Source organism: Streptococcus sp. LMAG:39 (genome assembly GCF_008680485.1).
Taxonomy (GTDB): Bacteria; Bacillota; Bacilli; order Lactobacillales; family Streptococcaceae; genus Streptococcus; species Streptococcus pasteurianus.
The window spans coordinates 1,037,493-1,095,163 of sequence record NZ_NALE01000001.1 but is presented as its reverse complement, the minus strand read 5'-3'; the positions used below and the strand labels follow the sequence as shown (position 1 = coordinate 1,095,163).

The window sequence follows — 57,671 nt, the reverse complement described above, 5'->3', positions numbered from 1 at the left end:
ATAAGAGGTTAAATAGCCAGCTTTTTCCAGTTTTTTTAAAATTGGATATAAGGTGGATTCTTTGATGTTAGCAATTTGCTTAATGGTTTGGCTGATGGCATAACCATAAGAGTCATCTTTGTCAACAATGGCTAAAATGAGGAATTCGATGACAGTTGCCGAAGTTGGAAAATACATGAAGCTCCTTTCTCTGAATACATATAATTTTAATATATAATTATTTTATATATAGGATATAGAAAAATAAGTAGCAAGTCAAGCATAATGTATAAGAAATGCAAGAAAAGGTTAGCGTGATAGCAGCATCTTTACCACAACTTTCCGGTAGCTGAAATTAGATTATCAAGAATGATAAATTCTTGAACACTTTTCTTAAAAATAAGTGAATTTTCCTTTTTGAAGTGCTGCTCTTTGTGATGTTGGATATGTTCAGGATGTTTCAACTAAGCATTGAAATCATCTTGCTTCTTCCAACGTGAAACAGCAGTAAAGGAAACACTATTTGCATCAGAATTATCTTGAATCCAGACTTCATTTCCTAAATATGTTTCCCAATTTTTGAGTGAGATAGCGTCGCTGTGGAATTTTTGTTCAAATTTATCTTTAACAGTAGCTTTGACTTCAAAAGTAACTGTTTTAATAATCATATGTTATTCCTCCTTTGGGTGACTTTCATTATATAAGGAGGAACTAAACTTTCAAAATTTTTGAGATAAAAAATGATTTGGTTTGATATTCAATCAGCCAGAAATGCTATTTTTGAACTAAAAAAGCCTAGAAACGTTGGTTTCGTAGGCTTTTGATGTATTCAATTATTTAACCTCAGTAAAGATTACGTGTTTACGCAATTTTGGTGAGTATTTTTTCAATTGAAGACGGTCTGGAGTGTTACGTTTGTTTTTTGAAGTAAGGTACAAGCGTTCACCAGATTCTTTGTGTTCAAGTGTAATATTTACGCGCATGGTATCTCCCTTCTATTATTTAGCTGCTTTAGCGATTTTACGTCCTTTGTAGTATCCTTTAAGTGATACACGGTGAGAACGTGAGTAATCTCCAGTAGTTTCGTCAAATTTAACTGATGGAGCAGTCAATTTGTAGTGTGTACGACGTTTGTTTTTCTTCGCTTTTGAAGTGTGACGTGCAGGTACTGCCATGTTTTATTTCCTCCGATAATATTTTTTTGTTCTTGATTTTTAATCAACTTTAACATAATAACATATCTTTTTTGTAAAGTAAAGTTACTTGACAAAAAAATTGTAAATAGGTGCGAGTGTGGTTATTAATGCTTGGCTGTTCGTTAAAAACGAAAGTTATCAAGGAATAATTCATAAGAAAATCCTAAAAAAGAACAGACTATTCTTCTGTATAACTTGTTTTTGTGATAAAATAGAAATGATTGAATCGCTACAATAGTAGAAAGGAATTAGGGGCTAAATTTGTTTAAGTTTGGTGCCAATATGTCTTAAATTTATGAAATTACAAAAACCTAAAGGAACACAGGATATTTTACCTAGCGAAAGTGCTAAGTGGCAATACGTGGAAGCTGTTGCGCGTGAAACATTTAAAAAATACAATTACAGCGAAATTCGTACACCAATGTTTGAACATTATGAGGTTATCAGCCGTTCTGTTGGTGACACAACGGACATCGTGACAAAAGAAATGTATGATTTCCACGATAAAGGTGACCGCCATATTACTTTGCGTCCAGAAGGTACAGCTCCTGTTGTGCGTTCTTTTGTAGAAAATAAATTATTTGCACCAGAAGTTCAAAAGCCAGTTAAGATGTACTACATCGGCTCAATGTTCCGCTACGAACGTCCACAAGCTGGTCGTTTGCGTGAATTCCATCAAGTTGGTGTTGAGTGTTTCGGTTCAGCAAATCCTGCCACAGACGTTGAAACAATCGCGATGGCTTACCAATTGTTCCAAATACTGGGCATTAAAGATGTTACACTTCATTTGAATACTTTGGGAAGTGCAGTTAGCCGTTCGGCATATCGTCAAGCTTTGATTGATTACCTTACGCCAATGCGTGAGCAATTGTCAAAAGACAGTCAACGTCGTTTAGATGAAAACCCACTCCGTGTCCTTGATTCAAAAGAAAAAGAAGACAAGATTGCTGTTGAAAACGCACCATCAATTCTTGATTATCTTGATGACGAAAGCCAAGCTCATTTTGATGCTGTGCGTAGTATGCTTGAAACCCTCAATATCCCATATGTCATTGATACAAACATGGTTCGTGGTCTTGATTACTATAACCACACTATCTTTGAATTCATCACAACTGTTGATAAATCTGAATTGACAATTTGTGCTGGTGGTCGTTATGACAGTCTCGTTGAATACTTTGACGGACCAGAAACACCAGGTTTTGGTTTTGCACTTGGTCTTGAACGTTTGCTTCTTATCCTCGAAAAACAAGGTATTGAATTGCCAGTTGAAAAAGAAATGGACGTTTACATTGCTGTTTTGGGACAAGGTGCAAACCTTAAAGCGTTGGAACTTGTTCAAGCTGTCCGCAACCAAGGTTTCTCAGCAGAACGTGACTACCTTGGACGTAAAATCAAAGCGCAATTCAAATCAGCAGACGCCTTTAATGCTAAAACAATTATCACTTTAGGTGAAAGTGAAATTGAAGCAGGTCAAGTAGCTGTGAAAAATAATAAAACTCGCGAAGAAGTGACCGTAAGCTTTGACGAAATTGCAAACAACTTCGCTGAAGTATTGAATAAATTAGATTAAACGACAACAACTAGCTAATAACTGTGTACTCACAGTTCATTAACTAGTTGTTTTATATTGTAAACTTTAGTTGCGAGAATGGAAGCTACTGTAACCTTGCTAGGTAGGTGAAAGTTTCATATAATGTATATACAAAATCGTCGGAGAAAAGTTAAAACAATTAAGAAAACCTAATCATCTTTCACAAGAAAAATTATCTGAACATATCCATGTTTCTAGAGAAACTATTTCAAATGGGAACAAGGAGTTTCCCGAACAAAAAGATATTAAGGAATGACCTGTGTTTACCTGCTTGCGAATAAAAGAATATTGCTACTAAGTTAGAGATACTGCATAAATGTGCTGGTATCTCTTTTTTGTTGGCTTGAAACAACAGACTACTTCATTTCTGCTTGATTACGTTAAATTTATCGGGATATGATTTGTCAAGGACTTGTTGCGTAAGCAATGCTTTAGCACCCTTTACAAATCATAGACAGATAAGTAACTTCTTAAAAGCAGAAAAGAAATGACTGTATTATTTTTGTGTAGTATAATGATAACTAGTTAAGCTACAAATACAGTTGAGGTGGAATATATGCAAGCATTGTTTACATTACAATATGGGGAGTTTGCGGTTGCAGATTATTTGGCAAAAGAAGTAAAAGGAACATCTGTATTTATCCCCACTTCTGCACAAGAAAAAGGAATTGATTTGCTATTATATAAGTTTTGTGATGGCATAAATAAAGTATTGACATTTCAAGTAAAAATGTCTAGAGCTTATTATTATCCCAATAAAAAATATCAAGGCACTCTATGGCTTAATCGTTTTGAACCGCAAGAAAATGCTGATTGGTTTGTAATAGTAGGAATTTATGCAAAATATCCTAATGAAATACATAGTGCTAAATCGTCTGATACAAAGTGGGATACAATAATGTTGGCGTTTAAAAAAGAAGAAATGATAAATTTCATGGAAGAAGTTAGGCTAAAGAAAAATCCAGATAAGTATGACAAAATGTTCGGATTTGGATTTAATGGTAAATTAGAAATCAAACAAACTAGAGGATATAAGGAAGAAAGGGATATGACTAAATATTTGATTGAAAATCGAATTGAGGAAATTATGGAATATTTTGATTGAATTTAAACATATGAGAATTGTTTGAAAGGATTGACATGTATATGAGTAAAGAAAATAAGAAAGCAATAGTTTCGCAAGAAGATATATCCTTTACTGATTAAATGTTATGATTTGGTCAAAAGGAATTTGAAAGTTTACTAGATTTTGGAGTGTGGTAACAAAAGACATCTCAAATAGGAGTTTAATATCATTTTGAACCTTTCAAATTTTTGATATTTCTCAAAAAAATTAAAAAACTCCCCCGCATGGGTGGGGTTTTTACGTGCTTTTTGCTATAATAGGTGGGAATGAATAAATTAAAAAACGGAGAAACATATCAATGAAACGTACAATGTATGCTGGTCGTGTTCGTAGTGAACATATCGGCCAAGAAATTACTTTAAAAGGTTGGGTTGGTCGTCGTCGTGATTTAGGTGGGCTTATCTTTATCGACCTTCGTGACCGTGAAGGTATCATGCAATTAGTCATTAATCCAGAGGAAGTTTCAAGTGATGTTATGACCACAGCTGAAAGCCTTCGTAACGAATTTGTTATCGAAGTTACTGGTGAAGTCGCACAACGTGAACAAGAAAATAAAAACTTGCCAACTGGTGCTGTTGAATTGAAAGTATCAGCATTGACAGTTTTGAATACGGCTAAAACAACACCTTTTGAAATTAAAGATGATGTTGAAGTTAGTGATGAAAATCGTTTACGCTACCGTTATTTAGATCTTCGTCGTCCAAAAATGCTTAACAACTTTAAATTACGTGCAAAAGTTACTCACTCAATCCGTAACTATTTGGATGAGTTAGAATTCATTGATGTTGAAACACCAATGTTGACAAAATCAACTCCAGAGGGTGCGCGTGACTACTTGGTACCAAGTCGTGTGAGCCAGGGTCACTTTTACGCTTTGCCACAAAGTCCACAAATCACAAAACAATTGTTGATGAATGCTGGCTTTGACCGTTACTACCAAATCGTTAAATGTTTCCGTGATGAAGATTTACGTGGTGATCGTCAACCTGAGTTTACACAGGTCGATATGGAAACATCATTCTTGTCAGACCAAGATATCCAAGATATCACTGAAGGAATGATTGCTAAAGTCATGAAAGATACAAAAGGAATTGATGTCACATTGCCATTCCCACGTATGTCTTATGATGATGCAATGAACAACTACGGTTCAGACAAACCTGATACTCGTTTTGAAATGCTTTTACAAGACTTGACAGAAGTTGTCAAGGATGTTGATTTCAAAGTATTCTCACAAGCTCCAGTTGTAAAAGCTATTGTTGTTAAGGGGAATGCGGATAAATACTCACGTAAAAACATTGATAAATTAACAGAATTTGCAAAACAATTTGGTGCCAAAGGTCTTGCATGGGTCAAATTTACTGATGGTGCGATTACTGGACCAGTTGCTAAATTCTTAACAAGTATCGAAGATAAGTTGACAGTAAGTTTACAACTCGAAGAAAATGATTTGGTTCTTTTCGTTGCCGATACTCTTGAAGTTGCTAATAATACTCTTGGTGCTCTTCGTACTCGTATCGCTAAAGAACTTGACATGGTTGACAACTCTAAATTTAATTTCCTTTGGGTTGTTGATTGGCCAATGTTTGAATGGTCTGAAGAAGAAGAACGTTATATGTCTGCTCACCACCCATTCACATTGCCAACTGAAGAATCCGCTCATGAATTAGAAGGTGACCTTGCTAAAGTACGTGCAGTTGCTTACGATATCGTTCTTAACGGTTATGAACTTGGGGGCGGTAGCTTGCGTATCAACCAAAAAGAATTGCAAGAACGTATGTTTAAAGCGCTTGGCTTTACAGCAGAAGAAGCAAATGACCAATTTGGTTTCTTGTTAGAAGCTATGAACTACGGTTTCCCACCACATGGTGGACTTGCTATTGGTCTTGACCGTTTCGTTATGCTTCTTGCTGGTGAAGATAACATTCGTGAAGTCATTGCATTTCCTAAAAATAATAAAGCTGCGGATCCAATGACACAAGCACCAAGTCTTGTTGCAGATAAACAATTAGATGAATTAGCTTTAGCAATCGAAACTAATGATTAAGAAAACATCTTTGAAAAAGAAAACAAAGTTTATTGTTAGCCGTTGGGCAGAAAGATATGGTCTGTTAAAGACAATGCAGAGCATTTCAAGAGAGAAGTATGCGGAAAAAGTTTCCGCTTCTCTTTTTTATGGTTTGCTATCGGCAATCGCGGTTAATTTCTTCTTTCAACCAGGACACGTTTATTCAAGTGGTGCAACTGGTTTTGCACAGGTTTTATCGGCAGTTAGTGAGCGATTAATTGGCTTCAAGTTGCCAGTTTCAGTTGTTTTTTATGTGATTAATGTGCCATTGCTCGTTTTAGCTTGGTATAAAATCGGACATAAATTCACTGTTTTTACGCTCATTACAGTTTCGATGAGTTCTTTCTTCATTCAAATTGTTCCTGAAATTACTCTGACGACTGATCCTCTGGTTAATGCCATTTTTGGTGGTTTGGTCATGGGGACTGGTGTTGGCTTTAGTTTAAAATCTCGTATTTCAAGTGGTGGTACTGATATCATCAGTCTGACCATTCGGAAAAAGACAGGCCGTGATGTGGGAAGCATTTCTCTCATGGTTAATGGTGTTATCATGATTTTTGCTGGCATTTTATTTGGTTGGCAATATGCCCTTTATTCTATGGTGACTATCTTTGTCTCTAGCCGTGTGACAAATGCTATTTTCACTAAGCAGAAGAAAATGCAAGCAACGATTGTGACCAATCGTCCTGAAAAGGTAATTGCGATGATTCACACCAAATTACATCGTGGGGTGACACAAATCAATAATGCCGAAGGAACTTATAATCATGAGAAAAAAGCGGTTTTGCTGGCTATCATTACTCGTGAAGAATATAACGACTTTAGGTATCTGATGAAAAAAACTGACCCCAATGCCTTTGTTTCAGTTGCTGAAAATGTTCATATTATTGGACGTTTTGTTGATGATTAAGAGGTTGAGAAAGTTCTCAGCTTCTTTGTTTATGGCGTTATAATTTACAAGACGCAGAAAATTTTGTTTTGGAGGTATGAGACATGGTTCGTGAAAAGCTTGGACAAATAAGAAGTTTGGTGTTAATTGCCATAGGTGTAGCAATTTATACTTTCGGTTTTGTCAAATTTAATATGGCAAATGCTCTTGCTGAAGGTGGGGTTGCGGGTGTAACCTTGATTGCCCATGCTCTTTACGGAATCAACCCTGCTTATTCGTCACTTATTTTGAATGTTCCTTTGTTCATTCTAGGGGCTCGAATTTTTGGACGAAAATCGCTAGCACTAACTATTTATGGCACTGTTTTGATGTCATGGTTCATCTGGTTTTGGCAACATGTGCCGATTCAGATTGTTCTCGAAAATGATATGATGTTGGTTGCTGTCGTTGCTGGTTTATTTTCTGGTGTCGGTAGTGGCTTGGTCTTTCGTTACGGCGCTACAACGGGCGGAACAGATATTATCGGACGCGTTATCGAAGAAAAATTCAGTTTCAAACTTGGTCAGACACTACTTTTTGTCGATGCCGTGGTTCTTACAGCGTCGCTGGTTTACATTGATTTACAACATATGCTTTACACGTTGGTAGCAAGCTTTGTTTACAGTCAAGTTCTGACAATTGTCCAAAATGGTGGTTACACAGTGCGTGGCATGATTATTATCACACAAAAATCTGAAGAAGTTGCGCAAGCTATTCTTAATGGCATTAATCGTGGGGTTACTTATTTGAATGGTCAGGGGGCTTACTCTGGAGATGAGAAAAATATTTTGTATGTGGTTTTAAATCCAGGTGAAGTCCGTGATGTTAAAGTCATTATGGCAGATTTAGACCCAGATGCTTTTATCTCAATCATTGATGTTGATGAGGTTGTGTCATCTGATTTCAAAATTCGACGAAAAAATTATGATAAATTGTAATTAATAACGAAAAGAAGAGGTGAATTTTGCTAACACCACATAAGGAAGTAACTTAAAATTTATAAGAATACAACTTTATAGGGCATTGCAAAGAACCGAGAAAGACTTTGACTGTAAAAGGTCAGAACCTTTTTCTATTTCTGAAATCCGCACATTCGTCTTTGGATTTTATATCAAGTATAATGAACCTACCAACTACGAGGAGGTTCTGATATGGGAACAATTTATGATGAAAACGGTGGAAGATACAAAGTTAATGGTAATTATTTATTACCTTGTTTGACGATTGGAAACACTGGCAAAAACAAAATCGGAATGTGGGGACAAAGGCACAAACGCTATCTGAAATCACATCATCGAATGCTTTATTGCAATCTTCTTACATCAGATAAGATCAACATTTACCTTGCCGATGTTGAGCGTCAGGCAGAGAATTTATTTGAACAGACAGTAAAATCATTTGCCGAGCGGGAGCAAGTTACAGAAAAACTCAAAGCAGGAAATATGATGTTGTGGGTGCGAAAGATGAATAATATTTGCAATCGAGCAACAGAAATCGTTAATGAACAAGTAATTTATAGATGAGAAAAAGGCACAACTTACGGAGAAAAATCCGCTGGTTGTGCCTTAATTTTATTTGTTAGATTAAAATGTATAAACTTAGCGAGCAGACCATTTGGATAAACACAGTTTTCCAAACGGTAAAAGACTTGTTAGGGGCACCCTAAAACCTGATGATAATTTACATTATGAGAAATTCTCCGATGGCACGGTAAAATGTATCGAAGACGAAATACCTTTTGATGTACCTGGTAATTGGGAATGGGTGCGAATAAAAAAAGCTTGTGTAATAAATCCTCGCAATGGTATTGATGATAATACCGAAGTATCATTTGTTCCGATGGCGAATATTAAAGAAAGATACGCTAATAAATTTATATCCGATATTAGAGTCTGGAAAAAAGTAAAAAAAGGCTATACACATTTTGCCGATAATGATATAGGCATCGCAAAAACTCTTCCTCACAAACAGCGAATGTGTTGCCCACAAGCGATGAACTGCATTTTTATTAGCTCTGTTTTCTATGCTCCAACTCCGCACCGTAACGAACAACCATAGCGATTAAAATAAGGCAAATGCCCAGCGTAATGCTGCCTGCATCGTCAAATCTGTTCCAATCCGAAAGATTGATTTTATCGTAGATACCGTCTGTAATTGCCGCAGATACAACCGCCAATACAATTTGCATAATTCCGAGCTGCTTTATTCTGTCTGCACCTGCGTTTGTAAAAGGCGTTCCTTCTTTTAGTTCCGCTGTAAAGTAGCGATAAACAAATGCCGTAAAAATGCCGCTAAGCAGCAAAGAGGTAGCCGCAGCAAGCAAAGTTCCTATAAGCTGTCCCTTGGTTATTTCAGCCACAGCGGACAGAAAATGAAGAAATCGGTTTTCCAGACTTAACACATCCGCTGCCACAAGAGCTGCCACGATTGCTGTCAAAGCTGTACCCACGATTGCAAGTATCAGAATGATTTTCGAGAGTGTTTGCAGTACCCGCATTCCTTTCTGGATTTTCTCTAAATTGCTCATTGTTCTATTTTCCTTTCCTTGCTTTCCGTATTTTTCAAAAGCTTTTCAGCAGTCTTATTTCTTACAAGCACGGCAATCGGCGTAATGACCAGATACAAGGCGGTCAAAATCTCAAAGAAGCCGATATCCGCATCCAGAAACACATAAAAGATATTAAAGCCGAAGTGCAGCAATACCGAATAGATCAGGTTGTTATCTCGCTCCAGAAAAATATTCATCAGGATTGTGATGGATGTAATCACAACGATATTGGAAATGATATATGGAATCGCTCTCCAGTCGGTAAAATCAGAATCCACCACCCATAACAGAGTATGCCAGAAGCACCATACCAAGCCCTGACAGACAGAGGATTTCAGAAAGCCGTACTTTTTATTAAACTCCTCCCGCATAAAGCCACGCCATCCCAATTCCTCTCCGGTCGGTCCGGAAGTCAGGGAGAGGAAGATACTGAGCGGCAATGCAGTGCTTCCCGGATTGATGTAGGATAGCATTGATTTTCCTGTTATAACGGAATAAAGGAACAGTGACAACGCACTAATACTAAAGGTGATAGCAAAAGAAAGCAGCAGCGGGAGCAGCTTTACTTTCCCGGAAAAGCATCGCTTCACAAAAGCCGTCCTTGTTTCGTCAGGTCTGAAATATTTCCACCCAAGTAAAAGCAGGTAGGTTGGCGACCATGCGATAAGATTTCGCACGATCCACATAATGACAGGCGGCGCATGGAATACCAGACTGGTTGCGCCTGCTACGAAAATAATGAGTATCCAGACGAGGATATAGGAGCTGATGATATATTTTTTCAGGTAATTTGCTTTCATCTCGTCAGCCCCTGTTCCCATTTGCACAGATGACAAGCTCACTTTTAATACCGTTCAGCTCAATGATATTTTCGGCGTCAGGTGTATCAAAGCGTTCCGCTTGCTGTCCGTCTTTTTCATAAGATATGCTTGTTCCGATACCCTTTGTAACGGCTGTAAATACGGCATTCTCCGAGATACAAATTTTTGAGGTTGCGGATACCTGGTTAATGTCCACCTCACCGTTTAAGGGACGGCAGACTACTTCCATATCAAGATTACAATTGATTTCTACCGTGCCGGAAACCTCCTCCAAAGCAATATGCGGCGTCTTTACGTCAAGCTCTATGCTGTCACATTCCAGAGAACGGATTTCTACGGTTTCCGCGTTGACAGCGCATTCGATCTTCCAGATATAAGGAGAAGGAATTTGGACAAAGATGCTGACATCTTCCTTTGCTGTTGCCTCAGATACACCGTTTCGACGGTTTACATCGACATCAATTCTCTTTCTGATGTCGTCAATTTTGACCTTAAAATCATTTTGGAGTGTGGAGAGCGTATTGGATACCAGACGGATGTGGATTTTCTCGCTCTCGCAGCCAGACAACACAAATTTCTTTGCCCCGCCAAACTTCATATCGAATCGTTTCGGCTCGTCAATATCATACTCGGTGATGCTTTCAAACAGATAATCCGTCGGCTTTTTTGCTCCCTTTTCATTAGAAAGCAATTCGTCCATAGAAATATCAAACAGCGCCGAGATTGCCATTACATTTTCAATATCGGGGATGCCTGCGTCTGTTTCCCATTTTGTAACTGCCTGTCTTGAAACGCCGAGCTTTTCGGCTAACTGCTCCTGCGACAGTCCTGTCTGCTTGCGCATGGATTTCAGTTTCTCTGCAAGTGTCATATACCTGTGACCTCCTTAAATTGATTGATGGCCTCACCTGATATGAAGCCTACCCGCCACTCAGCGGATGCTTATTGACAGACTTAAGTATAGGAGAACGGATTTTGCATTGCAAGCATGCAGGGATTACATTTCGGCTTTTCCTGCTACTTTGCGTAGCATTTTTTAATTTACTTCCATTTTGCAGACTCTATCTCTTTCTGCTTGAAAGTTTGAGCATATGTTACAAGCCTACCCTTTTTTGTTAGGGGTGAAATAGACTACCTAGCATGATAGCTAAAGCGGCATTCACTTTATATTTTTCAGGACTGTCAGCAACTTCGTTGTAAAGTGCTGTGATTTCAGATTCTGTTTTGAGATGATGTGTTAGTAAATGTTGAGAAATGGCATGCGCCAGTTTTGTACGTGTCAACTGGTCATTTTCATTTTTTTCTAAATCCTGCGCTACTGCAAAAATATCTGCTTTCAGTGGCTCGTTATCTGGTAGGCTAGCATAGGCTTTACTAAGTTTTTGCATTAATTGATTTCCTTTTTCCATAAACAAAATCTCCTTGGTTGTTATGCTCACAGTTTATAATTTTGATAGAAAAAGATCAAGAAAAAAAGAACGGAAAATAATCTCGTTCTCTTTGCTTTTATAAAGAAATAATTACATTTCGTTTGGTGCTTCAACACCGAGAAGACGGAGCGCTTCTTTTAGAACAGTTGCAGTAGCGTAGCTAAGTGCTAGGCGGCTATCACGTTCTGGGCTTTCATCAAGGATACGTGTGTGTGCATAGTATTTGTTGAAGCTTTGGGCTAGATTGATAGCAAATTTTGCAACAATAGAAGGTTCAAAGTTGTCAGCGGCACGTTTGATGATGCGTGGGAAGTCTTGGATAAGTTTTACAATTTCCCAGCTTTCAGTATCATCAAGACTGTAAATTTGGTTGACAGATGGTGTAAACTCAGCTTTACGAAGAATAGATTGGATACGTGCGTGTGCATATTGTACGTAAGGTCCAGTTTCACCTTCAAATGATACCATAGCATCAAGGTCAAAGTCATAGCCATTCAAACGGTCTGTTTTCAAATCGTAGAATTTGATAGCACCGACGCCAACAGCGTGAGCGACTGCTTCCTTGTCAGCAAGGTTAGGATTTTTAGCATTGATTTGGTCTTCAGCGCGTTTGACAGCTTCGGCAATTGTTGGTTCAAGAAGGATAACATTACCTTTACGAGTTGACAGTTTTTTACCTTCTTTAGTAACAAGTCCAAATGGAACGTGAGTAATATCTTCATTCCATTCAAATCCCATTTCGTTAAGAACGGCTTTCAATTGTTTGAAGTGAGCTGATTGTTCGTTACCAACGACGTAGATGGCTTTGGCAAAGTCATAAGTACGTTTGCGGTAAAGAGCGGCAGCCAGGTCACGTGTGATGTAAAGTGTTGCACCGTCAGATTTTTTAATCAATGCTGGATGTTCGATACCGTATTTTTCAAGGTTAACAACTTGAGCACCTTGAGATTCTTCAAGAAGACCTTTTTCAGTCAAGATATCGACAACTTCATCCATTTTATCGTTGTAGAAAGCTTCACCGTTAAAGCTGTCAAATGAAACACTAAGTTCATTGTAAAGGCGGTTAAATTCAACAAGACTTTCGTCACGGAACCATTGCCATAGTGAGATAGCTTCTTCGTCGCCTACTTCCAATTTACGGAACCATTCGCGAGCTTCTTCATCAAGTTCTGGTTGTATCTCAGCTTCAGCGTTGATACGAACGTAAAGTTTCAAGAGTTCGTCGATTGGGTGAGCTTTAACAGCTTCTTCGTCACCCCATTTTTTGTAGGCAACAATCAACATACCGAATTGTTTACCCCAGTCACCGAGGTGGTTGATTTTAACAGCTTTATAACCAAGTTTTTCAAAAATATTAGCCAAGCTATCACCGATAACGGTTGAACGAAGGTGTCCAATTGAGAATGGTTTAGCAATGTTTGGGCTTGACATATCGATAGCAACGTTGCGACCTTCTCCTAAATCTTGACTAGCATAGTCGCTTCCGTTTGCAATAACTTGACCTAAAACATCAGCAGAAATGCTTTTCTTATCAAGGAAGAAGTTGATGTATGGACCGACAGCTTCGATTTTTTCAAAGCCAGTTGCATCCATTTTTTCGGCAACATCAGCAGCAATCATTTGGGGTGCTTTGCGAAGGATTTTTGCTAATGAGAAAGCAGGAAAAGCAAGGTCACCCATATCAGAATTTTTTGGAATTTCAAGTAGATTAATAATTTGTTCTTGGTCTAATTCTGGAACAATATTTTGAATGCGTTCAGCAATTGTACGTTTTGTATCCATGAGTTTCTCCTAAATTAGTTAGTCATATTATTTTAACATAAAAATAAGAAATAAACGAGATTAGCTGAAAGAAAACATTTGAAGCAGTAAAAAATAAGTTATCATAAGGAAAACAGCGCAAAAGAGAGATGAAAAATTTTCTTTTTTTTGGTATAATTTTAAGGATAAATATACACAAAGGGAAAGTTATATGAATAAAATAGAACGTCAAAATCGAATCAAACGTTTGATTCAATCAGGTCATATTGGAACACAAGAAGAAATCAAGCGTCATTTGCAAGAAGAAGGGATTAGTGTCACTCAAGCAACCTTGTCACGTGACCTTCGTGAGATTGGTCTTTTGAAATTACGTGATTCATCAGGTAAGCTTTATTATAGTTTATCAGAAACATCAGAGACAACTTTTGGTGCTAATATCCGCTCATATATTTTGAAAGTTGCTCGTGCTGGGTTCATGCTTGTTCTTCATACTAATCTTGGTGAAGCAGATGTTTTGGCAAACTTGATTGATAGTAGCGACATTCCAGAGATTCTTGGAACGGTGGCAGGTGCGGATACTTTGCTTGTTATCTGTAAAGATGAAGAGACAGCTCAAGCATTTGAAAGAGACTTATCAACGAGCTTATGAGTAAGTACGACCAAGCAGTGGACAAGTTAGTTCAAGCTATTCAAAAGCACGATAGTGTGCAAGAATTTCAAAAAGTAGAACAAAAAATCAAAACTTTTCCAGAACTTGACAGTCTTGTTGACGATATGAAAGCTTATCAGCAGGAGGCTGTGCTTTATCACAAGATTGACAAGTTAGTGGCTGAAGAAGCAGCAGGAAAACAAGCTGACCAGCTACAAAAAGACTTATCGGATCTCCCGATTGTCAAAGATTATCGTAACAAGATGCAAGATGCTAGTGATTTGGTTCAATACATCACGAAAAACTTGGAAACGAAAATTAACGAGGAGTTAACTAATAATGACAAAAGATAAAATTTCTCCAGGCATGCAACAGTATTTGGACGTAAAAAAAGATTATCCAGATGCTTTTTTACTTTTCCGCATGGGAGACTTTTATGAATTATTTTATGATGATGCGGTTAAAGCTGCACAGATTTTAGAGATTAGTTTAACTAGTCGTAATAAAAATGCTGACAATCCAATTCCAATGGCAGGTGTGCCTTATCATTCTGCGCAACAATACATTGATGTATTAGTGGAAATGGGTTACAAGGTGGCAATTGCTGAGCAAATGGAAGACCCAAAACAAGCCGTCGGTGTGGTTAAACGTGAAGTCGTTCAAGTGATTACGCCAGGGACAGCTGTCGATTCCTCTAAACCAGATAATGCTAACAATTTCTTGGTGGCTATTGATTCTGATGGCAAAAACTTTGGTTTGGCTTATATGGATGTGTCAACGGGTGAGTTTTACGCGACAAGTTTGTCTGATTTTACAAGCCTAAAAAGTGAGATTTTAAACCTCAAGGCTCGTGAAATCGTGGTTGGTTATGACCTTTCTGAAGATGAGCAACACAGCTTGGTTAAACAACTCAATCTCTTATTATCGTTTGAGCAAGAGCGCTATGAAGATGTGCATTTGATTGACCCGAATTTAACAGCGTTAGAGATTTCTGCTGCTGAAAAATTACTTCAATACGTTCATACGACACAAAAACGTGAACTCAGTCACTTGCAAAAGCTGGTTCACTATGAAATCAAAGACTATCTACAAATGTCTTATACGACAAAATCAAGTCTTGATTTGCTAGAAAATGCCCGCACAAGCAAGAAGCACGGTAGTCTTTACTGGTTGCTTGATGAAACTAAGACGGCTATGGGGATGCGTTTGTTGCGTAACTGGATTGATCGTCCATTGGTTAATCAAGAACAAATTGAGGAACGCCAAAATATTGTCCAAGTTTTCTTAGACAACTTCTTTGAACGTAGTGATTTGACGGACAGTCTAAAAGGCGTTTATGATATTGAGCGTTTGGCTAGTCGTGTGTCATTTGGAAAAGCCAATCCAAAAGATTTGCTTCAACTTGGTCACACTTTGGGACAAGTGCCAACTATTAAGGCTATCTTGGAATCTTTTGATAGTCCTTACCTTGACAAGCTTGTCAACAGCATTGACACTTTACCAGAGCTAGAGTCATTGATTAGCTCTGCTATTGACCCAGATGCTCAAGCAGTGATTACGGAAGGAAGTATTATCAGAACTGGTTTTGATGAAACTTTGGACAAATATCGTAAAGTCATGCGCGAAGGGACAAGCTGGATTGCTGAGATTGAAGCCAAAGAACGTGCGGCAAGTGGTATTACAAACCTAAAAATTGATTACAATAAAAAAGATGGTTACTATTTCCATGTAACAAATTCTAACCTTTCTTTGGTGCCAGATTACTTCTTCCGTAAAGCAACTTTGAAGAATTCAGAGCGTTTTGGTACGGCAGAATTAGCTAAAATTGAAGGTGAAATGCTTGAGGCGCGTGAGCAATCAGCGAGTCTGGAATACGATATTTTTATGCGCGTTCGCGGACAAGTTGAGCGTTACATTACTCGTTTGCAAGACTTGGCTAAGGCGCTTTCAACCGTTGACGTTTTACAAAGTTTAGCCGTTGTTGCAGAAAATAATCATTATGTTCGTCCAACATTCAACGATAGCCATGAGATTAAAATTGAAAAAGGTCGTCATGCGGTCGTTGAAAAAGTCATGGGAACGCAAGAATATATTCCTAATACGATTACGTTTGATGCCGATATCAACATTCAGCTTATTACTGGTCCAAATATGAGTGGTAAATCAACTTATATGCGTCAACTTGCCTTGACCGTTATTATGGCTCAAATGGGGTCTTACGTAGCTGCTGAAAGTGTCAATTTACCAGTGTTTGATGCGATTTTCACGCGTATTGGTGCGGCAGATGATTTGATTTCAGGACAGTCAACGTTTATGGTGGAAATGATGGAAGCTAACCAAGCTATCAAACGTGCAAGTTCTCAATCCTTGATTCTTTTTGATGAGCTAGGTCGTGGTACAGCAACCTATGACGGTATGGCTTTGGCGCAATCAATCATTGAATATATCCATGATCATATTGGTGCAAAGACCATGTTTGCAACCCATTATCATGAGTTGACAGCTTTGTCAACGATCTTGACGCACCTTGTCAATGTTCACGTTGCGACTCTTGAGAAAAATGGTGATGTGACTTTTCTTCATAAAATTGCAGAAGGTCCAGCAGACAAATCTTACGGGGTTCATGTTGCAAAAATTGCTGGTTTACCAGAAGAATTATTACAACGTGCGGACAGTATCTTGACAAATTTAGAATCAGGTGCTGCGCAGCTTCAATTGACCCCTGAGGTGGAAGCTGAGCCAATTACTATAAAATCAGAAGTAGCAGAACCAGTGGCAGAGCAACTAAGTTTATTTGCTGATGACTCATCTAATCAAGAAGTGATTAAAGTACTCAAAAAAGTGGATTTGATGAATTTAACACCAATGCAAGCCATGAATGTTATTTATGAATTAAAAAATATGTTGTAACAATAAGAGGCAGTCTTAAAGAAGATTGCCTTTTTAGTTTGTGTTATAATAGAGGATAAACAAGCAAGAATGAAAGGAATAAGGCTGCCTTTAAAAGGCTTGCTAATAAATAAATCATGAGTAAAATTATTGAGTTGCCAGAGGTTTTGGCTAACCAAATTGCAGCGGGTGAAGTTATTGAACGACCAGCTAGCGTTGTCAAAGAATTGGTGGAAAATTCGATTGATGCAGGGAGCAGCCAAATCACCATTGAAATTGAAGAAGCTGGTTTAAAGAAAATTCAAGTGACAGATAATGGCGAAGGAATTGCTCAAGATGATGTTGCGTTAAGTTTACACCGCCATGCCACAAGTAAAATTAAAAATCAAGCAGACCTTTTCCGCATTAGGACGTTAGGTTTTCGTGGCGAAGCGATACCGTCAATTGCCTCCATTAGTCATTTTACAGTCAAAACAGCAACGGCAGATGAAAATCATGGAACGTTGCTAGTAGCCAAAGGTGGTGAAATCGAAAAACGAGAACCGATTTCTACACCCGTTGGAACCAAAATTACGGTTGAAAATCTCTTTTATAATACGCCAGCACGTCTTAAATACATGAAAAGCCTCCAATCCGAATTAGCTCATATTGTTGATGTGGTGAATCGTTTGAGCTTGGCGCACCCAGAGGTGGCTTTTAGCTTGATTAATGATGGTCGTCAAATGACAACAACATCTGGTACTGGTGATTTGAGACAAGCAATTGCTGGTATTTATGGGCTTAATACGGCTAAAAAAATGATTGAGATTTCGAATGCTGACCTCGATTTTGAAGTGTCTGGTTACATTAGTCTGCCAGAATTGACACGAGCGAACCGAAACTATATTACGATTTTGATTAACGGTCGTTATATTAAAAACTTTTTGCTCAATCGTGCGATTTTGGATGGTTATGGTTCAAAATTGATGGTGGGACGTTTTCCGATTGCTGTTATCGACATTCAAATCGACCCTTATTTAGCTGATGTCAATGTTCACCCAACGAAGCAAGAAGTTCGTATTTCAAAGGAAAAAGAATTAATGAGCTTAATCAGCTCTGCTATTGCAGAGAGTCTGCGTGAGCAAGATTTGATACCTGATGCTCTAGAAAATCTGGCGAAATCAAGCACACGTGGGCTTCCGAAACCAGAGCAAACGAGCTTGCCGTTGAAACAAACAGATCTTTATTATGATAAAGAACGTCGTGATTTCTTTGTCAAGTCAGATACGGTTGAAGAGCAACCAGTACAGTTATTCAATGAGGTTGACAACTATGTCAAGGAAGTTGACAATCAGTCATCGGTGAAATTTGCACAGCGCTCAACTGTAGAACATCAGGGGGCTGATGACCACGATGAGCTTGATTTTAAAAATAAAAGCAAACTCAATAAGATGATTGAAAATCTGGATAGTGAAGAAGCATCGACATTCCCAGAATTAGAATATTTTGGTCAAATGCACGGGACTTATCTATTTGCACAAGGAAATGGTGGTCTTTATATTATTGACCAGCATGCGGCGCAAGAACGTGTTAAATATGAATATTATCGCGATAAAATTGGAGAAGTTGATGACTCTCTTCAACAACTTCTTATGCCATATTTATTTGAGTTTTCAGGAGCTGATTTTATTAAGCTTCAAGAAAAAATGGAGCTGTTGAATCAAGTTGGGATTAACTTGGAACCCTATGGTAATCATACCTTTATTCTCCGTGAGCATCCTATTTGGATGAAAGAAGAGGAAATTGAGACAGCTGTTTATGAAATGTGTGACATGTTGCTGTTGACAAATGAAGTATCAGTGAAAAAATACCGTGCCGAACTGGCTATTATGATGTCATGTAAACGATCAATCAAGGCTAATCACACACTGGATGATTATTCAGCACGTCAGTTGATAGTGCAATTATCTCACTGTAAAAATCCTTATAACTGTCCACACGGACGCCCAGTACTTGTCAACTTTACCAAGTCAGACATGGAAAAAATGTTCCGTCGCATTCAGGAAAATCACACAAGTTTAAGAGAGTTAGGAAAATACTAAAATGTACGATTATATCAAAGGAAAATTAACCAAAATCACAGCTAAATATATTGTTGTCGAAGCAGGTGGTTTGGGCTATATTATCAACGTTGCCAACCCTTATAGCTTTTCAGATTTGATGAACCAAGAGGTGCAAGTTTATCTTCACCAAGTGGTGCGTGAAGATGCTCAATTGTTATTTGGGTTTCACACAGAAGATGAAAAAGCAGTCTTTCTCAATTTGATTTCGGTTTCTGGGATTGGTCCGACAACTGCGCTAGCCATCATTGCGGTAGATGATAATGAGGGCTTGGTCAATGCCATTGATACAAGTGATATCAAGTATTTGATGAAATTCCCAAAAATTGGTAAAAAAACTGCTCAACAAATGATTTTGGATTTGGATGGAAAATTTGTCGATGTTTCTGTGGAAAATGGCAAAGCTTCTCAGACAAAAACAGTTGCCAACGAGCAACTTGAAGAAGCTATGGAAGCTTTATTGGCGCTTGGTTACAAAGCAGCAGAGCTTAAGAAAATTCGCAAGTTCTTTGAAGGAACAAATGAAACTGCAGAACAATACATTAAATCAAGCCTTAAAATGTTGATGAAAGCTTAATTTAAAGCTTTTTTGGCTATTGTTTCACATGAAACACTCCTCAACTTATCAGTTGGGGAGTGCTTTTATATGCTTAAATTTACTTGTGCTTTGCTACTTCTTGTTCAAGTGCTTCAAAAATCTTTTCTCCTTTTTCGGTTAAGTGCAGTAGAGACATTCCTTTATCAATTAAGCTATTATCATCACGACAACTGCCAAGGCGGACTTGCGCAATTCCTAAAAAGTCATAGCGTTTTAATTCCTTAGCAAGTTTTAGGGCTTCTAGAGAAAATGTTTCACATTCTTTGGTTTGATGATTGTCCAGATAAATGCTTGCGAGATTGGTTAACAAGGTCAATTGCAACGGCTTGATGTTGTAAAGGTCGGTGTATTTGACTAAGTTAGTTAAAATTTTGGGAGTGATTGTTTTCAGAGTCTCTAGTGGAAAATGGTAAAGAATTGTTAATAGTAATTTGAAATCATTCTGATACCAAGTGTTTTGTTTTTCAAGATAATGCCAAATTTTCTGAGTTGTTTCTTGAAAGGTAGTATCTTTTGATTCCCCACTAAATTCTCTTACGTGGATAGTAACAGTTAGTCTGTCAAGAAGTTGTTGAATCGGTATGTCATAGTGTATTTGAAGATATTCTTGACATTGTCGTTTGAGAGATAAGAGCTCGGTGTTGTCGGTAATTGATAGATTATTATTAGCGATATTTAATAATTTTTGACGTTCACTTGGCTGATAGACGTTGCAAATGTATTCAAATTCTTCCAAGTTCATGTTGATTTGCTGGAGAAGAAAAATGAAAGTATCAAATTTAGGGATAACTTGACCGCCTTCGATACGAGCCAGGGTAGAGCGGGCGAGCATGTCATCACAAATTTCTTCCTGTGTTAACCCCTTTGATTGCCGAATATCCTTATAAACTTTTCCAAAAACCCAACGCATATCCTAATCTCCTAAAAAATTTGTGTTACTAAACGCTACAAAATGTTATGTTGAGTTGTTTTTATTGTATCATATAAGTATATATTTAAAAAATAATGTATAGTCAAGATTAAATTTGGCATAGATGTGAAAGGAGAACTATTAGGATGAAAAAGTATTTTCCATTTGTAATTATAATTGCATATATTATCAGTCTCTTTTTGCCGTATGCGTCTGGTATTTCAGTTGAAAGTTATCAGTTAACGACTATTTCAGGGACTTCATTTTTGAAAAATCATTGGCTTGTTGCTAGTATTTTGATTGTTTTGCTACTGATTTATTAATGGCGTGGCAAGCAATCGTTAGTGGTTGGCAATGTTCTCCTTGTTTTAATTGGGGTATTCTTGTTGTATTTTTATCTGATTCCATTTATCGGTGCTTTTGGCGAAAGTTTTATGTCAGGACTTCGACTCATCAGGGATACACTAGCGACTAGCTTAATGATTGGTTATTATTTATCTGCTCTATTTGCTTTTGTGGGATACTTTTGGCTCATTAAAAAACGCCGTAAATAATGTTACTAAACGCTACAAAATGTTATTTTACTTTATTTTCGGTGTATGATAGACTAAAGGAGGTTTTATATGGTGAGAAAGAATATTATTATATCACTTTCAGCTTTTGCCTTATTAGGCGCATTTGGTGCTAGTTTGACAACAAAGCAAACTTCGGTTCAACCAACTAAGGTTGTGACAGCTGATACTAAAGATACAGTCGTGAAACAACAATCATCAGTTGATGACGAGGTGGCACAGATTAGTAATACAACTATTCGAGAATTTGTTCAATACTTTAGAGCCACTGGTGAAAATCCAGATGAGTTTTGTCTGATGACAAATGTATCGTTGTCATTGATGATGGAATAACACCCGCAGATAAAGCACTAGTAATTGGCTATTCAGCTGATGATGCAGAATCAACAGTTGTTGGTAGTTTGACAACTGAAGAGGGTACGATTACTTTTGACACTAGTGTCCCAATCCAATCCGCAACAATTGCTGAAATCAAAGCAGCCGCTGCACAATATCAATAAAAGGAAAGCTGGCCATTAGTGATTTGGTCAGATTTTATAGGTGAAATGGATGAAAAAAGAAGAAAACTATGTCAAATGTTTTTTAATACTACTAATTCTCCTTGTTTTAATCATTTCTGGTGTTTTAACCATGAAGTCTGGTCGATTGCTATTTCTTTTTGAGGGGATAGGGTTAAGCCTAGGTGTCGGTGTTACTTGCTTCTATTGGCAGAAACGGCATTGATGAGGTTTACATGGTTGTCAATTAGGTGTAAACGTGGTGCTAACTGCCAAAAAGATTGTTTTTCTGGTTTAGTTTAAAGTTTCAAATAAATCTTGACATCATCGGGAAATAAGAGTATCCTGTAAAGAAAAATTGATATGATGAGGGTAGGTGGGAGTTATGAAAAGTATTACTAGGAACACTTTTGTTTACCTTTGGGCAAATTTTTTAGTTACGGTGGCTTATTCCATGCCGCACTCGATTTTAACGGTTATTCTATTGTCAAAAGGGTTGAGTTTGTCGCAGATTTTGATTGTTCAATCAGCTTATAGTATTGCGATTGTTCTGTTTGAATTTCCAAGCGGGTTGATTGCAGACAATTATTCCCGCAAAAATATTTATAGTCTATCAAAGTTATTTTTGATAGTGATGTTTTTGATTGTCCTTTTTAGTAACAATTTTTACCTTATCTTCGCTGCTTGGTTTTGCTATGGGATTGCTTCGGCTTTGGATAGTGGAACGCTTGATGCCTACATTATCAATCAATTAAAAATAGCTCATCGTGAGGACGACCTTCGAAAATTTCTAGCGCTCAATAATCGTTTGGAAATTGTTGGGCTTTTATTGGGAAGTAGTCTGGGTGGTGTTCTCTATCTAAGCATTGGTATCAATATTTATGTTTTAGGTATCGCCTTTTTAGTGGCTTCAACTCTTGTGACATTTTTCTTTTTCAATGAAAATCTAAAAACTACGACACTAGAAGAGAGCCATGTTTCTGTTTTAAAACAGCAGATTACAGATAGTTTTATCGAGTTAAGAAAGCAACCACGACTGGGTGTTATTCTGATTTTTGATTTCTTGACGCAAATCTTTTTTCAAACTCATTTTCAGTTGTGGCAATCGTTTTTCCTGAGTAAAGGTGTGGATACCAAATATTTTCCAGCCTTTTACATCGCTTTTCAAATTATCACGCTGTTTTCATATTCTATCAATATGGATGGGATTAAAAAATACGCAGGGCTTATTAAGTTTTGTCTGTTGATTATTTTTCTTCCTTTGACCTTCCTTTCAAAACACCTTTGGGTGTTATTGCCAGCTTATTTTATTTTCATCTTTGTTTTTTATGTCATTGAATTTATTTTGAATTATTATTTCAACAAAATGGTGTCAATTGACAATATCTCGTCTCTTGTTTCCTTTAAATCGACCATTAGTCGCTTGGGAAGTATTTGTTTATTGTGCCTTTTGAGCTTAATGGTAAAAGTATTTGCTGTTGAAAAAGTCATGGCAGTCAACTTTATGGCATCATTACTTTTCTTGTTTTTACTAGTCATTATATGGTTAAGAAAACAGCCTAAGTTGACAAAGTAGTAAAGTAAGTTGACAACATATTAAACTAATATTTTCTCATTAAAATCTGGCTTTGTAGCAAAAAGCAGCAAATTTGTTGCTTTTTTTGATAGAATAAAACTAAATTACGAATAGATAAGTAGGTGGCAATTATGAAAGCTGAAATCATTGCTGTGGGAACAGAAATTCTAACAGGACAAATCACAAATACAAATGCTCAATTTTTATCGGAAGAATTTGCCAAGTTAGGAATTGATGTGTTCTTTCAAACAGCTGTTGGTGATAATGAAGAACGTCTTTTATCAGTTATTGATTTAGCAAGCAAGCGAAGTGAATTAGTTGTCTTATGTGGAGGGCTTGGTCCGACAGAAGACGATTTAACAAAACAAACGTTAGCAAAATATTTGGGACGCGATTTAGTCTTTGATGAACAAGCTAACAAGCGTTTGGACGAATTTTTTGCGACACGTCCGCAGTTTGCTAGAACGGCTAATAACGAACGTCAAGCACAGCTGATTGAAGGGTCAATACCGTTGCAAAATAGCACTGGTTTGGCTGTTGGTGGCGTGCTAGAAGTAAATGGCGTGACCTACGTTGTTCTCCCTGGACCACCGAGTGAATTAAAACCAATGGTATTGGATTCTCTAGTGCCTTTGTTGTCTGGAGACCATAAGCAGCTTTATTCACGTGTGTTGCGTTTCTTTGGGATTGGTGAAAGCCAGTTAGTGACCGTCTTGGCAGATTTGATTGATAACCAAACAGACCCAACGATTGCTCCGTATGCGAAAACAGGTGAGGTGACACTTCGTTTATCAACCAAGGCAGATGATGTGACGTCAGCAAAAGCGAAATTGGATGCTCTAGAGCATAAAATTCTAGCCAAAAAAACATTAAATAGTATTCCTCTTGAACAGTTACTTTATGGCTACGGTGATGATAACAATATGGCGCGTGTTGTTTTTGATTTGTTGAAAGAAAAGCACAAAACTATTACAGCTGCAGAAAGTTTGACCGCAGGGCTATTCCAATCTAGTATCGCTGATTTTTCAGGGTCATCTGCAGTATTTAATGGCGGATTTGTGACGTATAGTATAGAAGAAAAATCAAAAATGCTTCACATTCCTCTTAAAGATTTGCAAGAACATGGTGTAGTAAGTCACTTTACAGCTGAAAAAATGGCAGAGCAATCACGTTTATTGACAGATGCTGATTTTGGTATCGGTTTGACAGGTGTTGCAGGACCAGATAGCTTAGAAGGACATCCAGCAGGAACAGTTTTCATTGGTATTGCGACTAGAGAAAAAGTTCATTCTATTCGTGTTGTTATAGGTGGGCGAAGCCGTTCAGACGTCCGTTATATTGCTACTTTATATGCTTTCAACTTAGTACGTCAAGCTTTATTACAAGGCTAAAATTTGGTATAATGGAGTTAGTATCTCGAACAAACAGAAAGGGAAAAATTTGGCTAAAAAGACAAAGAAAACAGAAGCTATCACTAAAAAATTTGGTGATGAGCGTAAAAAGGCACTTGATGATGCCTTGAAATTAATTGAAAAAGATTTCGGTAAGGGAGCTGTTATGCGCCTTGGTGAACGTGCTGAACAAAAAGTTCAAGTCATGAGTTCAGGTAGCTTGGCTCTTGATATTGCTTTGGGTGCAGGTGGTTACCCTAAAGGGCGTATCATTGAAATTTATGGACCTGAAAGTTCTGGTAAGACAACTGTTGCGCTTCATGCAGTAGCACAAGCTCAAAAAGAAGGTGGAATTGCTGCCTTTATCGATGCCGAACACGCACTTGACCCAGCTTATGCTGCGGCTCTTGGTGTTAACATTGATGAGCTTCTCTTGTCACAACCTGACTCTGGGGAACAAGGTCTTGAAATTGCAGGAAAATTGATTGACTCAGGTGCTGTTGACCTCGTCGTTGTCGATTCCGTTGCTGCCCTTGTACCTCGTGCCGAAATCGATGGTGACATTGGTGATAATCACGTTGGTTTGCAAGCTCGTATGATGAGTCAAGCAATGCGTAAGTTGTCAGCTTCAATTAATAAAACAAAAACAATTGCTATTTTCATCAACCAATTGCGCGAAAAAGTTGGTGTGATGTTTGGTAACCCAGAAACAACACCTGGTGGACGCGCACTTAAGTTCTATGCGTCAGTTCGTCTTGATGTTCGTGGTAACACACAAATCAAAGGTTCTGGTGACCAAAAAGATAGCAATATCGGTAAAGAAACTAAAATCAAAGTGGTTAAAAACAAAGTTGCGCCACCATTTAAAACAGCTGAAGTTGAAATTATGTATGGTGAAGGAATTTCACGTACGGGTGAGCTTGTTAAGATTGCTAGCGACCTAGACATCATCAAAAAAGCAGGTGCTTGGTTCTCGTATAACGGTGAGAAAATCGGACAAGGTTCTGAAAATGCGAAGAAATACTTGGCAGAACACCCAGAAGTCTTTGATGAAATCGACCACAAAGTACGTGTTCACTACGGTCTCGTAGAAGAAACCGAAGATGAGAAAGCAGCAGATGTTGTTGAAGAATCAGCAGCAACTAATGATAATGTTGACGAAGTTGTTCTTGATTTAGATGATGCTATCGAAATCGAAGAATAATTCATAATAACGTTGAAACTCTGGGACAATTGTCTCGGGGTTTTCTTGTGTAAGAATGTCAATCTAAGATGAAAATATTTGACCTGATTTTCGATTTTTTTAGAAATAAATGGAGTGTTTTCAAAATCACAAATGATTTTTTTCGATTTTTATTGAAAAAAATAATCTTTTTAATTGACTTTTTGAAAAAATAGGTCTTAGGTCCTATGTTTTCGTTAAGGTTGGTGTGCTATAATACAACTATCATGGGATAGAAAGTGAGAGTGCACATGATTAAAATTTACACAATTTCAAGTTGTACAAGCTGTAAGAAAGCCAAGACATGGCTAAACGCTCATCAGCTCCCTTATAAAGAACAGAATTTAGGAAAAGAACCACTAACACGAGAAGAAATTTTAGCGATATTAACTAAAACAGAAAACGGGATTGAAAGTATCGTTTCATCTAAAAACCGTTATGCAAAAGCACTTGACTGCGATATTGAGGATTTAAATCTGAGCGAGGTTATTGACCTTATTCAAGAAAATCCGCGTATTTTGAAGAGTCCAATTTTGATTGACGATAAACGCCTTCAAGTAGGGTACAAAGAAGATGATATTCGTGCTTTCTTGCCACGTTCCATTCGTAATGTGGAAAATGCAGAAGCTCGCCTTCGTGCAGCGTTGTAATAGATAGTCTAAAAGCTCCGTTTAGGAGCTTTTTTGATATTTTCCTTAGCGTATATTGTTAGAATCGAGGAATTTTTAAGGGTTATAGTAGTTGATTGTGCGTGGAAAAAACGAGTGCTTTGCTTTTTTATTTTTATAAAAATAGTAAAAAGTTTGGTGATAGTTGAGGGATGGGGCAAAGGTTGCTTAATGGGACAATTGAAATGAAGGATTTGAAAATGAAAATAAACTTTGGTGAAATAAAGTCAGATTCTTGTGAAATCTTTGTGAATAAGCTATAATAAATAGTGACAGCTATTTTAGAAAGAAGGTGTAAGTATGGGATTTACAGATGAAACTGTACGCTTTAATTTAGACGATAGCAACAAGAAAGAAATTAGTGAAACCTTAACAACTGTGTATCGTTCTCTCGATGAAAAAGGGTATAATCCAATCAATCAGATTGTTGGTTATGTCTTAAGTGGGGACCCTGCTTATGTTCCTCGTTACAATGATGCCAGAAATCAAATTCGTAAATACGAACGAGATGAAATTGTTGAAGAGCTTGTCCGCTACTATCTCAAAGGAAATGGAATTGACTTGAAATGAGAATTATGGGACTAGACGTTGGCTCAAAGACAGTTGGCGTTGCTATCAGTGACCCGCTAGGATTTACAGCACAGGGCGTAGAAATTGTCAGAATTGACGAAGAAGCTGGCGAATTTGGTTTTGAACGACTTGAAGAGTTAGTTAAACAGTATAAGGTTGATAAGTTTGTTGTTGGTTTGCCTAAAAATATGAATAACACAGAAGGTCCTCGCGTAGAAGCTAGTAAGGCATACGGTGATAAAATCAACGAACTTTTCAATATTCCTGTTGATTATCAAGATGAACGTTTGACAACTGTTCAAGCAGAGCGAATGTTGGTTGAACAAGCTGATGTTAGCCGTGGAAAACGTAAGAAAGTTATTGATAAATTGGCTGCGCAGCTTATTTTGCAAAATTATTTAGATAGAATGTTTTAATCTAATCATTAATTCATTAAAGGAGAAACTTTATGGCACATAACCATAATCACGATCACGAACATGAAGTTATTACACTGGTAGATGATCAAGGTAATGAAACACTTTTTGAAATTCTTTTGACTATTGATGGACGTGAAGAGTTTGGGAAAAGCTACGTTCTCTTGGTACCAGCGGGTGCTGAAGAAGATGAACAAGGACAAATTGAAATTCAAGCTTACTCATTTACTGAAAATGAAGATGGAACTGAAGGTGACCTTCAACCAATTCCTGAAGATTCAGATGCTGAGTGGGATATGATTGAAGAAGTTTTCAATAGCTTTTTAGATGAGGACTAATATTGTCTTGATATGTTGAAGGGAAGTATAGGTTATGCCTATGCTTTTTTTCATGCTCTTTTACGAATACTAAGTAAAGGAGGTGTGAATCATGGCAAAGAAAGCGTGTTTGAGCAAAGAAGAAAGAAGCTTCTTGAAGCGCTATAAAACCAAACCTTATCACCGTTTTAGGGAAATTTTAGTTTACTGTGCTATACTCCCCAAATTGACTAATGATTAGTTTCTGTTATACTTAAAGTATGACAATTCAAGGAGAGAATAAGTGAATACATCAGAACAAGTAAATGTAGATCAGAGTACTGCACAATCTTACAGCCGTTCAAGTCGTTCAGTTCGTAAGGTTAGTGAGAACAAAAGTCACCAAGAGGCGTCTAGAAGAACAAAGGTCCCACGACCTCATAAACTTTACCTTTTAATATTGAGTGTTGTTGTTAGTTGTTTGTCGGTATCAATACCAGTCTTTACAGATATGGCAAATAGTGTGCAATCTCAAAACCTTTACATTGGTTTAATGTTTACCAAAGGACAACTTCCGTTTACAGATATGTTTGCGACAGGTGGCTTCCTTTATTATGCTTTGATTGCTTTGGCTTACTATCTTGGTTCTACGTTGTGGTTGGTGCCAATTCAAATTGTAACGTTCTACTTATCAGGAATCTATTTCTATAAATTGGTTAATTACTTTACTAGTAGCCAACGTGTAGCAGTTGCTTTTAGTGGTATTTTTTACCTATTAAACGTTGCTCTTGGTTTTGGTGGTTTGTATCCTATCCAATTTGCGACGCCATTTGTTATGGTATCTTTGTGGTTCCTAACAAAATATTTTGCGGATATCATTAAAGACGAAGCCTTTATCCTTTATGGATTTGCTGGCGCAGCAGCAATGCTTTTAGAGCCACGTACTTTGGTGTTCTGGGGGCTTTCTTTCCTAACCATTATCGTTTATAATTTAACACAAAAGCATTTTGCTCGAGGATTATATCAATTATTGTGTATCATTTTCGGAACAATTCTTGTCTTTTACACAGTTGGTTACTTTATCCTGAATTTGCAGGTGTTGTCATCCTATATTTCTCAAGCAATTGTTTATCAATTTACGTATTTTGCGACAAATGATAGTAATTTTATCTTGACATTGCTATTCCAAGTTGTTGTAGCTCTAGTTTCAGGGATTTTACTTGGTGCGCTTACTTTTGGAAAAATCACTAAGGGAGCTAGTGACAAGGTATCTAAATGGCTTATCTTCCTTGTTTTCTTAGGCTTCTTAGTTATGGACCTTTTGTCACAAAGTTATCATTTCTATCATTTGTTAACAGTATTGCCTTTTGGTTTGTTGTTAACCGCAATGGCATTGGGTGAACGTTATCAACGCAGCTTGACGAAAATATCACATCGTCGTAAGAAATCATCTTGTGGTGACAATGGTATTTTTGGATTATATCTAAGTTGTCATCTTTATTTGCCGATTTTGGTGCTTGTCATTGGTGTGGGACAACCTGTGGTTTCTCATCTTTTGTCAGCTAGTACTGATAGTGAGCGTTCAACGATTGCAAGCTATTTGAAGAAGCAAACATCTAGTGATGATACGATTTACGTTTGGGACACATCATCTAAGGTTGGGATTGAGAGTCAGTTAGCAAGCAGTTCACAATTTACATCGCCTGTTGTGAATACGACTAAAACATCTAATGAAAAAACATTAGAAGATGAATTATTACAAAATCTAGCGTCGTATATTGTTGTTAATAATGATGAAAAAATTTCTGATACAATAAAAAATGATATTTCTTCAAACTATGAAGAGGTCTCAATCAGCGGTGTATCAGGCTTTACCGTCTATCATAAAAAATAGAGGATAAACGCAATATCTTGTGGTCTAATAAAAAAACGACCACAAGATATTGATTTTTTTTTCTTACGTGTTATAATAGACGAGTGAGAAGGAGTGTTCATATGATTACATTAGAAAAAGAAACAATTGCGACTCAACCAGCTGTTAAAGTTATCAAACGTGATGGACGTTCTGTAAACTTTGATGCAGATAAAATTTATAATGCTTTAGTAAAAGCAAGTATTAATGTGACAAAAATGTCACCAGTTGTTGAAGCAAAATTGGAAACTATTTCAGATAACATCATTGCTGAAATTTTTGATCGCTTCAAAGATAATGTCAAAATTTATGAAATTCAAAATATCGTTGAGCATGAGCTTCTAGAAGCAAATGAATATGCGATTGCACAAGAATATATTAATTATCGTACAAAACGTGATTTTGCGCGCTCTCAAGCGACAGACATCAATTTTACGATTGATAAACTATTGAACAAAGATCAAACTGTCGTTAATGAAAACGCCAACAAAGATAGTGAAGTTTTTAATACTCAACGTGACTTGACTGCAGGTATTGTTGGTAAATCAATTGGTCTTAAAATGCTGCCAGCTCATGTTGCCAATGCTCACCAAAAAGGTGATATTCATTATCATGACCTTGATTACAGCCCGTACACTCCAATGACAAACTGCTGTTTGATTGATTTCAAGGGTATGCTTGCAAATGGCTTCAAGATTGGTAATGCTGAGGTAGAAAGTCCAAAATCTATCCAAACTGCAACCGCGCAAATTTCACAAATCATTGCGAATGTTGCGTCAAGCCAATATGGTGGTTGTACAGCGGACCGTATCGATGAATTTTTGGCACCATATGCTGAGCTTAACTATAAAAAACATCTTAAAGATGCTCAAGATTGGGTAGCAGAAAACCGTCGTGAAGATTATGCTTGTACAAAAACGAAAAAAGACATTTATGATGCTATGCAAAGTCTTGAATACGAAATCAATACGTTGTTTACATCAAACGGACAAACACCATTTACTTCTCTTGGATTTGGTTTGGGAACAAACTGGTTTGAACGTGAAATCCAAAAAGCTATCCTAACTATCCGTATTAAAGGTCTTGGTAGTGAACATCGTACAGCTATTTTTCCTAAACTTATCTTCACTTTGAAGAGTGGTTTGAACCTTGAAGTGGGGACGCCAAACTATGATATTAAACAATTAGCTTTGGAATGTGCAACAAAACGTATGTATCCAGATGTTCTTTCATACGATAAAATCGTTGAATTGACAGGTTCATTTAAAGCGCCAATGGGATGTCGTTCATTCTTACAAGGTTGGAAAGATGAAAATGGTGTCGAAGTTAACTCAGGTCGTATGAACCTTGGTGTTGTGACTGTAAATCTTCCACGTATTGCCATGGAATCAAATGGCGACATCAATAAATTCTGGGAAATCTTCAACGAACGTATGGGCATTGCTAAAGATGCACTTGTTTACCGTGTAGAACGTGTTAAAGAAGCGACACCAGCAAATGCGCCAATTCTTTACCAATACGGTGCTTTTGGTAAACGTCTCGGCAGATATGATAATGTTGATGAACTTTTCCGTCATCGCCGTGCAACGGTTTCACTTGGTTATATCGGACTTTACGAAGTTGGTACAGTCTTTTATGGTCCAGAATGGGAAACAAACCCAGAAGCCAAAGAATTCACAGTTGATATCATTCGTAAGATGAAAAAATTGTGTACAGAATGGTCAGATGAATTTGATTATCATTTCTCAATCTATTCAACACCGTCTGAAAGCTTGACAGACCGTTTCTGCCGTCTTGACACAGAAAAATTCGGTATCGTTAAAGACATTACAGATAAAGAATACTACACAAATTCATTCCACTATGATGTTCGTAAGGATCCAACACCATTTGAAAAATTAGACTTTGAAAAAGCTTATCCAGAAGCTGGTGCAACAGGTGGCTTTATCCATTACTGTGAATACCCAGTTCTTCAACAAAATCCAAAAGCTCTAGAAGCTGTTTGGGATTATGCTTACAGCCGTGTTGGTTACCTTGGAACAAATACGCCAATTGATCGTTGCTATAGCTGTGGATTTGAAGGTGACTTTACACCAACTGAACGTGGTTTCGTTTGTCCAAACTGTGGTAACAGCGACCCGAAAACAGTAGATGTTGTTAAACGTACTTGTGGATATCTTGGAAACCCACAAGCCCGTCCAATGGTTAATGGTCGTCACAAAGAAATTTCTGCTCGTGTGAAACACATGAACGGTTCAACAATTAAAAATCCTGGTGATTACAGCAAACATAAAGCTTAAAATGGGAAAATAACAGGGCTCTCAGTTCTTGACAAAGTCACCAACCTGTCAATTCGGGAGTTTTTCCTGCTTATTTTAAACGAGTCATTTTCCTTGTTTGAGACTTCTTATCACTTATATCAAATATGGAAAACGCGTTAATAAATATGGTTTAGACAGTTTCAGGACATATTGAAGCTGGAGACATTTGTCCCAGCTTCTTTATTGTATTAAATAGATAGTTTAATGAAAGGAAAGCATATGGGAAAATATCAGTTAGATTATAAGGGTATGCAACAAGTTGAACGTTTTCACGAAAAACATTCAAATGTGAAAACTGACAAAAAAACGCGTGTTAATCAGTTGAAAGCGCAGTTTTTAGAAAAAGCTAAAAAGAAAAGCAAATAGAGGTACCGTTTATGCAATTACGAAGACCTGAATTATCAGATAAAGCAGCTGTTATTGACATGATGAAAGAATTTGAGGCAAGTCAATCTGCTCATGATGGCGGTTTTTGGTCTGTGGATAACTTTGTTTATGAGGACTGGATTGAAAGAAATCAATTAAGTGAAATTGGTATTGATGTGCCGTCAACGTTTGTTCCAGCGATTCAATTTGTTTCTTTTGGTGATAACGGAAGGGCTCTAGGATTTTTGCATTTACGTTTACGTCTAAATGATAATCTTTTAAATAAGGGGGGACATATTGGGTATTCGATTCGTCCGTCAGAGCGTCATAAGGGATTGGCTAAGGAACAGCTTCATCTAGGTTTACTAGAAGCTAAAAAGAAAAATATCAAGCAAGCTTTGGTAACTTGTCACATGGATAATATTGCTAGCCGAAAAGTGATTTTGGCAAATGGTGGTGTTTTAGAGGATGTCCGTGAGTCAACCGAGCGTTATTGGATAAATTTGGATGAAGAATAACCTGTGGATAAGTGGAAATTAAAACTAGAAAGAGGCTAGGATGGAAGAAAAAAATTGGAATACTCCCGAGCCTGGTGAATGGAAGTCAGAGGAATTAAGTCAAGGACGAATCATTGACTACAAAGCTTTTAACTTTGTTGACGGTGAGGGTGTACGCAATTCTCTTTATGTTTCTGGGTGTATGTTTCACTGTAAAGGCTGCTACAATGCGGCAACGTGGTCTTTCAAGGCTGGTATGCCTTATACACAAGAGCTTGAAGAGCAAATCATGGCTGATTTGGCACAACCTTATGTTCAAGGGCTAACGCTTCTTGGTGGTGAACCATTTCTTAATACGGGGATTCTGTTGCCATTAATCAAACGTGTGCGTCGTGAATTGCCTGAAAAGGACATTTGGTCTTGGACAGGTTATACATGGGAAGAAATGATGCAAGAAACGCCAGATAAGCTGGAAATGCTTAGCTTAATCGATATTTTGGTTGACGGACGTTTTGATATTACCAAGAAAAATTTAATGTTGCAATTCCGTGGTTCTTCTAATCAACGTATCATTGACGTTCAAAAGTCGTTGAAAGCTGGTGAGGTTGTCATTTGGGATAAATTAAATGACGGTGACCAAAAGTTTGAACAAGTCAGCCGTGATGATTTAATTTAAGGAAGTGAGATTGAAGAAAATTTATTCTTCGATCTTTTTTATTAATAAAATTGCTGGTTATCATTGTATTAGTGGGATTTCCTAGTTAAACAATTCACTGTAGGTCTTGGTTTTGGTATAATAAGGGTATGAGCAGAATTTTAGATAATGATATTATGGGTGATGAGGAATTTGCGGAGCGCACGCTTCGTCCTCAGTTTTTAAAAGAATATATCGGACAAGATAAGGTTAAAAATCAGCTAAAAATCTTTATTGAGGCAGCAAAATTACGTGACGAGTCTTTGGACCATGTGCTATTGTTTGGACCTCCAGGTCTTGGTAAAACGACAATGGCATTTGTGATTACTAATGAATTAGGGGTGAATTTAAAACAGACATCTGGACCTGCTATCGAAAAAGCTGGTGATTTGGTTGCTATCTTGAATGATTTGGAACCTGGTGATGTGCTTTTTATTGACGAAATTCATCGTATGCCAATGGCTGTGGAAGAAGTACTTTATAGCGCCATGGAAGATTTTTATATTGACATCATGATTGGCAATGGCGAGACTAGTCGTAGTGTTCACTTGGATTTACCGCCGTTTACCCTGATTGGTGCGACAACACGTGCTGGTATGCTTTCTAATCCTTTACGTGCTCGTTTTGGCATTACTGGGCATATGGAATACTATGACGTTGAAGATTTGACAGAAATTGTTGAACGCACGGCAGATATTTTTGAAATGGAAATTGTCCATGAAGCTGCCCAAGAATTGGCACGACGTAGTCGTGGAACACCTCGTATTGCTAATCGTCTCTTAAAACGTGTACGTGATTACGCCCAAATTATGGGAGATGGTATTATCACAAAAGATATTACCGATAAAGCATTGACGATGTTAGATGTTGACCATGAGGGGCTTGATTACATTGACCAGAAAATTTTGCGTACCATGATTGAGGTTTATAACGGTGGTCCTGTCGGTTTAGGAACGCTATCCGTTAATATCGCTGAAGAGCGTGATACTGTTGAGGATATGTATGAGCCGTATTTGATTCAAAAAGGCTTTATTATGCGCACTCGTACTGGTCGTGTGGCAACTGAAAAAGCTTATGAACATTTGGGCTATCCTTATTCGGAAAAATAATTTTTTAGCTTAAGGTAAGTTTAAGCAAGTCTTTATATACTATAAACAATCCTAAAACTTTTCTTTTTCATAATCTCCTGAAAGAACTCCGCTAGTGGGGTTCTTTCTTTTTTGTTTTGAATCGCAAAATGAGTAGAAAAATAGTAAATTTTGGGCAATTTCTCCTAGCTTGTGAAAGTTTAGTCAAGAATAATAGCTGTGGAAAAGTACACAACTCTTTTTTTGTGAAAATTTTAGAACTCCCTTTAGGGTAAGGTTTCTAGTAAGTTTTGAGGTAAACTCTTCTTGTGAAAAATGAGTTATAAACAAGATGTTTTCAAATTATGTGGATTAGTGTTAAAGCTTGATATTATGGGATTATTGGCATATTTATACACAAGTTATCCCCAGTATATAACCATACTTATCCACAAGCTGTGAATAAGTGATGATATCTGTGTAAAAAAGCTGGTGATTTTCGGCTTTTTTTACGTATTTGCAGAATACTTTGACTTGTCCACAGAAAATTTCATGAATAAAAGCCTAACACGTATAATAAACCTAACCCCAATTGTTAGATTCTTGTCTAATTCTTGGGGTTAGGTTCGTTGTCTATGTTAGGCTTTTTGATGCTACTATAACATGTAGTTATAAACTTGTGAGAACATAAAGAGTGACTAATGTGTGCTTCGTAATACATTGTTACCTAAGGGCGATTTGTTATTAAATTTTGCAGTTAAAAGCGAGAAATGTCTACTTTCGACAAGTGAGCGGATAAATTCACGATTATAGGAGATGAAATTTGTAGAATCTAGGACAAGTGTTCCAACTGTTGAGAAAAATCTAAAAGATATTAACGATACAACTGGTGAAACTACTGGTTGGCAAGATTCTGCTGATTACGATATTAACGATTCAGTACCTTTCCAATTGACTGCTACATTACCGGATAATCTTGCTTCGTATGATGAATACTATCTTGAATTATCAGATACACTTTCAACTGGTTTAACTTACAATAAAGATGCCAAGGTCTACCTTGTAAATGGTACTGAAAAAACTGATATTACTTCTTCATTCACAATTGCTGCTGATAGTTCGAGTTTCAAAATTAATAATTTAAAATCACTTAATGGTGTTACTTCTCAGGTAAAACCTTTGATGGTTGCACCATTCCTTGTAATATTTATTCTAATCGTGCTTTTATTGGTGGTAAATGTTTACCGCAGATTACGACATTAATGCAAAAGCAGCGGGACATTTTATATCCAGCCGCTTTTTGATTGAAGAAAATTTTTAATGCCTTTCTTAGCTTTTTCGCTTTTCAATTTCTAGGTTCAGGCTATGTGAACGGCAGTAAGTATCGTTTTTGTGCTCGCTTCGTTCACAAATCATTCTGAAATTGGCTAGTAACAATAATTATTTGTAACTAGTTTCTTTTTGATAATCCCCTTAGGCGCTGTGAGTGGTAGGGCTGACAGTTCAGCAGGAAATCCAAGGTATTTCAAAACTTTCGAGATATGGGAGAGACTGCGTTTTTTTATTCTCAAATAGGTGTCACGTGTTACTGTGGTTTTCGGGTTGCGAAGTCAACGAAGCGGAATTTTTCGAGTTTGTGTCTGCTTTCGGTGAATTGGAATTGGTGTTTGTTGGCGAGGTAAACTTTTGATTTGACAGAGACAACGTGGTGTTCGGCACCGATGTCAAGGAGTAGTTTGTCACGGTCAGTTAGCTGGTCAATGGTGATTTCTTTTTGAGCGAAAGCGATGATGAGGTGGAGTTGGTTTTCAAGGTAATCGTAAATGGATTGTTCGGCGATTTCTCGTGTCATATTTGGCACGATTTTTTTGTCTAAATAATCAATGTCAAGGACAGAAGCGGTGCCGTCAACGACACGTTGGCGAATGATTCGCCAGACAAGGTTATTTTTCTTGAAACCTGTCAGCGCAGCTAATTTTTCATCAACGATAAGTTTATCAATGGCAATGACATTGGTTTTGGAATTGATATGGTGAGCGTCGACCAGCTCTTTATAGCTTGTGAGCTGTGAAACGGGAAAATCAATCTGCTCGTGCTTAATGACTTGAGAGCCAGAACCGTGAATTTTCTGGATAAGCCCTGCTTCAGCAAGGAGACTAAGCGCTTTGCGGATAGTGTCACGGCTCATATGGTAGGTTTGGGTTAGCTCGTTTTCGGTGGGGAGATAGTCACCAGCTTGGTAAATGCCAGAGGTAATATCGTGTTCAAGGTCTTTAAAGATTTGTTCGTATTTTTTCATGAGTTATGTTGAGAAATTCCTTTAGTTTTATAAAGTTGTTTTTAAATTACCATATGACTTGGAAAAAATCAAGAAAAAATGTGCTTATTTACAGCAAACAACTTGCAGACAAAATAGGAAACGATTACAATAACCTTGTAAATAAAGCTAGCAACTATTTATAGACTAACGAAGGAGTCGGTTTTACCGAAGACATATGGGAAAATTTGAAAGAGATGCCCGTGAAATGCTTGAAGCTATCGGCGGGAAAGAAAATATTGCGGCGGTAACGCATTGTGCGACGCGGATGCGTTTTGTTTTAAATGATGAGAGTAAGGCGGATGTTAAGCGTTTGGAAGCCATCCCTGCGGTTAAGGGGACATTTACAAATGCAGGGCAATTCCAAGCGATTATCGGAAATGATGTCCCTATTTTTTATAATGATTTTACAGCGGTTTCTGGTATCGAAGGGGTATCAAAAGAAGCGGCTAAATCAGCTGCGCAGAAAAATCAAAATTGGTTACAACGTGCGCTTGCAATGTTGGCGGAAATTTTTACACCTATCATTCCAGCGATTATCGTTGGTGGTTTGATTTTAGGTTTTCGTAATATTCTTGAAGGTGTTGAATGGTCAGCATTGAATGGTAAGACGATTGTTGAGGTTTCTCAATTTTGGTCTGGTGTGAACTCATTTTTGTGGCTGCCAGGTGAAGCGATTTTCCACTATTTACCAGTAGGAATCGTCTGGTCTGTGACACGTAAAATGGGAACTAGCCAGATTCTGGGGATTGTTCTGGGGATTTGTTTGATTTCTCCAAACCAACTGTTAAATGCTTATAATGTTGCCAGCACATCAGCTGCTGAAATTGCGGCAAACTGGACTTGGGATTTTGGTTTCTTTACGGTTCAAAAGATTGGTTACCAAGCTCAAGTTATTCCAGCGCTGTTGGCAGGGTTGTCTTTGGCTTACCTGGAACGGTTCTGGCGTAAGCATATTCCAGAAGTGATTTCGATGATTTTTGTGCCGTTTCTATCATTGATTCCAGCATTGATTTTGGCACATACGGTGCTTGGTCCGATTGGTTGGACAATTGGTAAAGGTATTTCGGCAGTGGTACTTGCTGGATTGACTGGTCCTGTGAAATGGCTCTTTGGTGCTATCTTCGGTGCACTTTATGCGCCACTTGTTATTACTGGTTTACACCACATGACTAATGCGATTGATACACAATTGATTGCGGATGCTGGTGGTACTGGGCTTTGGCCAATGATTGCTTTGTCAAATATTGCTCAAGGTTCTGCTGTTTTGGCGTTTTATGTGATGAATCGTCATGATGAACGTGAAGCTCAAATTTCATTGCCAGCAGCGATTTCAGCTTATCTTGGTGTCACAGAACCAGCACTTTTTGGGGTTAACTTGAAGTATGTTTACCCATTTGTTGCAGGGATGATTGGTTCAGGTATTGCAGGGCTATTCTGTACAAGTTTCAATATCACGGCTAATGCGATTGGTATCGGTGGTTTGCCAGGTATTCTTTCGATTCAAGCAAAATACATGGGCTTATTTGCCATTGATATGGTGATTGCAATTGTTATTCCATTTGTTTTGACATTTATTTTCCGTCGTGTTGGTTTCTTGACAAAAGCTGAAGATGAAGTGAAGTCAGATGAAAATTCACAAGTTCAGGTAGTTGTTGAGGCTAAAAAGGATGCGGAAGTGCCTGCAGGAACAGTGATTTCTATCCAAAGTCCGCTTGCAGGACGCGCTAAAAATTTGAGTGAAGCACCAGAACCTGTTTTTGCCCAAGGTGTTATGGGACAAGGTGTTGTGATTGAACCGACAGAAGGAGAATTGGTTGCGCCAGTTGACGGTGTAGTGTCAGTTCTTTTCCCAACAAAACACGCGATTGGTTTGGTTTCAGATGAAGGTCTTGAATTGCTGATGCATATCGGTATGGACACGGTAAATCTTGACGGAGACGGCTTTACGGCTCATGTTAAGCAAGGTGATAGAGTGTCGGTTGGTGATGCTTTGATTAGTTTTGACATGGCAGCTATTCAAGCGGCTAGCTATCCTGTGGTGACACCTGTTATTGTGACCAATCAAAATGATTTCCAGACGGATGTTACACGAGAATTGCCGTGTGATGTTGCGCGTGGGGAAGCGATTTTTACAGCAAGTAAATTGTGATAAAGGAGCAAAAATTGGCATTTGATAAGAGAAAAGTCGTTTATCAGATTTACCCAAAATCTTATAAAGATACGACAGGCAATGGCGTAGGGGATTTACGTGGGATTATTGAAAAATTACCCTATTTGGAAGAATTAGGTGTTGATGTCATCTGGCTCAACCCTTTCTATCCAAGTCCTCAACGTGATAATGGGTACGATATTTCAGATTACACAGCGGTCAATCCCTTATTTGGGACAATGGCTGATTTTGAAGAATTAAGTCAAAAAGCTAAGGAACATGGCATTGAATTAATGCTTGATATGGTTTTGAATCATTGTTCAATAGAGCATGAATGGTTCCAAAAAGCTTTAGCTGGGGACAAATATTATCAAGATTTCTTCATTTTACGTGATACGCCGACGAATTGGGTTTCAAAGTTCGGTGGCAATGCTTGGGCACCATTTGGTGATACTGGCAAATATTATTTGCATTTGTTTGACATTACACAAGCTGACTTGAATTGGCGCAATCCGCATGTGCGTGAGGAATTGTTCAAGGTGGTTAATTTCTGGCGTGAAAAAGGTGTCAAGGGATTTCGCTTCGATGTGATTAATCTAATTGGTAAAGATGAAGAGCTGAAAGATAATACTGCTTTTGATGGTAAACCTGAATACACAGACCGTCCGATTGCGCACGATTATTTGAAAATGTTAAATCAAGCGACATTTGGTCAAGATGACGATAGCATGACGGTTGGTGAAATGAGTTTTACAGACGTTCCAAATTGTATCCAGTATAGCACCCCTGACAGTCATGAATTGGATATGGTTTTCAATTTTCATCATCTTAAGGTTGACTACGAAAATGGTCAAAAATGGACATTAAAATCATTTGATTTTGAAGAATTAAAAAACCTTTTCCACACTTGGGGTGAAAAAATGAGTGAGGGTGGTGGCTGGTCAGCACTTTTCTGGAATAATCATGACCAACCTCGTGCGATTAATCGTTTCATAGATGTTAAAAACTTCCGTAATGAGGGATCGACCATGTTAGCGGCAGCTATTCATTTGTCTCGTGGTACACCATATATTTACATGGGCGAAGAAATTGGTATGCTCGATCCAGATTATGACAGCATGGCTGATTATGTTGATGTTGAATGTTTAAATGCTTACCAAGAATTACTGACATCAGGCAAGACAGAAGCGGAAGCATTTGCCATTATTCAAGCAAAATCACGTGACAATAGCCGTACGCCGATGCAATGGGATGCTTCAGAGAATGCGGGATTTTCAACAGGCACACCATGGTTGAAAGTTGGTAAAACGTATCGTGACATTAATGTTGAAAATGAAAAAAGCGGACCAATCTTCACTTTCTATCAACAATTGATTCGTCTTAGAAAAGACTTACCAATTATTGCGGAAGGAAGTTATCAGTCAGCTTATCAAGATAATTCTTATATTTATGCGTTTGAACGTCATTTTGACGGAAAACAGTTGTTGGTGTTGAATAATTTTTTTGCTAAAGAAGTTGAGCTTGATTTGCCAGAAGCTTATCAGTCAGGACAAATTTTGTTAAGCAATTATCCAGAAACAAACCTTTCTGAAAAAATCACTTTAAAACCTTATCAAACACTTGCCATTTATCAAGAAAATTTATCAAGCAAGCAGGATAATGACCAGAATGGTAATTATCAATACAATGGCTAAACCGTAGCTGATTTTTCCAAGACGGCTATGTGGATTAATGGAAACACCGAGCGTTCTGATACGCGTCAAGTCGTCTGTTTGGGCAAACTTATCACATTCATACCGATAACCAGCGATAATCATGCCAAGAATAGCAAGACATGATGTGCAAATAAGCAGTTTAGATACTCCGCTAGACAATGATTTTCCCAAAAAGATGTCAATACCCATAAGGATGATAAATAGTACTAAACAAGCATAACGAATAATCACATTTTTTCGGTTGGTATGTGTAGTTTCCATTTTATCCCCTTCTAACTCTCTCTTTAAGGCTTATTATAGCACTTTGAGGCGAATCTGTTGGGTGAAAATATAAGAGCGGGGAGATTTCCCTGCTCATTTTGTGTGTTGTCATTCTTCTTCTGGGTAAGTGAGGTTCCAGTCTTTGCGGAGTTTTGTCATAATGTCCATGACGTCTTTGGTGTAGTCGAGGTGCATGGCATTTTCTTGACCAGAAATGGCATTTTCCATGTCAGCGACTTCGTAGGAAAGAGCGAGTGCGGTACTTCCAGCTTCGATGACTTCTTGATGTCCGTCCTCGGTATATGTAATCACCGCTTTTTGCCCACGAGGGTATTCGTAAAGTTCGATATAACCTTTATCGTAGGCGATTGTTCCACGTTTTGGTTGTTTGGCGTGAAGGCTTAACGTCAGAGTTGCCATTTCGCCTTGGCTGTTAGTTAGCAAAATCCCAGCTTGTTCATCGACTCCTGTCGGAGCTAGTTTTACTTGGGAAGCAATTTGAGTCGGCGTTGATGTCATAAACCAACGGACAAAAGAAAGAGCATAGACACCAATATCAAGAAGTGCACCGCCAGCTAACTGACGATTAAAGAAACGGTTTGTCATATCGTATTCTTTGTAGCTGCCAAAATTCATTTGAATGAGCTTCAATTCACCGAGTTTTCCAGTCGCAATGATTTCTGAAAGTTTGCGGTAAATTGGCATATGGAAAATGGTCATGGCTTCTGCTAAAATGACGTGATTTTCTTCAGCTAGCTTGATAGCTTCGTCCAATTCGTCAGCGTTAAGCGTAATTGACTTTTCACATAAGACGTGTTTGCCGTTTGCTAGGGCTTTGCGCAAAAAGTTAATGTGTGTATTGTGTGGCGTTGAGATGTAAATAATATCTACGTTAGGGTCGTCAAATACCTCATCAATAGTTTGATAAACTTTGTCAATGCCATATTTTTCAGCGAAAGCTAGCCCCTTATCATAAGTGCGGTTAGCAACAGAATAGAGTTTTCGCCCTTGTTGTTGAAGTGCTTGCGCTAATTCATTAGCAATGACACCAGTTCCCAGGGTTGCCCAATTATAATGTTTTTTAGTCATAGTTGCCTCCTTGCTCTAAGTATAGCAAAAAAGTGTCAGAAAGTCTGTTATTTAATTTCTGACAAATGTGCTTTATATCTGCTATTCTCACCTTTTTTTGATAAAATGGTTCTAATAAATTAAAGGAGATTTTTTATGACTCGATATCAAGACGATTTTTATGATGCTGTCAATGGCGAATGGGAAAAAACAGCCGTTATTCCTGATGATAAACCACGTACAGGTGGTTTTTCAGATTTAGCCGATGAGATTGAAGACTTAATGTTGGCGACAACAGATAAATGGCTTAGCGGCGAAGATGTACCAGAGGATAGTATTTTACAAAACTATATCAAGTTTCATCGTATGACTTCAGATTATGATAAACGTGAAGAAGTTGGTGTCGCGCCAGTTCTTCCATTGATCGAAGAATACAAAAACTTGGATTCTTTTGCTGAATTTGCAGGCAAAATTGCAGATTTTGAAATGGCAGGAAAACCAAATGAATTTCCGCTTGGTGTTGCCCCAGATTTCATGAATGCGCAGCTCAATGTTCTTTGGGCAGAAGCTCCTGGAACAATCTTGCCTGATACGACTTACTATGCCGAAGATAATGAAAAAGGTAAAGAATTACTAGCTATCTGGCGCCAAATGCAAGAAGAATTATTGCCAAAATTTGGTTTTTCAGCTGAAGAAACGAAAGACTTGCTTGACAAGGTGATTGCATTAGATGCCAAAGTCGCTAAATATGTTTTGTCACGTGAAGAATCTTCTGAATACGTCAAACTTTATCACCCATATGATTGGGCTGATTTTACAAAATTAGCACCAGAATTGCCTTTGGATGCTATTTTCACGCAAATTTTGGGAGAAATTCCTGACAAAGTGATTGTTCCTGAAGAACGTTTCTGGACAGAGTTTGCTGCTGACTATTATTCAGAAAAGAACTGGGATTTGCTAAAGGCGGATTTGGTTTTATCAGCTACGGGGGCGTTTAACGGTTACTTAACAGATGACATTCGTGTGCTTTCAGGTGCTTATGGTCGTGCGCTTTCAGGGACACCACAAGCTATGGATAAGAAAAAAGCATCTTACTATTTAGCTTCGGGCCCTTATAACCAAGCACTTGGTCTTTGGTATGCTGGGCAAAAATTCTCTCCAGAAGCCAAAGCCGACGTGGAACATAAAGTAGCGACAATGATTGATGTTTACAAGAAACGTTTGACGTCAGCAGATTGGTTAGCAAAAGAAACACGTGATAAAGCCATTGTTAAATTAAACGTCATTACACCACACATTGGTTATCCTGAAAAATTGCCAGAAACTTATGCTAAGAAAATCATTGATGACTCGTTGTCATTAGTTGAAAATGCGCAAAACCTTGCTAAAATTTCAATCGCACATAGCTGGAGCAAATGGAACAAGCCTGTTGACCGTAGTGAATGGCATATGCCTGCCCATATGGTTAATGCTTACTATGACCCACAACAAAATCAGATTGTCTTTCCAGCGGCGATCTTACAAGCCCCATTTTACAGTTTAGAACAAAGTTCATCTGCTAACTATGGTGGTATTGGTGCGGTTATTGCCCATGAAATTTCACATGCTTTTGATACCAACGGTGCATCATTTGATGAACATGGTAGCCTCAATAACTGGTGGAAAGAAGCTGATTACCAAGCCTTTACAGAACGTACAGATAAAATCGTTGACCAATTTGACGGTTTAGATTCATATGGTGCGAAAGTCAATGGTAAATTAACCGTTTCTGAAAATGTGGCTGACCTTGGTGGTGTGGCTTGTGCACTCGAAGCCGCAAAACAAGACGAGGATTTCTCAGCACGTGATTTCTTCATCAACTTTGCAACGATTTGGCGCATGAAAGCGCGTGATGAATATATGCAAATGTTAGCAAGCATTGACGTTCATGCACCAGGAAAACTTCGTACCAATGTTACATTGACAAACTTTGATGAATTCCACACAGAATTTGACATCAAAGCAGGTGACCCAATGTGGCGCGCACCAGAAGACCGCGTTATCATTTGGTGATTTGTTGAAAAAGTTTGAAGCTGAGCATTTTTGCTTGGCTTTTTTTGTGTCATGAAAAGAGTTTATTTTAAAGTTTATTAGTAAGGGTTGCTTATAAAATAAGTGGCAAAAGCAAAAAGATAAGAATAGGTAATAAATTAAATAAGCGTTTCAGCATAGTAGATTTCCTCCATAGATTATAACCTCATTTTAGCAGAGGAATTGGTGAAATCGCTTTATTTACAAATCTGCAAATGAAAATATTTTAATTATTCTTTTTTAGGGTATTTATTCCTCGATGTGAATACTCAAAGTATCAGTGTCAATGCTTGCTTGTGCGCCGATAGTGATTGTAAAGAGTGGCTGAGTGTGGGCAAAATCAAGGTCATACATGACAGGAATGGTTTTAAGAAGTGGGTGCTTGTCTAGGATATAGGTTAATATTTCGGGTGTCATTTGGCATTCCTTTGGGAAGCGTCCGATAAGCACCGCTTTTGGATTGGGGTAAGCTTGTAAAATGGCTGCTAAATTGCGATCAAAATCATGATAGTCATCTTCTTCTGCCTCTTCTAAGAAAAGGACATAATCGTTGACTTGAGGGGTGTAAGGTGTTCCGCGAAGAAGTCCAAAAGTAGATAAATTTCCACCAATAATGGTGCCAGAAGCTTTCCCTGCGTTGTAAATTTTCCATTCTGTTGGCATAAAATGACGTGGTTGTGTTGGGTCATACCAAGGGTCGCTTGACCACTCCTGACTTGGAACAAGGTCATAAGCTGATTTTGTCATGGCATTTAACCAAGCCTTGCTCTGGTAATCTTGACCTTCTTTCATTTTAAAACTAGAATATGAAGGTCCCATGTATGTCAGCATTCCAGTTTTAGCATAGATAGCATTTAAAAAAGCTGTTGAATCAGAATAACCGCAGATAATTTTGGGGTGTTTGGTAATTAAGTCATAGTCAAGATAGGGTAATAACTCATTAGAATTAAAGCCACCAATGGTAGCCAAAATGGCGTCGACAGAGTCATCCAAAAAGGCAGCGTGTAAATCAGCGACGCGACTTTCGATTGAAGAAGAATCGAGCATATCAGATTCTAAATAATGTTCTGAAAATGACACACGAAATCCTAGATTTTCTAACGTTTCTTTGGCAGAAAGATTGGCTTCAAATCCACCCAAGCGAGCAATTGAATCTGACGGACTGAGTACGCGAATATGACTGTTAGGACTTAGTTTTTTCATAAAACACCTCCAAAGATTTTTAGTATTATAGCATAAATGCCGTATTTTACAAGGGAAATAGAATTGGTAGATAAGTTCAGAATTTAAGAAATTTACTTGACGCCGCTTAGATTTTAAGGTAGAATATTATTTGTTATGGCGGTATAGCCAAGTGGTAAGGCACGGCTCTGCAAAAGCTTGATCGTCGGTTCAAATCCGTCTACCGCCTTTATATAATGTGTTTACGCCAAAAGCCCGACTCTGTCGGGCTTTTGTTTTTGTGATAAGGAAATAAGAATTTATTATGGCAGAGATTTAATGATAGGAGGTAGTGCCAAAATACTTTAAAGAAAAGCTTTTTTAAGGTTGCATTTGACTTGTCAAAATAGGGGTTTTATGGTAAACTATAACAGTTGTTTTATGCAACAAATACTCATTCTGGATGTATTGTGAACCTGTTGCTCTTTATGGGTGGGTTTGCAAGATGAAGTCTGGGAGAGGAAAAAACATTATAAAAAAGGAGAAACTACTCATGGCAGTAATTTCAATGAAACAACTTCTTGAGGCTGGTGTTCACTTTGGTCACCAAACTCGTCGCTGGAACCCTAAGATGGCTAAATACATCTTCACAGAACGTAACGGTATCCACGTTATTGACCTTCAACAAACTGTAAAAATGGCTGATGTAGCTTACGAATTCGTTCGTGATGCAGCTGCTAACGACGCTGTTATCTTGTTTGTTGGTACTAAAAAGCAAGCTGCTGATGCTGTTAAAGAAGAAGCAGAACGTGCTGGTCAATACTACATCAACCACCGTTGGTTGGGTGGAACTCTTACAAACTGGGATACTATCCAAAAACGTATCGCTCGTTTGAAAGAAATCAAACGCATGGAAGAAGATGGAACTTTTGAAGTTCTTCCTAAGAAAGAAGTTGCTCTTCTTAACAAACAACGTGCTCGTCTTGAAAAATTCTTGGGTGGTATCGAAGATATGCCTCGTATCCCAGACGTAATGTACGTTGTTGATCCACACAAAGAACAAATCGCTGTTAAAGAAGCTAAAAAACTTGGTATCCCTGTTGTTGCAATGGTTGATACAAACGCTGATCCAGATGATATCGATGTTATCATCCCAGCAAACGATGACGCTATCCGTGCCGTTAAATTGATTACATCTAAATTGGCTGATGCTGTTATCGAAGGACGTCAAGGTGAAGATGCAGATGTTGATTTTGCATCAGAAGCACAAGCTGACTCAATCGAAGAAATTGTTGAAGTTGTAGAAGGCGACAACGAATAAGATTTTAAGGCTTAACAGTCTTTGATATGCTTTAAAACGGGGCAGAAAGCAAACCGCTCTGTCTCGTTTTTATTATTTTGGAAATAAAAAATCTTGGAGGACATAAAAATGGCAATTACTGCAGCTCAAGTAAAAGAATTGCGCGAAAAATCAGGTGCTGGTGTCATGGACGCTAAAAAAGCACTTGTTGAAACTGATGGTGACATGGAAAAAGCAATTGAATTGCTTCGCGAAAAAGGTATGGCTAAAGCAGCTAAAAAAGCTGACCGCGTAGCCGCTGAAGGTTTGACTGGCCTTTATGTTGACGGTAACGTTGCAGCAGTTGTTGAAGTTAACGCTGAAACTGACTTCGTTGCTCAAAACGCACAATTCGTTGAATTGGTTAAAGAAACAGCTAAAGCTATCGCTGAACAAAAACCAGCTAATAACGAAGAAGCACTTAAAGTTACTTTGACTTCAGGTGAAACTTTAGAAGCAGCTTATGTTAATGCAACTGCGACTATCGGTGAAAAAATTTCATTCCGTCGTTTCGCTCTTATCGAAAAAACTGATGATCAACACTTTGGTGCATACCAACACAACGGTGGACGTATCGGTGTTGTAACTGTTATTGAAGGTGGCGACGAAGCTCTTGCTAAGCAAATCTCAATGCACGTTGCAGCTATGAAACCAACAGTTCTTTCATACGAAGAACTTGATCAAGAATTCATTCACGATGAATTAGCTCAAATGAACCACAAAATCGATCAAGATAACGAATCACGTGCAATGGTTAACAAACCAGCTCTTCCACACTTGAAATTCGGTTCTAAATCACAATTGTCTGATGAAGTAATCGCTCAAGCTGAAGAAGATATCAAGGCAGAACTAAAAGCAGAAGGCAAACCAGAAAAAATCTGGGATAAAATCATCCCTGGTAAAATGGATCGCTTCATGCTTGATAACACTAAAGTTGACCAACAATACACACTTCTTGCACAAGTTTACATCATGGATGATAGCAAAACTGTTGAACAATACCTTGATTCAGTAAATGCTAAAGTTATCACTTTTGCTCGCTTTGAAGTTGGTGAAGGTATCGAAAAAGCAGCTAACGACTTTGAATCAGAAGTTGCAGCAACAATGGCAGCAGCACTTAACAAATAAGAATAGCTTGCTAATAAAATAACCATCTGAGATAGAAATCTCAGGTGGTTTTGTATGCTTGAGAAATCTTGCTAACAGTTGATAAAAAACAACATTAAAAGAGCTTGGTTTGCTTCCTAAGCTCTTTTTTAGCTAAATGCTCCTAAGCCGAGAATTGTTAGTGTTCCCATGATTAGTCCTGCGAGGATAACCCCGAGCATAACTGCAACGACGCTTTGTTTGAAGTTCCAATCGAGGATTGATGCGGCTAATATTCCGGACCAGGCTCCTGTTCCAGGAATGGGGATACCAACAAAGAGTAATAAGGCGATAAATAGTCCACGGTTACCAGCAGTCGCAGCTAGTTTTTTACCACCGCTGTGACCTTTTTTCAAACACCAAGTAAAGAAACCACCGATAACTGGTTTATCTGCTCCCCATTCAAGCACACGACGTGCGAAGAAGAAGATAATTGGGATGGGGAGCATATTACCGACAACGCCGATAATAAGTGCTTGCCACATTGGAATACCAGTGGCGATTGCATAAGGAACAGCGCCACGAAGTTCTACAAGAGGAAGCATGGAAATCAAAAATGTAATAATATAGTTCATTTACTTGAAACCTTTCATTTGTTACAGATTTTATTGTATCCTATCTCTTGAGCAAACACAACCAAAATCTGTCTTTCGGTGATTGTTTTAGGCTGAAAATAGTATCATGATTGGTGTGATTGACTATTTGAGTGCCTTTCTTTGACAAGAGATGTTAGCTCATGCTATAACAACAGCAAGGAGAATTTCAGAGTAATATCTGAGTACAAGAAAAGCACCTTGCCGGCCAAAGCTAAGGTACTTTTTATCATCGCTCACAACTTTGCAATGTCTCAGAGAAGGACAACTATTTTTCATTATCATCAAGATGCTTCTCTATCCATTTTTTACGTATAGCTGTGCTAAAGTGAATTACAACAAGATTTACTATGTTGCGCACGATAATCAAAAGAAGAACTTGGTACAATACGCTAACGCACATTCTTTCGCAAGCGATTAGGGGAGTTGCCAAAGCGTACACAGTGGGTTAATGCACTCAATTCTTACTTGCTCAATATACTGGATTGGTGTGATTGACTTTATTTTTATGAAACTTGAGATGATGATATTAAATTTATCTAAATTAGTAGGGCTTATTTTCCCCTAAAAAGGATATTTTTGTTATAATGATAGTCAGTTATAGTCAAAGATAGTCTATTTGGAAATGGTCATTAATCTTGAAAAGGAGGAAGCTAATGGCAAAAAATACATCTGATAGTATTGAAGAATACATTAAGCAATTACTTGCCCAATCAGGTATTGCCGAAATTAAGCGGTCAAACTTGGCAGATACCTTTCAAGTTGTTCCTAGCCAGATTAATTATGTGATTAAAACGCGTTTCACGGAAAGTCGTGGTTATACTGTCGAAAGTAAACGTGGTGGCGGAGGTTATATCCGCATTGCCAGAGTGCGTTTTTCAGATCAACATCAAATGTTTGGTAATCTTATGGCAAACATTGGTGAACGTATTAGTGAGCAGGTTTTCACGGATTTGATTCAGTTGCTGTTTGATGAAAAAATCATTACTGAACGTGAAGGAAATTTGATTTTAGCAACAGCTTCGGATGATGTTCTTGGCAAAGATGCTCCAGAGATTAGGGCACGTATGTTGCGGAAAATTTTACAAAGATTAGATAGAAAAGGATTCCATTTATGAGTGAGTATTCGATAAAAATGCAAGAGGTTTTCAGTGTTGCTCAATACCAAGCAGCGCGTTTTGAAAGCCCATATTTAGAAAGTTGGCACGTCCTTTTAGCTATGGTTGCTATCCATGACTCAGTCGCAGGACTAACATTTGCGGAATACCAAACTAAAATCGCCTATGAAGAATATGAAGCGGCAGCTGTTTTAGCCATTGGGAAATCACCGTTAACGGACGTTGACAGAGTTCATTTTGTAGAACAATCTAAAGCTCTTAGTGACGTTTTAGCATTTGCTGAGTCTATTTGTCAGGTGACTGGCGGTAACGAAATCGGGACAGAACACGTGCTTTATGCGATGTTGTTAAACCTTGATTTATTTGCCACACGTTTGCTAGAAGTTGCTGGTTTTAAAAATAAAGAAGACGGTGACGCTGCTCGTTTGATTGATTTGCGTAAGAGTTTGGCACGTAATGCTGGTTTTACAAAGGAAAATATCAAGGCTATTCATGGGCTTCGTAAGCCGAAAAAAGCGACAATGGGCGGTGCTTTTTCTGAAATGATGAAACCACAGTCAACAGCGGGGGATTTGTCAGATTTCACGCGTGATTTGACAGAGATGGCACGTCAAGGAAAATTAGAACCTGTTATCGGTCGTGAAAAAGAAATTTCTCGTATGGTGCAGGTGCTTAGTCGCAAAACGAAAAACAATCCAGTTTTAGTAGGGGAAGCTGGTGTTGGTAAAACGGCTCTTGCTTACGGTTTGGCACAGCGGATTGTCAATGGTGCGATTCCGTATGAACTCCAAGATATGCGTGTTCTAGAGCTTGATATGATGAGCGTTGTGGCTGGTACGCGATTCCGTGGTGATTTTGAAGAACGCATGAACCAAATCATCTCAGATATTGAGGAAGATGGTCATATTATTCTTTTCATTGACGAAGTGCATACGATTATGGGTTCAGGTTCTGGAATTGACAGCACTTTGGATGCGGCTAATATTCTAAAACCAGCGCTTGCGCGTGGTACGCTTCATATGGTTGGTGCGACAACGCAAGAAGAATATCAAAAACATCTTGAAAAAGATGCGGCGCTTTCTCGCCGTTTTGCTAAGATTACCATTGAAGAACCAAGTGTTGAAGATGCTTACCAAATCTTGCTTGGGTTAAAGAAATCATATGAAGATTTTCATAATGTGGTGATTTCTGACGAAGCTGTTTTAACGGCTGTCAAAGCTGCGCATCGCTATTTGACAAGTAAAAATCTTCCTGACTCAGCGATTGATTTGCTTGATGAAGCAAGTGCAACGGTTCAAGGTTTGGTGAAAAAAGAAGCGCCAGCTACTTTGACACCTGCTGATAAAGCTATTTTGGAAGGTGATTTCAAATTGGCAACGAAATTGCTGAAAGAGTCACGCAAGAGGCCAAATCGTAAACCAACTGCTGTGACAGAAGATGATATTATGGCAACGCTCAGTCGTTTGTCAGGTATTCCTGTTGAGAAAATGACACAGGCAGATAGTAAGAAATACTTGAACCTCGAAAAAGAACTCCATAAGCGTGTGATTGGCCAAGATTCAGCTATTTCAGCGATTAGTCGTGCTATTCGTCGTAATCAAGCGGGCATTCGTACAGGCAAACGTCCGATTGGGTCGTTTATGTTCTTGGGTCCAACGGGTGTTGGTAAAACAGAGTTGACTAAAGCACTAGCAGAACTGCTATTTGATGATGAATCTGCTCTTATCCGTTTTGATATGTCTGAGTACATGGAAAAATTTGCGGCGAGCCGTCTTAACGGAGCTCCTCCAGGGTATGTCGGTTACGAAGAAGGTGGTGAATTGACTGAAAAAGTTCGCAACAAACCTTATTCTGTGCTTCTATTTGATGAAGTTGAAAAAGCCCACCCAGATATTTTCAATGTGCTTCTTCAAGTGTTGGATGACGGTGTGCTGACGGATAGTCGTGGTCGTAAAGTTGATTTTTCAAACACGATTATCATCATGACATCAAATCTTGGGGCAACTGCTTTGCGTGATGAAAAGACAGTTGGTTTTGGTGCGCGTGATATGGCTCATGATTATGAGGCAATGCAAAAACGCATCATGGAAGAACTCAAAAAAGCTTACCGACCTGAATTCATCAACCGTATTGATGAAAAGGTTGTTTTCCACAACTTAACTCAAGAAAATATGCGTGATGTCGTGAAAATCATGGTTAAACCATTGATTGCGACACTAGCTGAAAAAGATATTACGCTAAAATTCCAACCATCAGCATTGAAATATTTAGCCGAAATTGGATACGACCCAGAAATGGGAGCTCGTCCGCTCCGCCGTACTCTGCAAGATAAAGTTGAAGATGAATTATCAGAGCTTATTTTATCAGGCGAATTGGCAAGTGGAAATACCCTTAAAATCGGCGTTTCTAAAGGGCAACTCAAATTTGATATTGCTTAATAATAAAATAAAAACAGCTGCTAAGTTTAACTTAGTAGCTGTTTTTGGGTTTGTTATCGGTGAAATTTCCCAATCATCGTAAGCTGTTAAAGATTTCTTTGACTTCGTCAATAGTTTCTGCGCGTGAGACGGCTCCACGGATTTTGGCAGCGCCAGCGGTACCACGGAGGTAGTGTGGGGCTAAACCACGGAATTCACGGACAGCGATTTTTTCACCTTTGAGGTCGATGAGACGTTTGAGGTGATCTTCTGCGATGTCCAATTTTTTGACAAATGGAAGGTCTGGCAGTTCTTCGCCTGTTTCAAAGTAATGATTGATTTGGGTGAAGATGTATGGATTGTTCATGGCTGCGCGTCCAACCATAACGGCATCAACACCGATTTCTTCAATCATGTATTTAGCATCGTGAACGTTACGGACATCACCGTTTCCAATAAATGGAATTTTGGTAATGGCTTTTGAAACACGAGCAAGTGTCTCGTGGTCACATGTTCCAGTGTACATTTGCTCACGGGTACGTCCATGCATAGCAAGGGCAGACACACCAGCTGATTCGGCAGCAAGTGCATTTTCAACAGCAAGCTCACTATCTGACCAGCCAGTACGCATTTTGACAGTCAATGGAATATCGAGAACAGAAGTGACTTCATTGATAATGTGATAAATCTTATCAGGGTCTTTGAGCCATTTTGCGCCTGCTTCATTTTTGACAACCTTATTCACAGGGCAGCCCATATTGATGTCAACGATGTCAGCTTTGGTATTTTCTTGGATGAATTCAGCTGCGCGTTTAAGTCCGTCTGCGTCACCACCAAATAATTGGATTGACATTGGATGCTCATTTTCATCAATGTGAAGCATGTGAAGAGTTTTTTCGTTATTGTAGAGGAGACCTTTTTCAGAAATCATCTCCATGACAACTAAGCCAGCTCCAAATTCTTTTGCAATCGTACGAAAGGCAGAATTTGTCACTCCTGCCATGGGTGCTAGCACCGTACGGTGAGGAATTTCAACATCACCAATCATAAATGATGAGCTGAGTTTAGTCATTGATTAATCCCTCCAAGTCATTTTCGGTGAAGTTGTAAGTTTTACCACAGAATTGGCAAGTGATTTCGGCACCGTGGTCCTCGTCTTTCATGGCTTTGAGTTCTTCTTTGCCAAGAGTGACAAGAGCAGCTTCAAAACGTTCACGTGAACAATCACAATTAAAGCCGATTTCTTCTTCAGCAAGGATTTTGTACTCATCCTCGCCATAGATTGCTTTTAAAAGAGCTTCAACGTGGTCGTCAGATTCCAAAAGTTTTGAAATAGCAGGCATTTCTTGGATACGTTTTTCATAGCGGTTGATTTCTTCTTCAGAAGCACCTGGAAGGACTTGCAACATAAAGCCACCAGCGACTTCGACCTTGTCATTGTCGTCAAGAAGAACGTTAAGCCCAACGGCAGAAGGTGTTTGTTCAGATTCAGTCAAATAAAAAGCCAAATCTTCACCGATTTCACCTGAGACAAGTGGTGTTGAAGAAGTGTAAGGGTTACCTGTACCGTAGTCTGTGATGACAACGAATTGACCAGCACCCATGAACGGTCCAACCATGACTTCGCCAGTAGCGGTTTTCTTAACATCAACGCCAGTATTTTGAATGTAGCCTTTGACATGTCCTTTAGTATCAGCCACAGAGATAATGTGACCAAGTGAGCTATCACCAATAACTTTGACGGTTACTTTGCTGTCTCCTTTCTGATTGGCAGCTAGGATTTGATTGGCAATAAGTGTTCTACCTAGGGCAACAGTAGAGCTAGAAAGTGTCTGATGTTTTTCTTGTGCAGATCTAACCGTCTCAGTGCTATCAAGCACATAAGCACGGAAAGAACCAGATTTTGAAATTGATTTTATAAGTTTATCCATAAGAACATTATAACACAAAGCAAATTTGATGGGCTAGTATTGTGGTTGGTAAAAGCGTAATCATCTGGGAGAAAATCAGGGCTTTAAGTCTGGTAGTTTGTTTGGAAAAGTAAAACTGCCCTATTCCTTAAAGTGAGGAGCAAGGCAGTTGGTAATTTTTATGATGTTGCAGTTGGTTGATAGCGAGTTGCTCGCATTACACTAGGCGATTCTCTTGATCGTTTTCTGGTGTGACGTCTTTCTTTTCGACCTTTTCTTGGCTTTCTTTACCTTCGTTGAGGAGAGCTTCAACGATTTTTTGGTCACGAATTTTAACAGAATCGTTGATTGTCTCAGCAGATTTGACAACGGCTGCTTCGAGTTGAGCACGCTGTTTTCGACCGTTGTCGATTGCAGCAATAATGCCGTTATTTTGTTCGACGAGGCTTTCAGCAAGTGCGGTCACGGATTGGATTGAAACGGTTGGGCTTTGTGCTGTGCGTTCAAGCATTGGAATGGCTTCTTTGCTTGTTTCAGCAAGCATTTGAAGCGCAGCGTTATTAGCATTGACAATAGCATCAGCAGTTACGCCAGATTTGACCGATTGTTGTAGAATACCGAGTTGGGCAATTGACAATTTCATTGTCGGAATGGTGTTGCGACGTAGCATGCCAAGTTTTTGACGCATATCTGATGATACTTTAACCATGTTGCGCATTTGTGGCGTTGTAGTCCAAGCGACATAAAGGCGACTGAGGTATTCGGTGTGTTGTTGTTCCAATGTATTGATGACTTCGGTCATGCGTGCCAATTCGTCTGATTTTGTTTGGTATTCAGGCGTTGCGCTATCAAGTGTAGTAATTTCATTTTGCAATTGGCTAGCACGGTTGGCACCTTCGGTTTGAGCGGCTTCGATGAAAGCAATGACACCGACAAGATTTTCGATAGATTTGTTATTGTCCTCAATAAGCATTTCAGCAGAGACAATGTTACGTGCTAAGGTTTCTTCTTGTTTGACAACAGCGGCAGCCATGCCATCCATTTTTTGTTCAATATTTTGCGAATCAAAATAGAATTCTTGCAAAGTGTCTTTACCTTGTTTGAAAAGTTTTTGCAAGAAATTTGGTTTCTTTTCAAGCTCAGCAGGTTTAGCATCTTTGTATTTGGCGATAAAGCCGTTTAGTTCGCGGTTGGTGTTTTTGAGCAATTCATCTACTTGAGGAATTGCAAGTTTCTTTTGCTCTGACAAAATGCGATTGACAGTCGTGTTGACTTCCTCAACAGCTGATGTTCCAAAATCAAGAAGAGCATTTTGGTCAGCAACGAAATTATCAACCAAAGCAGGTGCTTTAGCTGTAATTGCTGATTGTTGTTCAGGTGACAATTTGTCGTAGAATGAGACTTGTCCTGTTGAACTGGTGTCGCTTGAAACAATAATTTCAGTTGTTTTATCTGTTTTTGTAATCGCATTTTCAGCGATTTTATCAATATCAAAGTTGAAAGTATCAGCCATTAGAATTCTCCTTTATGTGCAAGACAACATTATAAGTTTGTGTCATCGTCAGCCATCATACGAAGGCTAATATCAAAGTCCTTTAAATCACTTTCGTTCAGTTTTCTCAAGGTTTCGTCTAATGCCAAGTCAAATTTTTCCATAGCTGTTTTGGCCTGTGCCAAACGTTCCTCGGCATTGTAATAATCTTTTGGAGATTTTTTGATTTTGAGATAACCCTCTAAAATATCTCGAAAACGTTCCATGTCTGCTTCGTGAAGGGCGGTTAATTCTTCCTTGTTATCCGCATTTTCAATCTTTTCCAGAATGGTTAAGTGGTCTTTTTGAATGTTGTTGTAAAGCTTGGTCAACTCGGGAGCGTATTGAAGCAATTCTTTTTCTTCACCTGAAGCTTGCGGTGTTGTTGGTGAAACGTCCAATTTTTCCAGTTGCAACAAGACATCTTCCTCGACACTCTCTGCTTTCTGAAGGATACGTTTAGAGATTTTGAGGTCCATTTTGGATTTTAAGTCAGTGACTTCAGTTTTGATGTTGCGGATTTTGGGCAATAGCTGGCGCGCAACGACAACATATTGCGTGTAATCTTTTTCATCAAGGTAATTATCCAAAAGTTTAACTTGGCGGTCAGCCAGTCTAATACTATCTTTTAAATCTTGTAAACGTTGTTCGGTATTGACTTTTTCAAGTCGTGTCTGCTTGGTTGCCAAATAATAAACACCATACCCAACCCCTGCAATAAGAACAATAGGTAAAATGATTTCTAAAAGGCTCTCAAGAAAAGCAATAAGAATAATAACTCCGATAATAGCGGTGAAAATACCGTTTCCGCTTCTTGGAGGTCTACCATAACGTGGCATAATGTTAGTCAGTCCATTTCTATCTAATTTCGTATTTATTTTATCGCAAAGTGGTGCTTGATGACAAGTAATGACTGTACTTTGAGACAGATTTTTTGTTTACAGGTGTGACAGAAATTTTTTTAGATTTCTGGGAAGAGTTTTGCTAGGATTTTTGGTGTCAATGCTTGCCCTTTTCCTGCGTGGCAATAAGTGTGCATGTACATTGCTGGATTGAAATTCAGCTCGATACACGAGCAGTTTGGCTCTTCTTTACTAGCATTGAGATTTTCGTCAGGAATAATCAAATCTACCCCACAAACCCAAGCACCGATAGCGCTAGCCATTTGAGCTGCTAGTTGTTGATAAGATTTGTTCATGGTTTCGGTAACGTCAATTGAATCACCGCCAGTTGAAATGTTAGAGTTACGGCGTAAATCAATCTTGACACCTTCAGGGAGAATGTCATCTGGTGTGTATCCTTGTTGCTCTAACATGAGGCGTTCAATGTCGCCTAGTTCAATGATTTCAAGTGGTGAACGGTGATTGTAGCCACGGAGTGGATTTTGATTTTTAAGGTCAACCAATTCCGCAATCGTGTGTGTACCATCACCAACCACGTTAGCCGCAATTCGCAGAAGCACCGCTTCGCATTTACCATCAAGAACGAAGAAGCGATATTCAGTTCCAGAGATAAATTCTTCAACTAAAATCGTGTCATCTTCAGCAAAGGCAATATCTAGAGCGCTTTGGTAAGAAGCAAGGCCAGCAGGTTCTTTGAAAATTGAGATACCTAGTCCGTAGTTAGTCGATTTTGGTTTGACAACGATAGCCTTGTCTTTGACTTGTGAAAAATAGCGGAGCGCGGTATCTTTGTCGGCGAATTCTTGTCCAGCTGGGACTGGGAAGCCTGCTTGTGCTAGCAATTTCTTCGTGACTACTTTATTTTCCATGACAAGTGGTGTAATGTAATTATCTTTGGCAGTCATATTGGCATTTTTGATGTATTCAACATGGTCACCATGCCAAAGTTTGAGAAACTGGTCATTTTCATCAAGAATATTAACGTTTACTCCTTTTTGAATGGCATCAAAAAGCAATAATTGAGTGGAAAGTTCCATATTCTCATAGCCTTTGAGGGCATAATGAGCGTGCCAAGCATAGTCGTGATAGGCTTGGCCTTTTTCTTGCCCAAATGTTTCCAAAGAGAGGTGGTCAATTTCTGTCACTAAACGTCCACCAATGGTCAATTCAGGGCGTTCAATCTGTGCTTTAACATTTTCGAGTAGGGTGTGATAATGCTCTGGCAAATCAAAGTGTTCAACGACTGCTTGCATGGCAGAAAGGATAAGGTCAGTAGGTGCTTCTTGTGGCAATTTCTCAAGTGGGTGGCT

At 38.4% G+C, this 57,671-nt stretch carries 59 protein-coding genes, 1 tRNA gene and 1 pseudogene (2 of these 61 cut by a window edge); 41 read left to right on the top strand and 20 right to left on the bottom strand.

The genetic code is table 11. The features are described from left to right. From CCC20_RS05405 to rpmF, 4 genes are all read right to left on the bottom strand, one after another. Positions 1–177 carry the 5' portion of a PadR family transcriptional regulator gene (locus tag CCC20_RS05405; RefSeq protein WP_287179437.1) on the bottom strand. 150 nt of this gene lie to the left of the window's left edge, so 177 of the gene's 327 nt are visible here — the first part of the coding sequence; the start codon lies at positions 175–177; the stop codon falls past the left edge of the window. Between the two features lie 266 nt (positions 178–443). Then, complete coding sequence (locus tag CCC20_RS05400) at positions 444–647, bottom strand: hypothetical protein (protein ID WP_287179436.1); 204 nt, start codon at positions 645–647, stop codon at positions 444–446. Between the two features lie 165 nt (positions 648–812). Further along, positions 813–962 (bottom strand): 50S ribosomal protein L33, encoded by a 150-nt coding sequence (gene rpmG, locus CCC20_RS05395; RefSeq protein ID WP_002262412.1) that lies wholly within the window; start codon positions 960–962, stop codon positions 813–815. 15 nt (positions 963–977) lie between these two features. Beyond that, entirely contained in the window at positions 978–1,154 is a 177-nt protein-coding gene (gene rpmF, locus CCC20_RS05390) for a 50S ribosomal protein L32 (protein ID WP_003066947.1), read from the bottom strand. A 316-nt stretch (positions 1,155–1,470) separates the two neighbouring features. Here rpmF and hisS point away from each other — a divergent pair, with 316 nt between their 5' ends. From hisS to CCC20_RS05350, 8 genes are all read left to right on the top strand, one after another. Beyond that, entirely contained in the window at positions 1,471–2,748 is a 1,278-nt protein-coding gene (hisS, locus tag CCC20_RS05385; protein WP_003066945.1) for a histidine--tRNA ligase, read from the top strand. A 127-nt stretch (positions 2,749–2,875) separates the two neighbouring features. Then, positions 2,876–3,025: a helix-turn-helix transcriptional regulator gene (locus CCC20_RS05380; protein ID WP_310590920.1), complete on the top strand. Its 150-nt coding sequence runs from the start codon at positions 2,876–2,878 to the stop codon at positions 3,023–3,025. A gap of 300 nt (positions 3,026–3,325) precedes the next feature. Continuing rightward, positions 3,326–3,874: a hypothetical protein gene (locus CCC20_RS05375; RefSeq protein WP_003066943.1), complete on the top strand. Its 549-nt coding sequence runs from the start codon at positions 3,326–3,328 to the stop codon at positions 3,872–3,874. Between the two features lie 319 nt (positions 3,875–4,193). Next, positions 4,194–5,942, top strand: a complete 1,749-nt coding sequence (gene aspS / locus CCC20_RS05370) for an aspartate--tRNA ligase (RefSeq protein ID WP_003066942.1) — start codon at positions 4,194–4,196, stop codon at positions 5,940–5,942. Next, complete coding sequence (locus CCC20_RS05365; RefSeq protein ID WP_003066940.1) at positions 5,935–6,873, top strand: YitT family protein; 939 nt, start codon at positions 5,935–5,937, stop codon at positions 6,871–6,873. The genes aspS and CCC20_RS05365 overlap by 8 nt, the downstream gene beginning before the upstream one ends. 83 nt (positions 6,874–6,956) lie before the next feature. Next, positions 6,957–7,829 (top strand): YitT family protein, encoded by an 873-nt coding sequence (locus tag CCC20_RS05360; RefSeq protein ID WP_287179433.1) that lies wholly within the window; start codon positions 6,957–6,959, stop codon positions 7,827–7,829. A 213-nt stretch (positions 7,830–8,042) separates the two neighbouring features. Further along, positions 8,043–8,414, top strand: coding sequence for a TnpV protein (locus CCC20_RS05355; protein WP_270619784.1), 372 nt, complete (start codon positions 8,043–8,045; stop codon positions 8,412–8,414). A 91-nt stretch (positions 8,415–8,505) separates the two neighbouring features. Next, complete coding sequence (locus CCC20_RS05350) at positions 8,506–8,949, top strand: restriction endonuclease subunit S domain-containing protein (protein ID WP_181965468.1); 444 nt, start codon at positions 8,506–8,508, stop codon at positions 8,947–8,949. On the opposite strand, the gene CCC20_RS05345 is transcribed toward CCC20_RS05350, so the two are convergent. The 5 genes from CCC20_RS05345 to argS form a co-directional block, all read right to left on the bottom strand. Next, positions 8,900–9,418 (bottom strand): hypothetical protein, encoded by a 519-nt coding sequence (locus CCC20_RS05345; protein WP_287179432.1) that lies wholly within the window; start codon positions 9,416–9,418, stop codon positions 8,900–8,902. The genes CCC20_RS05350 and CCC20_RS05345 overlap by 50 nt on opposite strands. Continuing rightward, entirely contained in the window at positions 9,415–10,239 is an 825-nt protein-coding gene (locus tag CCC20_RS05340) for a CPBP family intramembrane glutamic endopeptidase (protein ID WP_270619789.1), read from the bottom strand. The genes CCC20_RS05345 and CCC20_RS05340 overlap by 4 nt, the downstream gene beginning before the upstream one ends. A 4-nt stretch (positions 10,240–10,243) precedes the next feature. Further along, positions 10,244–11,131 (bottom strand): helix-turn-helix transcriptional regulator, encoded by an 888-nt coding sequence (locus CCC20_RS05335; protein WP_270619791.1) that lies wholly within the window; start codon positions 11,129–11,131, stop codon positions 10,244–10,246. Between the two features lie 244 nt (positions 11,132–11,375). Continuing rightward, a complete protein-coding gene (locus CCC20_RS05330) occupies positions 11,376–11,669 on the bottom strand; it encodes a bacteriocin immunity family protein (RefSeq protein ID WP_270619793.1) in 294 nt (97 codons plus the stop codon). Between the two features lie 111 nt (positions 11,670–11,780). After that, entirely contained in the window at positions 11,781–13,472 is a 1,692-nt protein-coding gene (gene argS / locus CCC20_RS05325; protein ID WP_270619794.1) for an arginine--tRNA ligase, read from the bottom strand. Positions 13,473–13,662: 190 nt separating this feature from the next. Here argS and argR point away from each other — a divergent pair, with 190 nt between their 5' ends. The 5 genes from argR (at position 13,663) to ruvA (ending at position 19,665) form a co-directional block, all read left to right on the top strand. After that, positions 13,663–14,100 (top strand): arginine repressor, encoded by a 438-nt coding sequence (argR, locus tag CCC20_RS05320; RefSeq protein ID WP_003066930.1) that lies wholly within the window; start codon positions 13,663–13,665, stop codon positions 14,098–14,100. Beyond that, positions 14,097–14,453, top strand: a complete 357-nt coding sequence (locus CCC20_RS05315) for a YlbF family regulator (RefSeq protein ID WP_003066927.1) — start codon at positions 14,097–14,099, stop codon at positions 14,451–14,453. Before argR ends, CCC20_RS05315 begins: the two co-directional genes overlap by 4 nt. Beyond that, positions 14,440–17,010 (top strand): DNA mismatch repair protein MutS, encoded by a 2,571-nt coding sequence (gene mutS / locus CCC20_RS05310; protein ID WP_287179427.1) that lies wholly within the window; start codon positions 14,440–14,442, stop codon positions 17,008–17,010. Before CCC20_RS05315 ends, mutS begins: the two co-directional genes overlap by 14 nt. A 116-nt stretch (positions 17,011–17,126) precedes the next feature. Next, entirely contained in the window at positions 17,127–19,070 is a 1,944-nt protein-coding gene (gene mutL, locus CCC20_RS05305) for a DNA mismatch repair endonuclease MutL (protein WP_287179425.1), read from the top strand. A 1-nt stretch (position 19,071) separates the two neighbouring features. Next, on the top strand, positions 19,072–19,665 hold the full coding sequence (gene ruvA, locus CCC20_RS05300; RefSeq protein WP_287179424.1) for a Holliday junction branch migration protein RuvA: 594 nt from the start codon (positions 19,072–19,074) through the stop codon (positions 19,663–19,665). 79 nt (positions 19,666–19,744) lie between these two features. Here the strand turns inward: ruvA and CCC20_RS05295 are convergent, their stop codons facing one another. Continuing rightward, positions 19,745–20,596, bottom strand: a complete 852-nt coding sequence (locus CCC20_RS05295; protein WP_270619799.1) for a helix-turn-helix domain-containing protein — start codon at positions 20,594–20,596, stop codon at positions 19,745–19,747. Between the two features lie 146 nt (positions 20,597–20,742). On the opposite strand from CCC20_RS05295, the gene CCC20_RS05290 reads away from it, so the two are divergent. The 20 genes and pseudogenes from CCC20_RS05290 to CCC20_RS05195 form a co-directional block, all read left to right on the top strand. Then, positions 20,743–20,919 carry a hypothetical protein gene (locus CCC20_RS05290; RefSeq protein WP_003066916.1) on the top strand — a complete coding sequence of 59 codons (177 nt, stop codon included), beginning with the start codon at positions 20,743–20,745 and terminating at the stop codon, positions 20,917–20,919. A gap of 60 nt (positions 20,920–20,979) precedes the next feature. After that, positions 20,980–21,150, top strand: coding sequence for a hypothetical protein (locus CCC20_RS05285; RefSeq protein WP_231729898.1), 171 nt, complete (start codon positions 20,980–20,982; stop codon positions 21,148–21,150). A gap of 69 nt (positions 21,151–21,219) precedes the next feature. Next, positions 21,220–21,501 carry a hypothetical protein gene (locus tag CCC20_RS05280; RefSeq protein WP_003066911.1) on the top strand — a complete coding sequence of 94 codons (282 nt, stop codon included), beginning with the start codon at positions 21,220–21,222 and terminating at the stop codon, positions 21,499–21,501. Continuing rightward, a complete protein-coding gene (locus CCC20_RS05275; RefSeq protein WP_231729899.1) occupies positions 21,459–21,668 on the top strand; it encodes a hypothetical protein in 210 nt (69 codons plus the stop codon). Before CCC20_RS05280 ends, CCC20_RS05275 begins: the two co-directional genes overlap by 43 nt. A gap of 49 nt (positions 21,669–21,717) precedes the next feature. Next, a complete protein-coding gene (locus CCC20_RS05270) occupies positions 21,718–21,891 on the top strand; it encodes a hypothetical protein (RefSeq protein ID WP_048790985.1) in 174 nt (57 codons plus the stop codon). A gap of 159 nt (positions 21,892–22,050) precedes the next feature. After that, positions 22,051–23,241: an MFS transporter gene (locus CCC20_RS05265; RefSeq protein ID WP_048790986.1), complete on the top strand. Its 1,191-nt coding sequence runs from the start codon at positions 22,051–22,053 to the stop codon at positions 23,239–23,241. A 131-nt stretch (positions 23,242–23,372) separates the two neighbouring features. Beyond that, on the top strand, positions 23,373–24,632 hold the full coding sequence (locus CCC20_RS05260) for a competence/damage-inducible protein A (protein ID WP_003066899.1): 1,260 nt from the start codon (positions 23,373–23,375) through the stop codon (positions 24,630–24,632). A 49-nt stretch (positions 24,633–24,681) separates the two neighbouring features. Then, on the top strand, positions 24,682–25,836 hold the full coding sequence (recA, locus tag CCC20_RS05255) for a recombinase RecA (RefSeq protein WP_009855165.1): 1,155 nt from the start codon (positions 24,682–24,684) through the stop codon (positions 25,834–25,836). 269 nt (positions 25,837–26,105) lie between these two features. After that, positions 26,106–26,504, top strand: a complete 399-nt coding sequence (spx, locus tag CCC20_RS05250) for a transcriptional regulator Spx (protein WP_003066893.1) — start codon at positions 26,106–26,108, stop codon at positions 26,502–26,504. A 318-nt stretch (positions 26,505–26,822) separates the two neighbouring features. Beyond that, positions 26,823–27,092, top strand: a complete 270-nt coding sequence (locus tag CCC20_RS05245) for an IreB family regulatory phosphoprotein (RefSeq protein WP_003066890.1) — start codon at positions 26,823–26,825, stop codon at positions 27,090–27,092. After that, on the top strand, positions 27,089–27,508 hold the full coding sequence (gene ruvX / locus CCC20_RS05240; RefSeq protein ID WP_013852327.1) for a Holliday junction resolvase RuvX: 420 nt from the start codon (positions 27,089–27,091) through the stop codon (positions 27,506–27,508). Before CCC20_RS05245 ends, ruvX begins: the two co-directional genes overlap by 4 nt. Positions 27,509–27,540: 32 nt before the next feature. Then, positions 27,541–27,846 carry a DUF1292 domain-containing protein gene (locus CCC20_RS05235; RefSeq protein ID WP_287179415.1) on the top strand — a complete coding sequence of 102 codons (306 nt, stop codon included), beginning with the start codon at positions 27,541–27,543 and terminating at the stop codon, positions 27,844–27,846. 91 nt (positions 27,847–27,937) lie between these two features. After that, the gene (locus tag CCC20_RS05230) at positions 27,938–28,066 is read left to right on the top strand and encodes a hypothetical protein (RefSeq protein WP_259293846.1); all 129 of its coding nucleotides are present in this window, start codon (positions 27,938–27,940) and stop codon (positions 28,064–28,066) included. Positions 28,067–28,108: 42 nt separating this feature from the next. Beyond that, the gene (locus tag CCC20_RS05225) at positions 28,109–29,698 is read left to right on the top strand and encodes a glycosyltransferase family protein (RefSeq protein ID WP_041972992.1); all 1,590 of its coding nucleotides are present in this window, start codon (positions 28,109–28,111) and stop codon (positions 29,696–29,698) included. A 101-nt stretch (positions 29,699–29,799) separates the two neighbouring features. Continuing rightward, positions 29,800–32,016, top strand: coding sequence for an anaerobic ribonucleoside-triphosphate reductase (nrdD, locus tag CCC20_RS05220; RefSeq protein WP_003066874.1), 2,217 nt, complete (start codon positions 29,800–29,802; stop codon positions 32,014–32,016). Positions 32,017–32,256: 240 nt separating this feature from the next. Beyond that, positions 32,257–32,403, top strand: coding sequence for a hypothetical protein (locus CCC20_RS05215; protein ID WP_287179411.1), 147 nt, complete (start codon positions 32,257–32,259; stop codon positions 32,401–32,403). Between the two features lie 11 nt (positions 32,404–32,414). Continuing rightward, positions 32,415–32,921, top strand: a complete 507-nt coding sequence (locus CCC20_RS05210; RefSeq protein ID WP_058692572.1) for a GNAT family N-acetyltransferase — start codon at positions 32,415–32,417, stop codon at positions 32,919–32,921. 40 nt (positions 32,922–32,961) lie between these two features. Then, the gene (gene nrdG / locus CCC20_RS05205; RefSeq protein ID WP_003066866.1) at positions 32,962–33,576 is read left to right on the top strand and encodes an anaerobic ribonucleoside-triphosphate reductase activating protein; all 615 of its coding nucleotides are present in this window, start codon (positions 32,962–32,964) and stop codon (positions 33,574–33,576) included. Positions 33,577–33,704: 128 nt separating this feature from the next. Then, a complete protein-coding gene (gene ruvB / locus CCC20_RS05200) occupies positions 33,705–34,703 on the top strand; it encodes a Holliday junction branch migration DNA helicase RuvB (protein ID WP_003066863.1) in 999 nt (332 codons plus the stop codon). Between the two features lie 783 nt (positions 34,704–35,486). Then, a pseudogene (locus CCC20_RS05195) lies at positions 35,487–35,837 on the top strand (isopeptide-forming domain-containing fimbrial protein); the annotation flags it as partial. Between the two features lie 409 nt (positions 35,838–36,246). Here CCC20_RS05195 and treR read toward each other — a convergent pair. Then, positions 36,247–36,960: a trehalose operon repressor gene (gene treR, locus CCC20_RS05190; RefSeq protein WP_003066857.1), complete on the bottom strand. Its 714-nt coding sequence runs from the start codon at positions 36,958–36,960 to the stop codon at positions 36,247–36,249. A gap of 196 nt (positions 36,961–37,156) precedes the next feature. On the opposite strand from treR, the gene treP reads away from it, so the two are divergent. Further along, on the top strand, positions 37,157–39,130 hold the full coding sequence (treP, locus tag CCC20_RS05185; protein WP_058692571.1) for a PTS system trehalose-specific EIIBC component: 1,974 nt from the start codon (positions 37,157–37,159) through the stop codon (positions 39,128–39,130). A 14-nt stretch (positions 39,131–39,144) separates the two neighbouring features. Further along, entirely contained in the window at positions 39,145–40,824 is a 1,680-nt protein-coding gene (gene treC / locus CCC20_RS05180; RefSeq protein ID WP_058692570.1) for an alpha,alpha-phosphotrehalase, read from the top strand. Here the strand turns inward: treC and CCC20_RS05175 are convergent. Both CCC20_RS05175 and CCC20_RS05170 read right to left on the bottom strand, forming a co-directional pair. Then, entirely contained in the window at positions 40,774–41,106 is a 333-nt protein-coding gene (locus CCC20_RS05175) for a hypothetical protein (RefSeq protein WP_058692569.1), read from the bottom strand. The two genes, treC and CCC20_RS05175, sit on opposite strands and share 51 nt — an antisense overlap. Before the next feature lie 108 nt (positions 41,107–41,214). Beyond that, positions 41,215–42,195 carry a Gfo/Idh/MocA family protein gene (locus tag CCC20_RS05170; RefSeq protein WP_069789129.1) on the bottom strand — a complete coding sequence of 327 codons (981 nt, stop codon included), beginning with the start codon at positions 42,193–42,195 and terminating at the stop codon, positions 41,215–41,217. Positions 42,196–42,330: 135 nt separating this feature from the next. On the opposite strand from CCC20_RS05170, the gene CCC20_RS05165 reads away from it, so the two are divergent. Continuing rightward, complete coding sequence (locus CCC20_RS05165; RefSeq protein WP_013852319.1) at positions 42,331–44,226, top strand: M13 family metallopeptidase; 1,896 nt, start codon at positions 42,331–42,333, stop codon at positions 44,224–44,226. Positions 44,227–44,493: 267 nt separating this feature from the next. Here CCC20_RS05165 and CCC20_RS05160 read toward each other — a convergent pair whose 3' ends face one another. Then, on the bottom strand, positions 44,494–45,447 hold the full coding sequence (locus CCC20_RS05160) for a S66 family peptidase (protein ID WP_058692567.1): 954 nt from the start codon (positions 45,445–45,447) through the stop codon (positions 44,494–44,496). A gap of 137 nt (positions 45,448–45,584) precedes the next feature. Here CCC20_RS05160 and CCC20_RS05155 point away from each other — a divergent pair. The 3 genes from CCC20_RS05155 (at position 45,585) to tsf (ending at position 47,872) form a co-directional block, all read left to right on the top strand. After that, positions 45,585–45,655, top strand: a tRNA-Cys gene (locus CCC20_RS05155). Positions 45,656–45,958: 303 nt separating this feature from the next. Then, positions 45,959–46,726, top strand: a complete 768-nt coding sequence (gene rpsB, locus CCC20_RS05150; RefSeq protein WP_013852317.1) for a 30S ribosomal protein S2 — start codon at positions 45,959–45,961, stop codon at positions 46,724–46,726. Positions 46,727–46,834: 108 nt separating this feature from the next. Next, positions 46,835–47,872, top strand: a complete 1,038-nt coding sequence (gene tsf / locus CCC20_RS05145) for a translation elongation factor Ts (protein ID WP_003066832.1) — start codon at positions 46,835–46,837, stop codon at positions 47,870–47,872. A gap of 128 nt (positions 47,873–48,000) precedes the next feature. On the opposite strand, the gene CCC20_RS05140 is transcribed toward tsf, so the two are convergent. Continuing rightward, a complete protein-coding gene (locus tag CCC20_RS05140; RefSeq protein WP_003066829.1) occupies positions 48,001–48,465 on the bottom strand; it encodes a COG2426 family protein in 465 nt (154 codons plus the stop codon). Between the two features lie 674 nt (positions 48,466–49,139). Between CCC20_RS05140 and CCC20_RS05135 the strand changes: the two genes are divergently transcribed. Beyond that, complete coding sequence (locus tag CCC20_RS05135) at positions 49,140–49,601, top strand: CtsR family transcriptional regulator (RefSeq protein WP_003066826.1); 462 nt, start codon at positions 49,140–49,142, stop codon at positions 49,599–49,601. Next, complete coding sequence (locus tag CCC20_RS05130) at positions 49,598–52,039, top strand: ATP-dependent Clp protease ATP-binding subunit (RefSeq protein ID WP_287179399.1); 2,442 nt, start codon at positions 49,598–49,600, stop codon at positions 52,037–52,039. Before CCC20_RS05135 ends, CCC20_RS05130 begins: the two co-directional genes overlap by 4 nt. A gap of 73 nt (positions 52,040–52,112) precedes the next feature. On the opposite strand, the gene dusB is transcribed toward CCC20_RS05130, so the two are convergent. The 5 genes from dusB to gshAB all read right to left on the bottom strand — a co-directional run. Beyond that, complete coding sequence (gene dusB, locus CCC20_RS05125; RefSeq protein WP_003066823.1) at positions 52,113–53,090, bottom strand: tRNA dihydrouridine synthase DusB; 978 nt, start codon at positions 53,088–53,090, stop codon at positions 52,113–52,115. Further along, positions 53,083–53,949, bottom strand: coding sequence for an Hsp33 family molecular chaperone HslO (hslO, locus tag CCC20_RS05120; protein ID WP_287179388.1), 867 nt, complete (start codon positions 53,947–53,949; stop codon positions 53,083–53,085). Before hslO ends, dusB begins: the two co-directional genes overlap by 8 nt. 196 nt (positions 53,950–54,145) lie before the next feature. Further along, the gene (locus CCC20_RS05115; RefSeq protein ID WP_287179386.1) at positions 54,146–55,441 is read right to left on the bottom strand and encodes a toxic anion resistance protein; all 1,296 of its coding nucleotides are present in this window, start codon (positions 55,439–55,441) and stop codon (positions 54,146–54,148) included. Positions 55,442–55,470: 29 nt separating this feature from the next. Next, a complete protein-coding gene (locus CCC20_RS05110; protein ID WP_287179385.1) occupies positions 55,471–56,298 on the bottom strand; it encodes a hypothetical protein in 828 nt (275 codons plus the stop codon). A gap of 122 nt (positions 56,299–56,420) precedes the next feature. Further along, positions 56,421–57,671, bottom strand: partial view of a bifunctional glutamate--cysteine ligase GshA/glutathione synthetase GshB gene (gshAB, locus tag CCC20_RS05105; protein WP_287179383.1) — the 3' portion only. Its footprint extends 1,002 nt past the window's final position; 1,251 of the gene's 2,253 nt are visible here — the last part of the coding sequence; the start codon falls outside the window, past its right edge — the gene reads right to left on this strand; the stop codon is at positions 56,421–56,423.

What these genes read in the sequence shown, in the direction of transcription:
- argR (WP_003066930.1), top strand. Translation starts at nt 13,663, where the DNA reads ATGAATAAAATAGAACGTCAAAATCGAATCAAACGTTTGATTCAATCA.
- CCC20_RS05265 (WP_048790986.1), top strand. Translation starts at nt 22,051, where the DNA reads ATGAAAAGTATTACTAGGAACACTTTTGTTTACCTTTGGGCAAATTTT.
- hisS (WP_003066945.1), top strand. Translation starts at nt 1,471, where the DNA reads ATGAAATTACAAAAACCTAAAGGAACACAGGATATTTTACCTAGCGAA.
- ruvX (WP_013852327.1), top strand. Translation starts at nt 27,089, where the DNA reads ATGAGAATTATGGGACTAGACGTTGGCTCAAAGACAGTTGGCGTTGCT.
- mutL (WP_287179425.1), top strand. Translation starts at nt 17,127, where the DNA reads ATGAGTAAAATTATTGAGTTGCCAGAGGTTTTGGCTAACCAAATTGCA.
- rpmG (WP_002262412.1), bottom strand. Translation starts at nt 962, where the DNA reads ATGCGCGTAAATATTACACTTGAACACAAAGAATCTGGTGAACGCTTG.
- CCC20_RS05360 (WP_287179433.1), top strand. Translation starts at nt 6,957, where the DNA reads ATGGTTCGTGAAAAGCTTGGACAAATAAGAAGTTTGGTGTTAATTGCC.
- CCC20_RS05140 (WP_003066829.1), bottom strand. Translation starts at nt 48,465, where the DNA reads ATGAACTATATTATTACATTTTTGATTTCCATGCTTCCTCTTGTAGAA.
- treR (WP_003066857.1), bottom strand. Translation starts at nt 36,960, where the DNA reads ATGAAAAAATACGAACAAATCTTTAAAGACCTTGAACACGATATTACC.
- ruvA (WP_287179424.1), top strand. Translation starts at nt 19,072, where the DNA reads ATGTACGATTATATCAAAGGAAAATTAACCAAAATCACAGCTAAATAT.
- CCC20_RS05235 (WP_287179415.1), top strand. Translation starts at nt 27,541, where the DNA reads ATGGCACATAACCATAATCACGATCACGAACATGAAGTTATTACACTG.
- ruvB (WP_003066863.1), top strand. Translation starts at nt 33,705, where the DNA reads ATGAGCAGAATTTTAGATAATGATATTATGGGTGATGAGGAATTTGCG.
- CCC20_RS05130 (WP_287179399.1), top strand. Translation starts at nt 49,598, where the DNA reads ATGAGTGAGTATTCGATAAAAATGCAAGAGGTTTTCAGTGTTGCTCAA.
- dusB (WP_003066823.1), bottom strand. Translation starts at nt 53,090, where the DNA reads ATGACTAAACTCAGCTCATCATTTATGATTGGTGATGTTGAAATTCCT.
- aspS (WP_003066942.1), top strand. Translation starts at nt 4,194, where the DNA reads ATGAAACGTACAATGTATGCTGGTCGTGTTCGTAGTGAACATATCGGC.
- tsf (WP_003066832.1), top strand. Translation starts at nt 46,835, where the DNA reads ATGGCAATTACTGCAGCTCAAGTAAAAGAATTGCGCGAAAAATCAGGT.
- CCC20_RS05400 (WP_287179436.1), bottom strand. Translation starts at nt 647, where the DNA reads ATGATTATTAAAACAGTTACTTTTGAAGTCAAAGCTACTGTTAAAGAT.
- argS (WP_270619794.1), bottom strand. Translation starts at nt 13,472, where the DNA reads ATGGATACAAAACGTACAATTGCTGAACGCATTCAAAATATTGTTCCA.
- CCC20_RS05330 (WP_270619793.1), bottom strand. Translation starts at nt 11,669, where the DNA reads ATGGAAAAAGGAAATCAATTAATGCAAAAACTTAGTAAAGCCTATGCT.
- CCC20_RS05280 (WP_003066911.1), top strand. Translation starts at nt 21,220, where the DNA reads ATGGTGAGAAAGAATATTATTATATCACTTTCAGCTTTTGCCTTATTA.
- CCC20_RS05215 (WP_287179411.1), top strand. Translation starts at nt 32,257, where the DNA reads ATGGGAAAATATCAGTTAGATTATAAGGGTATGCAACAAGTTGAACGT.
- CCC20_RS05165 (WP_013852319.1), top strand. Translation starts at nt 42,331, where the DNA reads ATGACTCGATATCAAGACGATTTTTATGATGCTGTCAATGGCGAATGG.
- spx (WP_003066893.1), top strand. Translation starts at nt 26,106, where the DNA reads ATGATTAAAATTTACACAATTTCAAGTTGTACAAGCTGTAAGAAAGCC.
- rpsB (WP_013852317.1), top strand. Translation starts at nt 45,959, where the DNA reads ATGGCAGTAATTTCAATGAAACAACTTCTTGAGGCTGGTGTTCACTTT.
- CCC20_RS05345 (WP_287179432.1), bottom strand. Translation starts at nt 9,418, where the DNA reads ATGAGCAATTTAGAGAAAATCCAGAAAGGAATGCGGGTACTGCAAACA.
- CCC20_RS05170 (WP_069789129.1), bottom strand. Translation starts at nt 42,195, where the DNA reads ATGACTAAAAAACATTATAATTGGGCAACCCTGGGAACTGGTGTCATT.
- nrdG (WP_003066866.1), top strand. Translation starts at nt 32,962, where the DNA reads ATGGAAGAAAAAAATTGGAATACTCCCGAGCCTGGTGAATGGAAGTCA.
- CCC20_RS05135 (WP_003066826.1), top strand. Translation starts at nt 49,140, where the DNA reads ATGGCAAAAAATACATCTGATAGTATTGAAGAATACATTAAGCAATTA.
- CCC20_RS05210 (WP_058692572.1), top strand. Translation starts at nt 32,415, where the DNA reads ATGCAATTACGAAGACCTGAATTATCAGATAAAGCAGCTGTTATTGAC.
- CCC20_RS05175 (WP_058692569.1), bottom strand. Translation starts at nt 41,106, where the DNA reads ATGGAAACTACACATACCAACCGAAAAAATGTGATTATTCGTTATGCT.
- CCC20_RS05160 (WP_058692567.1), bottom strand. Translation starts at nt 45,447, where the DNA reads ATGAAAAAACTAAGTCCTAACAGTCATATTCGCGTACTCAGTCCGTCA.
- hslO (WP_287179388.1), bottom strand. Translation starts at nt 53,949, where the DNA reads ATGGATAAACTTATAAAATCAATTTCAAAATCTGGTTCTTTCCGTGCT.
- CCC20_RS05110 (WP_287179385.1), bottom strand. Translation starts at nt 56,298, where the DNA reads ATGCCACGTTATGGTAGACCTCCAAGAAGCGGAAACGGTATTTTCACC.
- CCC20_RS05315 (WP_003066927.1), top strand. Translation starts at nt 14,097, where the DNA reads ATGAGTAAGTACGACCAAGCAGTGGACAAGTTAGTTCAAGCTATTCAA.
- CCC20_RS05230 (WP_259293846.1), top strand. Translation starts at nt 27,938, where the DNA reads ATGGCAAAGAAAGCGTGTTTGAGCAAAGAAGAAAGAAGCTTCTTGAAG.
- CCC20_RS05355 (WP_270619784.1), top strand. Translation starts at nt 8,043, where the DNA reads ATGGGAACAATTTATGATGAAAACGGTGGAAGATACAAAGTTAATGGT.
- CCC20_RS05335 (WP_270619791.1), bottom strand. Translation starts at nt 11,131, where the DNA reads ATGACACTTGCAGAGAAACTGAAATCCATGCGCAAGCAGACAGGACTG.
- CCC20_RS05290 (WP_003066916.1), top strand. Translation starts at nt 20,743, where the DNA reads ATGAAAAAGTATTTTCCATTTGTAATTATAATTGCATATATTATCAGT.
- CCC20_RS05260 (WP_003066899.1), top strand. Translation starts at nt 23,373, where the DNA reads ATGAAAGCTGAAATCATTGCTGTGGGAACAGAAATTCTAACAGGACAA.
- CCC20_RS05245 (WP_003066890.1), top strand. Translation starts at nt 26,823, where the DNA reads ATGGGATTTACAGATGAAACTGTACGCTTTAATTTAGACGATAGCAAC.
- nrdD (WP_003066874.1), top strand. Translation starts at nt 29,800, where the DNA reads ATGATTACATTAGAAAAAGAAACAATTGCGACTCAACCAGCTGTTAAA.
- mutS (WP_287179427.1), top strand. Translation starts at nt 14,440, where the DNA reads ATGACAAAAGATAAAATTTCTCCAGGCATGCAACAGTATTTGGACGTA.
- treP (WP_058692571.1), top strand. Translation starts at nt 37,157, where the DNA reads ATGGGAAAATTTGAAAGAGATGCCCGTGAAATGCTTGAAGCTATCGGC.
- CCC20_RS05270 (WP_048790985.1), top strand. Translation starts at nt 21,718, where the DNA reads ATGAAAAAAGAAGAAAACTATGTCAAATGTTTTTTAATACTACTAATT.
- CCC20_RS05365 (WP_003066940.1), top strand. Translation starts at nt 5,935, where the DNA reads ATGATTAAGAAAACATCTTTGAAAAAGAAAACAAAGTTTATTGTTAGC.
- CCC20_RS05375 (WP_003066943.1), top strand. Translation starts at nt 3,326, where the DNA reads ATGCAAGCATTGTTTACATTACAATATGGGGAGTTTGCGGTTGCAGAT.
- CCC20_RS05115 (WP_287179386.1), bottom strand. Translation starts at nt 55,441, where the DNA reads ATGGCTGATACTTTCAACTTTGATATTGATAAAATCGCTGAAAATGCG.
- CCC20_RS05340 (WP_270619789.1), bottom strand. Translation starts at nt 10,239, where the DNA reads ATGAAAGCAAATTACCTGAAAAAATATATCATCAGCTCCTATATCCTC.
- rpmF (WP_003066947.1), bottom strand. Translation starts at nt 1,154, where the DNA reads ATGGCAGTACCTGCACGTCACACTTCAAAAGCGAAGAAAAACAAACGT.
- CCC20_RS05295 (WP_270619799.1), bottom strand. Translation starts at nt 20,596, where the DNA reads ATGCGTTGGGTTTTTGGAAAAGTTTATAAGGATATTCGGCAATCAAAG.